This is a genomic window from Botryobacter ruber (assembly GCF_003347595.2).
In the GTDB taxonomy this organism is placed as follows: Bacteria; Bacteroidota; Bacteroidia; order Cytophagales; family Hymenobacteraceae; genus Pontibacter; species Pontibacter ruber_A.
In genome coordinates this window covers 1-57,671 of sequence record NZ_QCZK02000030.1, presented here as the reverse complement: position 1 = coordinate 57,671, position 57,671 = coordinate 1, and the positions used below count along the sequence as shown (strand labels likewise).

The following is a 57,671-nucleotide window of genomic DNA, read 5'->3' as shown; positions in this document are numbered from 1 at the left end:
GCAGTTGGAAACTTTAGAATTCCAGCCGGTTCTCCACTTCTGACAGCTGGTACAAACGGCGGTACAATTGGTGATCCATCCTGGACTTCTGGTGGTGCTGGTTTTGCCACACACCAAATTCCAAACACGGAGCCGGATACCCTTAAAAAATTTGTTGAAAACACTGCGCTTTGGGCTCCGGGTGATGTTATTATGCTGGTGAGCGCCGGCAACTACGAAGTTAACAATGGCATTGACATAAAGCAGGATGTTACCATTATGGGCGATCCGTCGCTGGCGCAACGCCCGACTGTGACGCTGCATGGCGGTGCTTTTAAGCCTCGAGCAAATAACCTGGATATCATCCTGAAAGGTTTCAATGTAAATGGCTTGACTGAAGACGCCGAAGGTGAAGAACAAAGAGCTGCAGTTCTGCGCTTTGGCGGAAGAAGTGAGGGAGGAGAAGTTAGTGGAGGTAGCTTCAGGATAGAAGAAATGAATGCCACTGGCCTGAGTACTGGTGTGGAGCTTTTCTATGACAATGGACTGCACTACGAAGAATTGGTACTTAATAATGTGTGGTTTAATGATATTGAAGGCTGGGTAGTGGACCCAAGACTGAATGCAACCGACAGAATAGAAATTACCAATTCTACTTTCTCTAACTTCGGAGCTTTCTTAAAGAACCCTTATAATGTAGATGCAGGTAAAAACCGTACAGGCATATACCCAATGACGATCATGATCGACCATAACACTTTCTATAATGGTTTGTCTGCGTTAAAGGGTGCTGATGCGTTCATCCAGATCAATGATCCGAAAGAAGGTACGGTATCGTTTACCTTTTCCAATAACATTGTAAGCACACTGATTAATAGTTCCGGTACACGTCCGTTCCGTATCAACGAGGCTGCCGGTACCTTTATGTTCCGTAACAACCTGTTCCACAACTTCGAGTCGTCACGTGATGAGGGTGCTCATAACCTTACGGCTGTGGCTACAAAACAGGCCAACGTAACAGTTGTGAATCCGGTAACAGGTGAACCAATGTTTGCCAATCCGGCAGCCGGAAACTTCGGTCTTCCTTCCAATTCTTCCTTACTAACTGCAAGCACAACAAGTGGTCCTATCGGCGATCCAACCTGGGCCACTGGCGAAGGGCTTTATACCATCCATCAAATTCCAAACACGGAGCCGGATACCCTTAAAGCATTTATCGAGAACACTGCGCTTTGGGCTCCGGGTGATGTGATCATGCTGGTGAGTGCTGGAAATTATGACGTAACCGGAAGTATGCAAATTATGCAGGATGTTACCATTATGGGCGATCCGTCTTTATCAACCAGACCTCTGGTAAAAGTGAGCGGCGTAGGAAACGGTGGCGCTTTTGTACCTGCAGCCAGTAACCTGAGCATTATCTTGAAAGGCTTTGACTTTGATGGGCGATCGCTGAACGCAAGCAACCAGGAGCAAAAAGCAGCGCTGATACAATATGCAGCCGGCGCAGGGAATGCTATGGGTGGTAAACTGATAAGAATAGAAGACATGTATGCTACTGGCATGACGCAAGGTATAGAGTTATTCCCGGGAGGTTCTCAGGTGTATGATAAGGTAGAGATCAATAACGTACATTGGAATGACATTTCGCAATGGATATTCTGGCCAAGAATTAATGCTGTAAAAGAAGTAAGCATTACAAATTCTACCTTCTCAAATGCAGGAGGCTTTATCAATAACTTTTATTTCCAAGATGCTTCCAGAAACAGACCTGAGGCTATTCCGCAAAATGTTGTAGTTGACCACAATACGTTCTATAACATAGCAGATGGTAACAGAGCATTGCTGCAGATGAACGATGGCAGCGATAACGCAGTAACCTTAACTTTTACAAACAATATTGTAAGTAAACTGAAAGATCCAGCTAACTCCAGGCCTTTCCTGTTCATGGAAGCAAGACCTTCAGGTACTTATAGCCTTCGCAACAATGTTTTCCACGACTTCTTGGCAACTGATCAGGCCAAAACCCAATATAACCTAAGCGTTGTGGCTGGCTATCCTTTTGTAACCGAGGCTAATAACACAACAGAGAACCCTAACTTTGCTGCCCCTGAAAACGGCAACTTCAAGCTTCCGAACGGTTCGCCACTGGCAACTGCCGGTACTGATGGTGGGCTAATTGGTGATCCGCAGTGGGCACCAGACAATGTGACAAGCATTAAGCCTGAACTTAAAACTATAAAAGTTGAAGTGTATCCAAACCCGGTACGTGATGTGCTTTACATTAATGCTGCTTCGGAAGTACATGTTACTATCTACAACATGACAGGCAGTGCCGTATGGACAGGTGCTATTAATAAAGTTGGTTCGGTTGATATTGCAGGTATCAAATCTGGACTATACATTGTCAGAATTAATGCCGGAAGCAATGTGCAGACGGTGAAAATACTGAAGCAATAACATTAAAAATCCAATGAAACTAACTCAGTGTTGCCGGTTGTTTATCCGGTAGCACTGAGTTTTTATGGTTATAATAATTAAACGAAAATATGCTTAAATCATTTACAAGTAGTGTTTTCATAGTCTTATGCTTTGTGAGCACAACTTTACTAGGTCAGGAAAGACAGTTGGCTTTTCCAGGTGCCGAAGGATATGGCAGATTTGCTTCGGGTGGCCGTGGTGGTAAGGTAGTGGAAGTAACGGACCTGAGGGACCGGGACCTCTATGGCAGGACAAGAACCGGAACCTTGCGTGCCGCACTAGAGACACCGGGCGACGAGCCTCTTACAATTGTTTTCCGTGTTTCGGGGAATATAGAGTTGTCTACTGATATCAAAGTTAAAAGATCTAACTTAACAATTGCCGGCCAGACCGCTCCTGGAGATGGCATTTGCATCAAAAATGCGTCTGTTTTCCTCTCAGGCGAAAATATCATTATTCGCTATGTCCGCTTCCGCCCGGGAGCTGCAGGTGCTGCGACCACTCCCCTGAATATAGAGAACTCTAAAAATATCATTGTCGACCACTGCTCCTTTAGTTGGGCTGTTGAAGAAACAATGGGCATGTACGACAATAAATATACCACTGTACAATGGAGCATTATCAGCGAGGGGCTTTATAACGCCGGACACGGCAAAGGCGCTCGTGGCTATGGCTCTCAGTGGGGCGGTCAGTATGCCTCTTACCACCATAACCTGATCGCACATCAGAACAGCCGCTCTCCACGCATCAATGGCAGCCGCTCCAACGATACTGTTGCACTGGTGGACTTCCGCAACAATGTTATCTACAACTGGGGTAGCAGAGGCGCTGTATATGGTGGAGAAAACGAAATCTGGTGGGAAGATCCCCAAAACCCTGGTCAGAACAAGGCAGGCAACTTCACTAATGTTGTAAATAACTACTACAAACCGGGGCCCGCTACAGCCGGTACGCATATCTTTGCTGCTCCATCTTATGTAACAGAGGGTAATACGGCTTATGGTTATGGCAAGTGGTACTTCTCAGGCAACTACATGCATGGTGTTACCGGCGGCATGAACGAAGACAACTGGCTTGGGGTGGATACAGACCGCGTTGGCGGAGTAGCTAACATCCGGAGCAACAGCGAGTTCGCCTATGAAGGAGTTCAGACCCAAACTGCACAGGAAGCATTTAACCTGGTGCTGGAAAATGCTGGCGCTATTTTACCTAAACGCGATGCCGTAGATACCAGAATTGTAAATGAAGTCCGTACAGGAACAGCTGTAGGAACAGGTACAAAAGGCAATGGTATTATCGATAGTCCAACAGCCGTAGGAGGATGGCCAACGTTGCAAAGTGCGGCTGCTCCTGTAGATACCGACAAAGATGGCATTCCGGATACCTGGGAAACAACAAATAACCTGGACCCGAACAATGCCGAAGATGCAAAAGTAATCGGAACGGATGGGTACACGCCACTGGAACGCTACCTGAACAGCATCGTTCCTTCTGGTGTAACAGCCATCGGCGATGAGGTTGCAGCAAATGATTTTGTCGTTTACCCTAATCCGGTTACCGATAAAGTATTCTTCAGCAGCACCGAAAAAATTGCCAAAGTAGCGCTGTACGATCTGAGTGGTAAAGTGTTGGTAGAAAAAAGCGATGTTCGTCCTGAAAAAGACTTCCTGCAGGTCAGCCAGCTGAAAGGCGGCTTCTATATCTTAAGAACTTTCTTCCGGAATGGCCACACCGCCGACCATAAACTGATCAAACAATAATTTCCAGTTTAAAATTTGTAACCCACATCGGCATCAAAACCGGTGTGGGTTATGAGCTTTTATAATCCCTTGGGTAAAGAACTAAAAAGTCTGCTGCAGCAGTCACCATTTCTTCTGCTGCTGGATAACTGCTTTTTCTGCCAGCGTTGGATTAGCATTTTGGTTTTGTATTAGATTTAAACAGTGTAGTCTTGATATTTATGAAGCACTCCTACTTTGCAAGTAAGCGCTTTTTTATTTTTACCTTTTTATTTGCCCTGGTAACGCTGAGTGTGAAAGCGCAGCAAACGCATCGCGTTACCAATTCCGAAGAAAATGCTTTAAAAACCTTTATAGAAAATACAGCCAACTGGGTACCCGGCGATACCATCCTGCTGGTAAGTGAGGGTGAGTATCTGGTGAAGGGCACGATTGAGATAAAGCAGAACATCGCCATAAAAGCCGATCCGACACTGGCAATCCGCCCCTTGGTAACCTTTTATGGAACTGTAAGCGGGTTCAGGCCCAGGGCAAATAACCTGAGCATGACCTTTATCGGGTTCCGGGCAAAGGGGCTAACGCTGGATGAGGATGGAAAACAGCAGCGGTCGATGCTGTTGAGCTTTGGCAGGGGCTTTGAAAACGGCACTTTTGCCAACAGTATCATCAAATTCGAAAATGTGGAAGCTTCCGGATTCAGCAACGGCATTGAGTTGTTCTATGATCAGGGGCTGCATTACCAGTTAATTAAAATCAACAACGTGGTGTGGTCCGACTTCTCGGGTTGGGTACTGGACCCCAGGATTAATGCAACCGACAAGATCGAAATTACGAATTCAACTTTTTACAACATAGGCGGATTTCTGAAGAACCCTTATTATTCCAAGCCTGAACGACCTGCGCAGTATCCACAGCAAATCATCATCAACCGGAACACCATTTACAAGGTAGCAAACGGAATAAACGGAGCCGATGCCCTGATACAGGTAAACGACCCTACCGACGGGCAGGTGAACCTGATGTTTACCAACAACATCGTCAGCACCTTGATCGATCCTGCCACGGCTCGTCCTTTCCGCATAAACCAGAGTGCCGGCTTGTTTACTTTTGAAAACAATGTGTTCCACAATTTCGAATCAACCAAGGATAATGGAGTCCATAACCTGGCGCAGGTAGATGCGGCGCTGCAGAATGTCCTGGTCAGCAATACCATTGCTACTGATCCTGGCTTTGCAGGCCCTGATTTTGGCGACTTCACCATACCTGAATCATCATCTTTGCTAACGGCAGGCACCAACGGAGGGCCAATCGGGGATCCGCGCTGGTCAGGCTGGGGAGATGTGGATCCGGATAATCCTGCTGAAATCCTGGTTAACCGTATCATTGTGTCCGGGCAGGGAGGCAAGTCCAGCATTACCGTGAAAGGCGGATACCTGCAAATGGTGGCTACCGTGTTGCCCGGCAATGCCGCTAACCGCAGCGTAACCTGGAGCATCAGCGACGATCAACTGGCCACCATCGATCAGAATGGCGACTTAGTAGCGAAAGCCAGCGGCGTAGTGACCGTGACTGCTTCTGCCAACGATGGTTCTGGTGTAACGGGCTCACTGGATGTTACGATCATGAACCAGGCAAACATTACCTCCATTACCGTAGTGCCTGCAGCAGGGCGCACCAGCCTGAATCCCGGTGAAACCCTGCAACTTTCCACACAGCTCACCCCCCAGAATCCGGACAACCCGAATGTGAACTGGAGCGTGAACAACAGCAACCGGGCCTCCATTTCAGCCGACGGCCTGCTTACGGCTGTAGCACCAGGTGAGGTAACCGTAACGGCAGCTGCTGAAGAAAACAGCTTTATGTATGGCACATTAACCCTTACCGTGCTTGGAACCCCGACGGATGACGAGGATGTACCGGCAGCTGGGGAGCCAATTGCCTTTCCGGGCGCTGAAGGTTACGGTAAATATGCCACAGGCGGCCGTGGGGGTAGGGTAGTGGAAGTAACCAACCTGAACGACAGCGGCACAGGCAGTCTGCGGGCGGCACTTAATTCGCTCGGCACCGACCCGATAACTATTATTTTCAAAGTTTCCGGCAATATCGAACTGGCCGGAGAGCTTAAATCTGGCAGGTCTAACATGACCATCGCGGGCCAGAGTGCTCCCGGCGATGGTATCGCTATAAAAAACGAAGGCATCAAGTTGTCTGGCAGCAACCTGATTATCCGCTATCTCCGGTTTCGTCCGGGCAACAGCCTGGGCACGCAGACGACCGGCCTGAACATCGAAAACGCCCGCAATATTATTGTAGACCACTGCTCTATGAGTTGGGCGGTGGAAGAAAACATGGGCATGTACGATAACAAATTCACCACCGTGCAGTGGAGTATCCTGAGCGAGGGACTATACAATGCCGGGCATAGCAAAGGCGCGCGCAGCTACGGCTCACAGTGGGGCGGACAATATGCTTCGTACCACCACAACCTGATTGCCCACAACCAGAGCCGCTCGCCCCGCATCAACGGCAGCCGCTCCAACGATACTATCGCCCTCGTGGATTTCCGGAACAACGTTATCTTTAACTGGGGCAGCAGAGGAGCCGTGTACGGAGGCGAAGAAGAAATTCGCGGCGGTGAGATGAAAGTTAATTTCATCAACAACTACTATAAACCGGGACCTGCCACACCGAGCCAGCTGCTTTTTGCAGCACCGTCTTATGTGACCGAAGGAAATACAGCCGCTGGCTATGGCGAGTGGTATTTTGCCGGTAACTATATGGAAGGCATAACCGGCGGAATGAATGTTGCTAACTGGCTGGGCGTAGACGCCAGCAGGGTAAACGGTGCCGACAACATCAGGCACCCGTACTGGTTTCCGGTGGAACCGGTAGAGACGCAAACGGCACAGGAAGCCTACAGGCTGGTGCTGGAGAAAGCCGGTGCTGTTCTGCCAAAGCGCGATGCCGTGGATACCCGAATTGTTGCCGAAGCAAAAGGTGACCGTGCCGTTACTGGCAGAGGCATTATCGATTCGCCGTCAGAAGTAGGCGGCTGGCCAACACTGAACAGTGCAACGCCTCCAACCGATACCGACAATGACGGCCTTCCGGATGACTGGGAAGAAGCAAACGGGTTGAACAAGTACCTGGCGTCTGATGCAAGGGCTATTGGAGCGGGTGGCTACTCGAACCTGGAAATCTACCTGAACAGCCTTGTAGCGCAGGGCGTGACAGGTATTGCCGAACCGTATGCTGCCGCTGCTTTTATCGCTTACCCGAATCCTGCTGCCGATAAAATTTATTTCAGCAGCACAGAAATAATACAGAAAGTGGAACTGTATGATTTGAGCGGCAGGTTAGTAGTTGCTAAAAGCAATATCGAGGCAGGGCAGGAAGGTTTCTGCTCCATCAGTCACCTGACTTCCGGATTTTATATCATGAAGGCTGTTTTCAGAAACGGCCAAACAGTAGAACGTAAACTTATTAAACAATGATTTCTAATTCAAAACCATTACAGTTCCTAACCTCCTGGTTGGCAGCTGCCACTCTTTTGCTGGTTGTTACCACTGCTGCACAAGCACAGCAAGTATACAATTATGTAGTCGCCAAAGATGGCTCCGGTGATTACACCAGAATTCAGGATGCTATCAGCCGGGTTCTTTTTGACAAGCCTACACGCACGCTTATCTACATCAAAGATGGAGTGTATGAGGAAAAGCTCTATGTGGCGTTTCAGAATATCAGCCTGATAGGCGAAAGCCGTGATGGGGTGATCATCAGCTGGAACGACTACAGCGGAAAACCGGGCACCAACATCACGACAGGTTCCTCCTATACCCTGCAGGCCCAGGGAAACGACTTTTATGCCGAAAACCTGACGATACGGAACACGGCAGGAAACGTAGGGCAGGCAGTAGCAATTCATACCACAGGGCAGCGCCAGGTATTTAAGAACTGCAGGTTTCTCGGGTTTCAGGATACTTATTATGCCCAAAAAGGGCGGCAGTACAATGTAGATTGCTTTATAGAGGGCGCAACCGATTTTATTTTTGGCGATGCCACAGCCTTGTTCGAAAACTGTATTATAAATTCGGTGCAGGGCGGACAATATATTACGGCGCACAACGACACCAAACTAATCTCTACGGTAAACGGCGCTCCTTTTTACCACGGCCTCCTGTTCCTGAACAGCACCCTTACAGCTAATCAGGATGTTCCTGCTGCCAGTTATTTCCTGGGCAGGCCTTGGGGTGCGCCCGGTTCCACTGTTTTCATCAACACCAAAATGGGCAGCCACATCCGCCCTGCAGGCTGGTCAACCTGGAGCGGCAATAATCACCTGAACGGTACCTTTGCCGAATACCAAAGCAAGGATCTGCAAGGAGAGCCGCTGGATGTAAGCCAGCGGGTAACCTGGAGCAGCCAGTTAACAGCAGATATGGTGGCCAATTACTACAACCTGGATTACTTTTTAAAGAAGGATAACGTAGTCTGGAACCCGCGGGAAATTGCGTCCAGCCTTCCGGCACCGCAGGGATTAGCTGCCGCTGCAGGGTACGTACTCTCCTGGCAGGCAGTGGACCAGGCGAAAGGCTATGTGATCAGCCGCAACGGAACGGTAATTGGTTTTGCTGCAACTCCCTCTTACACCGATGCCACCGCAGACCCGGCCATCGCAAATGCATACCAGGTAAAAGCAGTAGCAAACAGTGGCAACCAGAGTGCACCGTCGCCTGAAGTAACGGTACAGCCAACGGTTAATTCCCTAAAAAAGCTCGCCGCCCCTGCTTTCCGTGTCTCTTTCGCAGAAAATAACATGCTGATTTCGGAGAAGGTCAATGTAACGGTGTACAATTTAGCAGGGGCATTGGTAAAAGAAGCTGAGAATACAGACAACATTTCGCTGGCAGGTATGGGGCATGGTGCCTATGTCGCCCGACTCGTAAATAAGAAGGGGCAGACAGTGGTGAAAAAGTTTGTTTTCGGGTCGAATTAACGTTTATACAAAAACTTAACAAATAGGTGAAAGAGGCATTCCGGCTGGGGATGCCTCTTTTTATTTTAGATCAGGAGCAGAGGGAGTGGTGGCAGCTGCAGCAAAGTTTAAAAGCGTCCAAAATGGATGTAGGAGAAGTGAAATAAGGAGACAGAACGACAAGTGCAATAACATATCCGCAGGAGTAGGTCGTTGGACAGGTGTATTTGTGCCAGTTACCATGTACACTTTAGAATTTTCAATAAGTTAACCCCAAAGTAGCATCTCAACTATAACCTGTTACAATTGTCTGTGGATTTTCTTTTGTTTTCGTTTTTTATTGTTTTTGTAGATGATTGAAATAGTTCGAAAGAAAAAGTAAAATTTATTTGTAAAAACTTTTTTATATATGAATTTATTTTTTATTTTTGAACAGTCTAAAGCAGCAGCTGCTTGAGGACTGTATTTGCCACTCAATTCGAATACACAGAAAACCAAATCATCATTTTAAACTTTATCTTAAAAAAGAAGCTCACAATTTGTAATCCAATTTACAAACATTAGTTCGTGGTTTGTTTTCTTTGTTACTAAAGAAAAAAAAATACTTTAATATATAAAAATAGTATAGTGTGCTTTGTGTGGTTACATAAAACAGGATAGCTATGTTCATAGCTGAGGGATAATATTGTTTTTAAAAGAAGGAATTGAGCCTGCCTTGGGCGCCTCCTTTTTAGATAATTGGAATATTCGATGTGTGTACAGATAATGAGCTGTTGAGCCCGTGCTTTTATCTTGCTTGAGTTTACTTACAATATTTATATTTCACTTAACAACTATTTATGAAGACAGTTTACCCTCTCAAAAGATTGCTGCTCCCCTGCTTGCTGCTGGGAACGTGGCAGCTAAGTTTAGGCCAGGGACTTGCGTCTGCAGGGAACCTTGCCAGTGATAATCAGGATAAAATAACTGCCTTTCTGGTGCAACGTGATACCAGAGCTGCAGCCATACTGGCTGCCCAGCAAAATATGACTGTTGTCGGAAAAATTAAAGATGAGCAGGGCCAAGGGCTGCCGGGTGTTACGGTTGTGCTGAAAGGTACATCTAAAGGTACTGCAACTGACGTCAATGGTAATTTTTCGCTGACTGTCTCCGATGGATCTGGTACATTAGTTATTTCCTTTTTAGGATACAAGACCCAAGAGGTACCAATAAACAAGCGTAGCAGCATTGATGTAACACTGTCTCCCGATGCCAAAGCTCTGGAGGAAGTTATTGTAGTTGGATATGGCGGAACCACTACAAGAGGTGCAACTACTGGTGCAGTTGATGCAATCAATGCCAAAGAAATTGAGGACCTGCCTCTTGGTAACCTGGGAGCAGCGTTACAGGGTAGGGTATTAGGACTAGGCGTGAGCGGTGGTACAGACCGTCCTGGTTCCCAGGCGCAGTTATCTATACGTAACCCAGGGTCTTTTTCTAACGCCCAAAACAACAATCCTTTATACGTTATTGATGATGTAATTCAGGTAAACTCTCAGAATGCTCCGGATCCTACCCTCTTCAATAGCCTCGATCCTTCTGAAGTTGAGAGTATAACTATTCTGAAAGATGCTGCAGCCGCTATGTATGGCTCAAGGGGGGCTAATGGTGTTGTAATTGTAACAACAAAACGTGGTAAGGAAGGCCCGCCCAGAATAACTTACAGTGGTTCTTATGCTGTCAACGACGAAGCATACAGAACAAAGATGTTGAGTGCGTATGATATGGCGCGGTACGTCAATATTATGAACGGGCCTAATGGTGCTAACAGAGATGCTGGTGATAACCGTTACTTCTTTGGAGATGATGAGTTAGAACACTTTAAAAATATTAATTATGATTGGTTAGATGAAGCCTGGCAGGCATCTTACAATACGCGTCATACATTAAATGTTAGTGGAGGGACGAACAAATCAACTTACTTTGCAAACGTAGCATACTTTACCCAAAATGGTAACATGGGGAAGCTTGACTATGATAAATGGACCTTTCGTGCCGGGGCTGATGTAAATGTTATGGCTGGCATGAAAGTAGGCTTACAGGTTGCTGGTAATTTCCAGAACACCTTAAAAATGAATAGTAAAATAGGAGGAGAGAATGCAGAAAACGATTATAATAACCTCCTTTTGGCTCCTCGTTATGTGCCCATGTATATCGATGGCTTGCCGGTAAGGCTCCCGGGCAGTGGAAATAACCTGTCGGCATACCACTTCTTCGAGCTTGATAAAGGCGATAATTACATGGATAATGATGATAAAGGAACCCTAATCAACCTGTATGCCGAATACGAGGCTCCTTTTTTGAAAGGACTTAAGGCAAAAGTTTCTTATGCCAGAAACATGACTTCGGGCAGGTCTGCCAGAATTGGTGGTCAATACTATCTGTACAGTTTTACTAGAACAGGTTCCCGCGGGCATATTTATGAAGGCGCAACTGACCCGGTGGCAACAAAATTCACAAACGATAACCGCATCCGTTTCATGAATGAGAATGCCCTGTCTACCCAACTCAACTTCGCTCTGAATTATAACCAGACATTCGGGAAACACACGGTAGGCGGCTTTTTTACAGTTGAACGAGGTGAAACAGAATCCAATATGGAAGAGGTTTGGAAAGAGGATCCGATTGCAGGCACTAACGGCCAGTTCGGAACGGCTTTTGGCGAGATCGACGGAAGAACTTATGGTTATCAGTCAGGTAATATGGGTTATATTGGCCGGCTTAACTACAACTTTGATGGCAAGTATCTGATGGACTTTATGTTCCGAAGTGATGCTTCCACTAAGTTTGCACCCGAAAACTACTGGGGTAAATTTTATTCATTAGGCACAGGCTGGGTTATCTCGGAAGAAAACTTCTTTAATATGGATGCTATCAATATGCTCAAGTTGAGATATTCGGTAGGTCTATTAGGTAAAGATGACACTAAAATGTGGGAATGGCGCCAGCGCTACACGTTCCAGGGCGGGAAAGCTCCTGTATTTGGTGACAACACTCCTAAGGGTACCGGTATTAAGATGGAGGCTTCTCCCAATCGTGCTGCTGTCTGGAGTGATGAACTGAAACAGAATATCGGCCTGGATGCCCGTTTCTTAAATTCAAGGCTTTCTGCTACTGTAGAAGGATTTTACAATAAAGCAACTAATATGCTTATGGTTGTAACGGGTAATGTACCTGTAACATTAGGGGGAACTAGTGCTGCTCAGAACTTCGGAGCTATGAACACTTTTGGTTATGAAGTAAGTTTAGGCTGGGACGACAATATCGGAAAAGACTTCAGGTATGGAATAGAAGGCCGCTTTTCATGGTATGATAATAAGATTATAAAGCATAATTTTATCGAAAATGATCTGCTTTACCCTTGGAAAACTCCTCGTCCCGGACAATCTACTGACAATGGCGTATGGGGCTATGATTACCTGGGCATGTTCCGTGACCAGGCAGAAATAGATGCTTATGTAGAACAGTATAACATTAAGCAGGTTTTCGATCAGACTGCCAATAATTTAAGACCAGGCATGCTTTACTACAGAGATGTAAGAGGCCCATTACAGGCTGATGGTACTTTTGCAGGCCCTGATGGAGTTATTGATGATAATGATCAGATTCAGTTAGCAAAGAGAGCTTCAAGCCATAACAACTTTGGAGTCACTCTCAAACTTGGATATAAAGGTTTAAGCTTTGACGCAGTAATTACAGGGTCTTTTGGGGGCTGGTCTGAGATTGATGCCAGAAGCCGCATGCAGGGAGATATCAGCAACCTGTATCAAAATATGCCTGCTTACTGGAATAATATTTATGATCCGGAGCTCAATCCTGGAGGCACTCTACCTAATCCACACTTTAGTAGTGTAAGTCTTTCCCCTCGTTCAACGTTTTACCAGGTAAACGCATTCAGATTACGAATGCCTAACTTTAACCTTAGTTATACACTGCCCACAAAACTGGCAGATGCGATGCATGTACAGAATGCCAGAATAGCTTTAACTAGTATAAACCCTATTACTTTCTATAATCCATATTCCTATAAAAGTGCAGAGGGATCATGGGAGAATTACCCTGTTTTGAGAACCTATTCTTTAGGTGTTAATCTGACATTGTAATAAACAATTGAGAAGATGTTAAAAATGATTATGAAACGAAATAAAATCATATATCTACTGGCTTCATTGATGCTGGTGATTGCAAGTTGTAAGGATGATTTCCTGCAAGAGAAAGTAGATTTAACGGGCATGAATGAGGAAGTTTTTAAAGACCCCGTTATGGCTCAGGCTTATGTAGATTTTATCTACTTTCTGTTTCAGCCTGATAATAATGGACAACCCTTCATTCATCATCAAACCGGCGCAAGAGGACAGTTTACGGACGATTTTACCCAAACTACAGATGAGCTGGCGGGCGAGAGCGATTGGAATAAACCATGGGCTACTATAGCCAACAATCAAAACCATGCCCTCCAGTACTTTGCAGAGCGAGTTCCTGCCAATGGTGTTCAAAACAATACCTGGACCAGAATCAGGCAAATGAACCTTTTTATGGACGAAATTGATAAGCATGGGCTACCTGAGGAAACCAGAGCGCGCTTGAAAGGACAAGTGCTATTTTGGAGAGCATTTCAGTATTTTGAGTTGCTCAGGCGTTATGGTGGCGTTCCCCTAGTTCTAACTGCTCAGAATCCTATTATTGAGGAGGGTTCAAATGCCAATGCAGTACCCCGTAGCAAATCGTCAGAAACGCTGGAGCAAATTGTAAAAGATCTGGATGCTGCCAAAAGTATGCTTCCGGACAAATGGTCATCATCTGCGGATTGGGGAAGAATAACAAGCGGAGCAGCTGCCGCCCTGAAAGGACGTGTTCTATTAACATGGGCAAGCCCACAGTTTAACCGATCTGATGACCGGTCACGCTGGCAAAGAGCCTACGATGCAAACAAAGAAGCTAAGGAAATATTGGAAAGAGGCGGCTTTGGGTTGTTTAAAGCGGGAGGTCTTGCCAATGCACAGGCCTGGGAAAACATGTGGTTTGTTCAGAGTAATAATCCTGAGGCTGTTATAGTTTACAATTATAATAACGTAACCTCAGACCAAACCAGAAGGAATAATGGTCATGAGCAGGCAGCCCGCTCCAGAGAACTATTAGGTGGTGGCTCCATCTCCCCGACAAAGCAAATGGTTGATGCTTTCCCCATGAAGGACGGAAAGATGAAAGGCGATCCAACATCTGCTTATACCTATGATCCGAATAAGTTCTATAAAAACAGGGATCCTCGTTTCTATAAGACCTTTGTATTTAATGGAGCTTTATGGCCTCATAGTGCTAATCCTAATTTCAGGCAATGGACCTACTCCTGGTTTAACAATGCAGCACAGGCTAATACGCTTCAGCCAAACAGATATACTGAAACCAACCCTAATAGTTCCGGTATCTATCTCAGGAAAGCTACCAACCCAACTGCAAGCAATGGATTAGGCAACTTTAATGTTAGTACTACTGACTATATGGAATTGCGTTTTGCCGAAGTTATATTAAACCTGGCAGAAGCAGCCATTGGCATTGATAGATTGGATGAGGGACTGGAAGGTATCAAGGCCATCAGAGAACGTGCAGGGCTTGAAAATAATGATGGTTCTTATGGATTGAGTGATGCTGTAGGGGACCGCGATATGTTGTTTGCCGCGGTACTGCGTGAAAGACAAATTGAATTTGCGTATGAAGGGAAGCGTTTCTGGGATTTAAGGCGCTGGATGTTGTACGACAGGCATCCGGAAGTTAATACCCTGGACCGGTTAGGAATGGAGCCCATAAACGGAACCCGCAGAACCGGGTACTGGATTTATGTGAAAAAATCTGACGGAACTCCGTATGTAGGTACTGATAACCCTCTTATAAGGAATAATGCTGGAAATATTCCGGTTATTGACCGACAGCCTGCAAGTTATCCTAGTGGTATCACTAACTATGATGAATACCTGGATTACCTGTATGATAATTATTTTGTTGTAAAGGAAAGAGATAACCTTGATCCTACCACAAACAACTGGAAGTTTACCTGGTTCAATGAGTATTACTTCTTTGGCTTACATCAGAACATATTATCTGTTTCTCCACATTTACAACAAACACAGGGATGGCCTGCGTTGACTGGCAATGGTGATTTCGATCCCCTGCAATAGTATAAATTATAGTATGGAAAAGGGAGGCTTGTCCTCCCTTTTTTAATACCTTAATTTGTAATAATCAAGCTTAATTGGGATGATTTTTTATTGTAATAATTATATATATAATAAAATAGGCTGTGGCGATTCAATGAATAGCACCGATACCCTCGCCCAATAATTACAACAGAAATTGATTTGTATTTAGAAATTATAAATAGATATGAAGAACCAGAAAGAGCGGTTTACCGGCTATGCATGCCTGCTAGGACTAACGCTTACTTTTTCAGTACCTGCTTTACCAGCATTGTCGCAGAGCAAAACAACAGCCAGGCAAGAAGCAGTCGCCTACCAGGAGGTTGTTAAAGAGCGGGCAGATAAAATTGTAGCCACACTCAGCTTTGCAGATGCCACCAAAGCCACACGTGCACGCGACATAATTGCAGAACAGTATGTGAACCTGCGCGCGTTACAGGATACACGCGATGCTAAAATCGAAGCCGTAAAAAAGAAGCTAGGTGCCGATAAGGCAGCAGCCGATGCCCGCACAGCAGCAATAAATCAAAAAACAGATGCCAGAGTTGCGAAACTGCACACCCGGTACCTGGCAAAGCTGTCGGCGGAGCTGACTCCCACGCAGGTAGACCAGGTGAAGGACGGTATGACCTACAACGCCCTGCCCATTACTTACAGAAACTACCTGGCCATGTTGCCTGACCTGACAGAAGAGCAAAAGGCACAGATTCATGCCTGGCTTACCGAAGCAAGGGAACATGCCATGGATGGCGGTTCCTCAAAAGAAAAGCTTGCCTGGTTCGGGAAATACAAAGGCAAAATTACGAACTACCTGACAGCTGCCGGTTACGATTTAAAAGGTGCTGAAGCCGTCTGGCTGACTAAAGTAAAGAAGTCAGAGGCAGCAGCCGACAAAGTGGTGGCCGCGCTTGCAATTGCTGAACCTGCCAAAGCAAAAGAAGTAAGGGAAATTATCAGGCAGCACTACTACAGCCAGGTAGCAATTCACGACACCCGAAACAAACAGGTAGAAGCTGCTAACAAGCTGGCTGCAACTAACCAGGGTGCCGCCGATGCTGCCGTAACCACCGCCTGGACCGAAGCCAAAGAAAAGCTGGACGAGCTGCATCAGCAGTACCTGGCACAACTGTCAAAAGAGCTAACTCCATCAGAGGTTGAAAAGGTGAAGGATGCTATGACGGATGACGGGCTTGCAAAAGACTATACCCGGTTTTTAGCCATGCTGCCTAACCTGACGGAAGCACAAAAGACAAAAGTGATGAACTATCTGCTGGAAGCGCGCGAAAATGCCATGAGTGCTGCTTCATCCAAAGAAATTCATCAGTGGTTCGCCAAGTACAGGGGCAGGGCCAACAACTACCTGTCAGCAGAAGGATACGATTTAAGGAAGGCAACAGAAGAACTAAAGAAAAAGCAGGGGATTTAATTTTATTACGCGAAGCTGACATTATTGAGAAGCTGCAAATACCTGTATAGGGACTTTGCAGCTTCTTTTTTTTTCTCCACCATTCCTGTCTTTCGTAATACATCCTCTTATAAAGCACAGCAGAGGATGTGGTGGCAGGTGCAGTAAATCAAATTGGCATCAGAAAGTAGTCGGGAAACAAGTAACATGCTTGGAGCTGCATCTGGAGCTTGCTGTAGCTGCAAATAAAGTGTTCTGCTGCAGTCACCACAGCCACTGTAGCACTTCCTTTTTCCCCAAATTACCCTTTCTGTTATAAATTACATGTTATAACATGTATGCTGAGAAGAGGCGAGGAAAATGATTAAGAAAAATTAGAAAAAAATTAATAAATTTCAGCAGCGAATTTTTTTATATATAAAAAGAACTTTTATTTTTGAACACTTTAAGGTGCACTTTTTGACAAAGTAAGGCGCTGTCTCCTGCACATGCCAGTCTAAACCATGTACTAAACTAGATAAGAGAAATCGCAATCAATTTATAATTTTTTATGCTGTAAATACTACAGCTTTTTTTTATATGTCAGATTGACTAATGTTAGTTATATGTTTAAACATTGAATTCGGTTGCTGAAGAAAAATACTCATTATCAAATAAACCAAATAAACAATGAAGTCAACTTTACAAAGCCCGGGAAGGAAGGGTAAAGTGTTAAAAGCGGCCTATGGGCTCTTTTTAATCGCCCTTTTTCCACCATGTTCAGGTATGGCAGAAAACCTGGATTTTAGTACAATGAAGTATGCTGTTTCTAAGCCAGGTAAAAGAGAGGCAGAGGTAACTGGTACCGTTAAAGACAGTAAAGGAGAAGCACTGATCGGTGTAACAGTCAGAATTAAAGGTACCAATACCGGTACTGTAACGGATGTTAACGGAAATTTCAGGCTTTCACTACCAAATGCAAACGAAATACTGGTTTTTAGTTATCTGGGCTATGCAACACAAGAGGTAGCAACGCAGGGAAGAACAAACATCAGTGTGACGCTTGCAGAAAGTAATTCCGCATTGGAGGAGGTAGTAGTGGTGGGGTACGGTACTACCAGGAAGCGAGACTTAACAGGTGCTGTATCTTCAGTTAAAGCAGAAGCAATTGCACTTAGCCCGGTTAGTAGCCCAATGGAGGCTTTACAGGGCAGGGTTTCAGGGTTGGACATACAGCGTGAATCAGGAAGAGCCGGAAGCTCTCCTTCGGTTCTTTTAAGGGGAAACAGGTCTTTGACCGCAAGCCAGTCGCCACTTTACATTGTGGACGGTATTCCTTCCAGTATCGATAACCTGAACCCGAACGATATAGAGTCCATTGATGTGTTGAAGGATGCTTCTTCAACAGCAATTTATGGTTCAGCTGGTGCCAACGGCGTTATTATGATAACAACCAAAAAGGCAAAGGCAGGCAAAGTGCAGATTGATGTGAACAGCTATTATGGCATTAACGGATTCGCATCTTTCCCGAAGCCCCTTACAGGTGATGCATGGCTGAACTACCATAGAGATAAATTCTATATGGATAAAGGCTACGAGGCCACCGACTTGACCGATCTGGGTTTTACAGAGGCAGGAAAAAAAGCAATTGAGTCGGGACAGTGGGTAAATTGGGTGGATGAGACGCTGCAGACAGGAACGCAGCAAAACCACCACTTCTCGGTAAGAGGAGGCACCGAAACGGCGCAGGCCTACCTGTCGCTGGGCTACATCGGCGAAAAAGGAATTTATAAAAACGACAAAGTCGATATGTATAATTCCAGGGGTGGTATTGATTTAAAGTTCAACAAAGCGTTTAAGGCAGGTTTTCAATCCATCTTAAATTATCGCAGCAGCAATTCAACCAACAGCCGTGTTAACAAGGCATATAGTGTGTATCCGCTGGGTATGCCCTATAACGAAGATGGCACCGTGAGCCTGTTCCCCATAGAAGGCGATGCGAATAATGTCAGCATCCTGGCAAACAATTATCCAGGGGCTTTTGCGAACCAATCCAGAAGCTTTAACATCCAGTTTAACCCTTATGTAGAGTTTACTCCGGTTAAGAACCTTTCCTTTAGGTCAAACTTCGGTACGAACCTGTCTGGTAGCCGTGCAGGAAACTTTGCAAACAGGAACTCTTACAACTTACTTTCTGAAGGAAAAGTAGCATCTGAAGCAGCTTATAGCACAGGCTTTAACTATAGCTATATCTGGGAGAATATCCTGAACTACAACGCCACCCTTTTGAAGGACCATCAGATCGGATTAACAGGGATTACTTCGTGGGCTGACAGCAGAAGGGAAGGAGCCTCCATTGCCGGTACAGGGCTGGATTACGACGATTTCCTGTTCTACAACATGGCTGCTGTGCAGAACATCAGCAATCGCAGCAACGACTACAGCCAGACCAAAAGAATGTCTTTTGCAGGAAGGTTTAACTATAGCTTTAAAGGGAAATATTTGTTCCAGCTGACAAACCGTTGGGACGGTGTGTCTCAGCTGGCAGATGGCAATAAATGGTCCTCTTTCCCTTCTGCTTCCGTGGCCTGGTGGATCAGCGACGAAGGGTTTATGCAAGGCACCAAGTCCTGGCTGGATAACATGAAGTTAAGAGCTGGTTATGGTATTTCTGGTCTGGCCTCTATCGACCCCTATGTGAGCCTTACAAGAACCGCTACGAAAACAGCCAATCTCTCGTTAGGCGGAGGTGCGGCACTGCCGGTGTATACTCCAACCGAGCACATCACAAACCCGGACCTTACCTGGGAACGTTCTGCTAACACTAACTTTGGTCTGGATTTATCTGTATTCAAAAACAGAATTGATTTTAGCGCTGAATATTACCAGACCAGAACAACCGGTATTTTGTGGGACAGAAGATTACCGACAAGTTCGGGAGGATACGACTCTAAAACGCCATACAAGAAAACCTCCAATATTGCTACCTCCGAGAATAAAGGATGGGAGTTTACGGTAGGAACCAGGAATATAGAAACGACAAATTTCCAATGGAACTCTTCTTTCACCTTTACCACTGCAGTGGAAAGATTAGTTGACATTGATCTGGGCAAGTTAACAGTGGCTGAGCTGGTTTCAGAGAACCTGTTTATTGGTCACCCTGCACGAGGCGTTTTCTATGGATACAAAAAAACGGGTATCTGGCAGCTTGGCGAAGAGGATGAAGCCGCTAAATACGGTGCAAAGCCAGGTGACATTAAACTGCAGACAGTAGAGCAGTTCGATGCAGATGGCGTGTCCGATGGCGGCGTGCATACTTATTCAGCCAAAGACAGAATGATTGTAGGCAACAGCGTTCCCAAGTGGTTCTTTGGCTTCCAGAATACGGTTAAGTACAGAAACTTTGACCTGACGGTGTTTACGACTGCCCGGTACGGACAAATGGTTAATGCCCAGGTGTTGGGATACTGGAACAGAGTGGCGCAACCGGCTACCTATGATTACTGGATGCCTGATAACCCGACAAATGACTTCCCAAGACCAGGTGGTGGGTTTAACACACAGTTCGAATCGGCGCTCACGCTGGTAGATGGGTCCTATCTGAAAATTAAAAACATCACATTAGGTTACTCGCTGCCGACAGAACTTGGAAGCAAGTTCGGCATCAGCAGAATGCGTATTTATGGGACGGCATATAACCCGCTCATCTTTACCCGAAGCCATTTATTAAAGAATGTGGACCCGGAAAGTGGTGGTGCTGATTCTTTCCCATTGTACAAGCAAGTAGTTTTTGGTGTTAATTTATCTCTGTAGATATAAATAGTATTATAATGAAGACATTTAAGTCCATCGTTTTATCCCTTGCAGTAGTTTCTGCGAGTATGTTAACCTCCTGCAGTTTGGATGAAGAAAACCTGACAACTGTTTCCACGGAAAAATCTTATACGAAAGCAGCAGGTTTTGAAGGTCTGATAAATGCCTGCTATGCTGATCTTTACTTCCTGCACGGGAAGGTAGATTACGTATCTCCCACAGAAGCAGGAACGGATCTTTGGGAAAATACCGGTAACAATGGCGCCGGGTATGCCCTTTACGATAACAGGCTAACCACAACAGATGGTAACCTGCGGGTAATATGGGGAACTGCTTATTCCACCATTAACCTGTGCAACACAGCCATTCATTATGCTAAGGAAGTTGAAGGTTATGATACGCAGGAAGCTCTGAATGCAAAACTGGCGGAGGCTTATTTCTTAAGAGCCTTCTCTAACTTTATGCTCGTAGAAAATTTTGGGGGAGTTGTACTCAGGAAAACATCAGCTATTGTGGATGGTGTAGATAACAGCCCGAAGCGTAGTTCGGAAAAAGAGTTTTACGACCTCATTATTTCAGATCTGAAATTTGCGACGGAGCACTTGCCTATCAGACAAGATTTACGGGGTAGAGCTTCCAAAAAGGCAGCCTATGCTTTGCTTGCAAAAGCTTATTTGCAAAGAACCCGGTTAGGAGAAGTGCAGGAATATGCAAAGCTCGCTTTAGAAACTGCCGAAGAATTGATCAACAACCAGGCTAAATATGAAACGGCCCTGTATCTAAGTGACAATACGAAATCGGGTTACTCCAAACTCTGGGATGGGCAAAATAATAAGAATAACTCCGAATTTCTGTTTCTTCAGGCTAACGACCATATTCAGGGGTTAAATCCGGAGTGGTGGAACAGAGGCCGTACAAGACAGTATTATTTACCTGATTTAGGTGGTAGAGGTGCCGAATGGGGAACCGGTGATAAAAGCTTATTGTATGGGCGAGCCAATAGCCGCATGCTAAGACCAAGTAAATACCTGTTAACAAGCGTTTTCACGCCTGTTGAAAATCCGGCAGATACCCGGTTTGCAGAAACATTTACGTATAAGTTTTATGCTGCTACCAATAAAACGATTACAGAAGCGATGGCAACAACCTATAAAAAAGATCCTTCGGTAATTGGCTACACCATTAAGAATACAATCGCGAAAGCTCCTCAAAATGTTAACTATTACCAGTTAAATCTGGAGGAACAGACAAATGTGGCAAACGATGCAGGATTGGCTGTTTTTACGCCAAACTGGACAATCCCTGCCGAGGAGAAAAGCAAAATGCCGTATTTGGTTGTAGACCCGAGCGATATTTTTGAAGCTGGAACAAATGCTTATAAAGATCCGTCTCAGTATCCCAATGAGCCAAACCTGATTAATGTGTATCCGGCTTTCAGAAAGTTTTCTGCTCCGCTTTATGTACAAAGCAACCAGTACTGGCTGGGAGATATTCCGATTATTCGTTTAGGAGACATTTACCTGGTTGCTGCAGAGGCTGCCCTCTTGTACAACAATGATAAAGCTAAGGCTTCTGAATATGTAAATGTGATCAGGAAAAGAGCAGCAATCACCTCAAGAGAAGCCGAGCAAATAGTTTCTGCCGGGGAAATTGATATTGATTTCATTTTAAAGGAAAGGGCAAGAGAACTTGCCGGCGAGCACATGCGTTGGATTGATTTGAAGAGAACAGGTAGACTTACCAAAAGTTATTTTGAGCAGACTAATCCGGTTGTGGCTGTAAACTTTGACGAGTCTAAACACACAAAAAGACCAATACCCCAATCTTTTCTTGATGCTATCTCTAATACGGAAGAGTTTGGTAATAATGGGTATTAACCTTCTCTGTTCATTAAATTGGCTATCGTAATAACCATTGACAAACATATAAAAAGCTACTAATGCAGAAATGGTGAGACAGAAAGCCTATTGGCTGAAACAGATAGTAAGAATAAAGAGGCATTCCAGCTAGGGATGCCTCTTTTTATTTAAGAGCAGGAGCAGAGGCTGTGGTGGCAGGTGCAGCAAAGTTCCAAAGGCGCCAGCAGGATGTAGACGCCAGGAAAAGCACTTTTGCGCAAGTGGTGGCGGTCGCTTTACCAGGAAATAATCTGCTGCTGCAGTCACCACAGCCACTGTAGGTCCTGCTATTTCCAACTGCTCCTCACAGAATGGAGAAGCCTGAAACACATACCGGAAAGTGGTGAGAAAAAGAACGTATTAAACCAGAAAAAAAATTGATAATTATCAGTTGAAAAATTTTTACATATGAATTATTTTTTTACTTTTGAATTACACAAAGGGCTATTGAAAGAAGCACAAGTGCTGCTTCCTGCGCATATCAATAGAAAAGAAGAATAACTGATACTTTAGTGGTGGAATGCTGTAAGAGGTGCAGCATTTTTTTTAAAATGCATCCGAAACAAACGTTAGTTAGAGTAAGAATCTGAAGGAGTTGAGATTTACAGCTAAATAATCAATAATTTTTTAAGGGAGGTGTAGGTTGTGCCGCTGCACAGGAACAGGATAGCTATGTAAATAGCGGAGGGAGAATATTGTCTTTATTGAGAGGTGGTTTTGCTGCTTGAGTGGCTTTAAACTGATTTGGTCAGAAGAAAGATACAGGCATTTTTCCCCGAATGCACTGGCAGGTAGTGCATCCGGGCTGTGGTTTTAAAATTTTTTGTTTCATAAATAAGGATTCTATGAGAACAGTGTACCCATTAAAAAGACTGCTGCTCCCATGCGTGTTGCTGGGAACGTGGCAAATGAGCTTAGGGCAGGATTTGGCGTCTGCAGGACATCTTGCCGTAAATAAGCAGGAAAAAGTATTGGCATCTCTGGGGCTGCGCGACTCAAACATTGCCGGCGTTTCGGCTGTGCAGAGTCAGCGTGTGTCAGGAAGAATTCTCGATGAAAAAGGACAGGGACTGCCTGGGGTAACGGTTATGCTGAAAGGAACCTCCAACGGGACTGTTACAGATATTGCCGGGGACTTCTCGCTCGCTGTTCCGGATGGGAACGGCACACTGGTGATCTCCTTTGTGGGTTACACAACACAGGAAATACCGGTAAATAACCGGGCTACTGTAAATGTTACCCTGGCTCCCGATGCCAAAGCCCTGGAAGAGTTGGTTGTAGTTGGCTACGGTACCCAGCGAAAAGTTAACCTGACTGGTTCAGTGGCCTCTGTTTCAGGCAAAACACTAACAGAAAGACCTGCGCCCAACGCCGCCAACCTGCTGCAAGGCCGGGTGACGGGCCTGCAGGTAACACAGCCTTCAGGAGAACCTGGGCGCGACAATCCAAATTTCCTGATTCGCGGTCGTGGAACGTTTGGTGGTAGTTCTGCTCCCCTGGTTTTGATTGACGGAGTTGCCGGTTCCTTTAACAACCTCTCACCGGATGATATAGAAAGCGTTTCGGTGTTGAAAGATGCAGCTTCTGCTTCTATTTATGGATCGAGGGCTGCGAACGGCGTTATCCTGGTAACAACCAAAAAAGGCAAAAAAGGCCAGCCTACAGTTAGTTACCGGGCCAATGTAGCCAGGCACGTAGCTACCGCTCTGCCCGATCTGATAACCAACTCCGCTGAGTATATGGAGATGTATAATCAGGCAGCGGAAAGGTCTGGCGTTGCGTTCAAATACGACCCGGCGGATATTGAAAAGTACAGAAATTCTAATGGAAATCCGCAGTATCCTAACTTCGATGCGATTGACTATTACATAAATCCTGCTACCGTTACCAACCACAGTTTATCCGTGTCGGGTGGGGGAGAAAACAGTGTCTATAACCTCTCGTTGGGATACCTGGACCAGGATGCGCTTATAAAAGGCTATAATTTTAAAAGGTATAATGCCCTGTTAAATTATGCCACCGATTTAAGTAAGTATGTAACGGTGGGAACTACCATGAACCTCACCTACAAAGATCGTAAGGAACCACCGTTTACAGGTGAAGGTATGGCCTTGTCGATTTATGCAACCGGTCCGCTTTATGGGCCGTTCCTGCCCGATGGCAGTGGCAGAATTGTATCAAGAGCTTACCAGACGGAAGGTAGAAACCGTAATCCGCAGGAATACTACGCCATGGGTAACCAGAACAGTAAAGAGTACAACCTGAACGGGCAGGCGTATATCGATATCAAGCCGTTCAAAGGGTTAACCTGGTCGTCTAAAGTGGCAGTGAACTATGTAGATGAATTTTATAAAATGCACCAGGTGCCTTACAAGGCTTATTTGTTACAGGAAAAAGATCCTGAAACCGGTGACTATAAAATGGCTACGTATGGACCGGATGTGTTAGGTGTCACCGATCAGTATGCAAAGGATATAACGCCGACACTGTTCTCCACTCTAACCTACGAAACAAAGTTTGGCGCTGACCATAACCTGAATGCATTGGCAGGCTATGAGCAGATTTCCTACAGGCAGCAGGCCTTGAGAGCAAGGCGGATTAATTCGGTTGCTCCGGTGCTGGATGAACTTACAGGCTACACTACAGAAAACCAGTCGCTGTTCTTTACCCATCCGCGTCTGCCTGGGCTTCCCGGACCTGAAGAATGGGCCTTACGTTCTTATTTCGGTCGCGTGAATTACAACTATAAGGGCAAGTACCTGCTGGAAACAAATCTCCGTTATGACGGTACGTCCAGGGTTTCGCCAGGTTACCGTTGGGGACTTTTTCCTTCTGTTTCCGCCGGATGGCTGGTATCGGATGAAAGCTTTTTTAAGGATAACGTAAATTGGGTTGACCTGCTGAAATTTAGAGCTTCTTATGGTACACTGGGAAACCAGAACATTGGAACATATGCTTACCAGGACATTATTTCAATCAATACAGCTTACCCATTTGGCAATACCTCCTTACAGCAGGGGGGTGTGGTAAACCAGCTTAGGGATAAAAGCCTTGTGTGGGAATCTACCAGAATTGTTGATTATGGTTTAGACTTCGCGTTAAGCAGAGGTTTGCTGGGCGTTTCGTTTGATTGGTTCCGGAAAACATCTTACGATATTCTGGCGGGGCAGCCGGTACCTTACAGCCTGGGCCTAAGCAGCCCGACACAAAATATCGGTAAAATGAGAAGTACTGGTATTGAACTGGATCTTACTCACCAGAATAAAATAGGAGAAGTGTCGTACGGTGCCAATTTCCTGATCTCAACGGCTAAGAACGAGGTGCTGGAAATTCCGGTACCCTCTAAAGGAAGTTCCATCAGGGAGGTAGGTTATGCTTTTGATGCTCACTATTTGTACGAGTGGATTGGTATAATGCAGGAAAGTGATTTCGATGAAAATAAGAAATCTAAGTTGCCTGAGTACGAAGGAAACAAGAATCCTCAACCAGGAGACCTGAAAATTAAAGACCAGAATGGCGACGGGAAAGTGAATGGCGACGACCGCATTGTGGTTGGTGGTGCTTATCCGGATTATACCTATTCCTTCGGGTTTAACGCTGGCTATAAAGGATTCCAACTGACTGCTTTCTTCCAGGGAGTGCAGGGCCTGAAAGCACGGGTTAATAACTGGGGTGTAGATCCGTTTATGCAGGGAACTGCCCCAACTACCAAATGGCGCAATGCCTGGACCCCTGAGAACCCAACCAATGAGTTGCCTGCCCTTTATATAGCCGGAAACCATCCGGGGGTATCAAGTTATACAGGTTCTACTTATTACCTAAAGGATGCTTCGTATCTGCGAATGAAAAATGTGATGCTTTCTTACACTATACCAAACGCCATCACATCCCGCCTGAAAATGAAAGAGCTGAGTGTGTACTTTTCAGGTGACAACCTGCTTACCTGGACAGATTACGAAGGCGGCGATCCAGAAAGAGCCAGCATGACGGGTAACTTCTCGCAGTATCCGCAGGTTCGTATCTTTAATTTTGGTACCAATGTTAAATTTTAAGCTTAAAACAAATGCGAACGAACTATAAATTATCCTTATGCTTATCAGCCTGCCTGCTGGTATTCGGAACTTCCTGCAACGATGATTTCCTGGACAAAAATCCTTTAAACAGTGTCTCCACTCAGGTTTTCTGGTCTTCTGAAGCCGATGTGCAAACGGCATTAGCCGGTGTTTATTCACGCCTGCAGCAAAACTTCCTGGGCTATGAAAGGGTGTACCTGGATGGGCTCTCTGATAATGCTTACTTAGACCCGGGAAACGGAAATCAAGGTGGTATGCACAACATGACCATAGGTAGTATATCGCCCTCAACTGGCGGCGCTATGATAAACATGTACAGCACCCCGTACAGGGCGATTGCCAGTTGCAATTACTTCCTGGACAACGTAGACAAGGCGCCTATGAGCGATGCCCAAAAAAATGTTTATAAAGCAGAAGTAAGATTTATCAGGGCCTTAGCCTATTTTGACCTGGTGCAGAGCTTTGGCGACGTGATCATATACAAAAACTTCCCGGCTACGCTGGAGGAGGCTAAAATAGCAAAAAGTCCTAAAGCAGATGTGTATGCATTTATCGAGGAAGACCTGAAGTTTGCCATCAATAACCTGCCTGACGAAAAGTATAACGGGCATGCCGTAAAGGGAAGCGCACAGGGCATGCTGGGCAGAGTGCTCGTTACGCAGAAGAAATGGAACGAAGCTGTTCCTGTCCTGCAGCAAATAATTACAACAGGTAAATTTGGACTTTCCAATAACTACGCGGCTTTGTTTACAAGAGCAGGTCAGGCGAATGCGGCTGTGAATAAAGAAATTATGTTCTCCACGCAGTACCTGGCACCAAACAATGTGCATAGAACCAGTCCCGGAGCTGCGGGGATGGATATTGAATTAGGCTTGTGGTCGTTGATGCAGCCTTACAAGGATCTGGTGGATGAGTATGAGATGACAGATGGAAAAATGCCATCAGAGTCGCCACTGTATGATCCGGGTAATCCGTATGCCAACCGTGATCCGCGCCTGGACATGACCGTTAAGCTTCCGGGCGAAGTCTGGAAAAATGCTGCAGGAGTGCCCTATACGGATAGCTACGATCCAAAAACAGGATTCCTGATGGAGAAGTATGTTGAACTGGCACGTGCACCTATCACCCCTGCTTCTGCCACTTCTTCAGACCAGGATTATATCCACCTGCGCTATGCCGATGTGCTGCTGATGTATGCCGAAGCAATGAACGAAGCAAACGGCCCGAGTGCTGCTGTATACGATGCCCTAAACCAGGTAAGGAACCGTCCAGGGGTAAACATGCTCCCTGTTGATCAGGCGAAGTACAACACGAAGGAAAAGTTGCGCGATTTCATCCGCCACGAACGTCGTATAGAACTTGCACTGGAAGGCCAGCGCTACAATGACCTGAAGCGTTGGAACATCGCGCACACCAAATTGCCGACCTTACGAACGCCGGCCGGTACGCCACTTGTGTTTGAGCAGCGGAATTATGAGTTGCCTTTCCCCGCATCGGAGATCGACAACAATCCAAAGCTCACACCGAATCCGAATTATTAAGATGATTTATTAATGCAAAAACATCTGAGGTTGCAGCTTCAGCAGAACAGATGCTGTTGGCTGTAACCTCGGATGTTTAACTTCTCGTGCTTGTCGTAGCATTTTAAGGAAATTTCTTGCTACAAAGTTCTGCTGCTGCAGTCACCACAGCCACTGCTCCTGCACAAGCACTTTACAAATTACTTTCATTTGCTTCTGCGATTCCTGAAAAAAATACGGGAGCATATTCCTTAAACCTAACTCATCCGGAACAAAGCTGCACAACTAAAAAATCATAATCGGGATTATTTTTCAGATTTCCTTGTTCTGTTTATGCAGCGTTTGCTTTATGAAGTGTGCGCTGCATTTATTTTTATTGCACATCCACGGATAAATTTGCTAAAAAGCAGTAAATTTATTTTTGAACAGAAAGTTTACTAATGAAAACACTCCTGCAGCCATACTGCCTCCTGCTTTTGCTCTTTAGTTTTGGTACGAAACTGCCCGCTTCAGCCCAACCTGCTGAACTGGACCAGTACAACGTTGTCTGGACAACGCAAAGCAACAACGCCAGCGAATCGATGCCCTGCGGGGGCGGCGATATCGGCCTGAACGTGTGGGTGGAGAACGGGGAGCTGCTTTTTTACATGTCCCGGAGCGGCGCTTTCGAAGAGAATAACATCTTTCCGAAGTTTGGTCGGGTGCGGGTAAAGCTGTCGCCAAACCCTTTTGAGGAGGGAACAGCCTTTAAGCAGGAACTGAAGCTGGGGGAGGGGTATGTGCAGGTAACCGGCAGCAAAGGCAAACATACGGCTACCATAAACGCCTGGGTCGATGTGTTCCGCCCGGTCATTCATGTGGATGTTAAAAGCAACCAGCCGGTGCAGACAACCGCCTTTTATGAAAACTGGCGCACCGAAGACCGGGAGCTGGCGCAGGGCGAGAAATTTTCCGGTTCGCTTAAATGGATAAAAACGCCCACCGTCAGCTACAAAGATGAGATTACTTTTAAGGGGCAGGACGTACTGTTCTACCACCGCAACCAGGACTCCACCATCTTCGACCTGACCGTGCGGCAGCAGCAACTCATGCCGGTAAAGCAGCAGCTCTACAATCCGTTGCACCAACTCACCTTTGGTGGCCTGCTACGTGGAGAGGGAATGGTGGCTGGTGGAGTAAGCCAGGGAGAGTACGTAGACACCCCCTATAAAGCCTGGAAACTGCAAAGCAAATCCCCCCGCAAAGAGCAAAAGCTGGAAGTATACCTGCACATCGCCAATGCGGCCACTGTAGCGGAGTGGCAGCAGGGCCTGCAGAAAATCATTTCAGAAGCCAAAAAAGCCGAAAAAACGGCGCAACGTAAAACCCAAGCCTGGTGGAAAAACTACTGGCAACGCAGCTACATTTTTATCAATCCGGACCAGCCAGATCCGGCTTCGGCTCCCTGGCAGGTGGGGCGCAATTACCAGTTGTTCCGCTACATGCTGGGCTGCAACGCCTACGGCACCTATCCGACCAAATTCAACGGCGGCCTCTTTACCGTCGACCCGTTTTTTGTAGACCAGAAATACCCCTTCACACCTGACTTCCGGAACTGGGGTGGCGGTACCTTTACGGCCCAGAACCAGCGCCTGGTGTACTGGCCCATGCTCAAGAGCGGCGATTTCGATATGATGCCGCCACAGTTCAACTTCTACCTGCGCCTGTTGCCGAATGCGGAACTGCGCACGCAGCACTACTGGGGCCACAAAGGTGCTTCGTTTACCGAACAAATCGAAAACTTTGGCCTGCCCAACTATGCCGAGTATGGCACCAAACGCCCCGAAGGTTTCGACCCGGGGGTGGAGTACAACGCCTGGCTCGAATACCACTGGGATACTGCCCTCGACTTCAGTTTGATGATACTGGACTGGCAGCGCTACACCGGCAAAGACATCAGTAAGTACCTGCCGCTGCTCGAAAGCACGTTGGTCTTTTTTGATGAGCACTACCAGTACCGGGCGGGCATGCGCGGCGCCAAAAAACTCGACCAGGATGGCCACCTGGTGCTCTACCCGGGCACGGCCGCCGAAACCTTTAAGATGGCAAACAACGCCAGCTCTACCATCGCCGGTCTGCGCACGGTGCTTACCCGTTTGCTCGAACTACCCGATACCTACGCCTCTGCTGAACAGCGCACCAAATGGGAAGAGATGCTGAAGCGGGTGCCGCCTATTCCGTTCCGCGAGATGCAGGGCCACAAAACCATAGCGCCGGCCAAAACCTGGGAGCGGGCACAGAACTCCGAAATACCGCAGCTGTACCCGGTGTTCCCGTACGGTATCTACGGCATCGGCAAACCCGACCTGGATGTCGCCATCAACACCTGGAAATACGACACCACTGCCATCAAAAACCGCAACCACACCAGCTGGCACCAGGACAATATCTTCACGGCCCGCCTCGGCTTAACCGACGAAGCGGCAGAACTGGCCATCAAAAAACTGCAGGACAGCGGCCGCCGCTTCCCCGCCTTCTGGGGACCGGGCCACGACTGGGTGCCTGACCATAACTGGGGCGGCTCCGGCATGATTGGCCTCCAGGAGATGCTGCTGCAGACCGACGGAAAAAAAATATTTCTGTTCCCGGCCTGGCCCAAAGAATGGAATGTGAAGTTTAAGCTGCATGCCCCTTATAACACCACCGTAGAAGGCGTTTTGGAGAACGGAAAGGTTAAAGAGTTGAAAGTGAATCCGAAAGAGCGCGAAAAAGATGTGCAGCTTACCGGTATTCTGTAAAAAAGCCTTATACAGAATTGCACTTTTAATGTAAAACTGCTGTTGTTCCGGAATATCTTATTTATCAGTGAAGATAAAAATTAATTTACTTTAGTTTATTTCATAAATAAATTTTATATTTATATTTGAACAAAAATACTAACACGCATTATGTCTTCCGGAAAAATCAAGTTAAGAGGAATAACCTGGGACCACAGCAGGGGCTTAGTTCCCATGGTGGCTACAGCACAACGTTTTGGTGAATTACATCCGGAAGTAGATATACAGTGGGTAAAACGCTCGCTGCAGGATTTTGCTGATAAGCCGCTGGGCCAGCTGGCAAGCGACTTCGATATGATTGTTATCGACCACCCCTGGGCTGGTTTTGTCGCAAAAAATCAGACGCTGGTGCCGCTGGATGAGTACCTGCCGGAAGCATTTATGGCCGACCAGGCCGCCAATTCTGTTGGCGCCTCGCACCGCAGCTACACCTACGACGGTCACCAGTGGGCACTCGCCATCGATGCGGCCACACCGGTAGCCTCCTGCCGCCCCGACCTGCTGGAGCAGCGCGGCCTGAAACTGCCTCAGACGTTTGATGATGTGCTGGCGTTGGCATCGGATGGACATGTTATTTTCCCGGCTATTCCGATTGATACCCTGATGAATTTCTACATGTTCTGCCTGGCGCACGGCGAAGAGCCGTTCCTGTCGGAGTCGGAGGTAGTGTCGCCGGAAGTGGGGGTGAAGGCGCTGCAGACCATGCGACAACTGGCGCAGCTCGTAGACCCGGCCTGTTTCGACATGAACCCGATAAAAGTGTACGAGGCCATGTCGCGCACCGACAAGTACGTGTACTGCCCCTTTGCCTATGGCTATACCAACTACTCCCGCCCGGGCTATGCCCAGAACCTGCTGCAGTTCCACGACATCGTTTCTTTCGGGAGCACTGGTAAGCTGCGCAGTACCATTGGCGGCACAGGGCTAGCTATTTCCAGGACCTGCCAGCATGTAGATATTGCCGTTAAATACGCCGAATTCGTGGCCTCTGCGGAGTGCCAGCGTACCCTTTATTTTGCCACCGGCGGGCAACCGGGCCATCGTGCGGCCTGGACCGACACTTTCAACAACAGCTATGCTGCTGATGTGCTGCAGTCCACGCTGCCTACGCTCGACAGGGCTTTCCTGCGGCCACGGTACAACGGCTACATGCACTTCCAGGACCATGGCGGCAACCCCATCCGGAACTACATGATGCACGGCGGTAGTGAGGAAAAGGTGCTGAACGAACTTAATATTTTGTATAACGAATCGAGAAAATGAAGCCACTGGAGAATCTGGTAGTGCTGGAGTTCAGCCAGTTTATGGCGGGACCTTCAGCAGGTCTGCGATTGGCGGACCTGGGGGCGAGGGTGATTAAAATAGAACGACCCGGAAAAGGAGAGAGTGGCCGTCAGATTGCCATTAAAAACCTTTTTTCCGGCGACGATAGCATTGTATTTCATACCATCAACCGAAACAAAGAGTCTTACGCGGCCGACCTCAAGTCGCCCGAAGACCTGGAACGCATAAAAAAACTGATTGCCAAAGCCGACGTCATGACCCACAATTTCCGTCCGGGTGTGATGGAAAAGATTGGCCTCGACTACGCTACGGTAAGCAAAATAAACCCGCGCCTCATTTACGGCGTGGTAACCGGCTACGGTAACAAAGGCCCCTGGGCCAAAAAACCGGGGCAGGATTTGCTCGTGCAGTCCCTGTCAGGTTTAACGCATTTGAGCGGCGATAAAAACGATTTGCCAACACCGTTTGGTCTGGCGGTAGCCGATATGATGTGCGGTGCCCACTTTGCACAAGGTATCCTGGCGGCCCTTATCCGCAGGGGCAAAACCAAACAAGGTGCCCTGGTAGAAGTAAGCCTGCTGGAGTCTATCCTCGATTTCCAGTTCGAGCTGCTGACGACCTACCTCAACGACGGTGGCAAACAGCCGGAGCGGGCAAAGCAGGGGAATGGCAATGCCTACCTGAGCGCTCCTTACGGTATCTACAAAACAAAAGACCGTTACATTGCCATGGCGATGGAGGATGTGGATGTGCTGGGCGAAAAGCTGGGCTGCTACGAACTGCTGGCCTACAAAGGCAGCGATTCCTGGTTTGTGTACCGCGATGAGATAATGGCAAAACTGGGCGCTTTCCTGAAGGAGCGCACTACCGCCGAGTGGCTGGCTGTGCTGGAGCCTGCCGATATCTGGTGTGCAGATGTGCAGAACTACGAGGAGTTCCTGAACCACGAAGGCTACAAAGTACTGCAGATGGAGCAGGAAACGGTATCAGCCGATGGCGACCGCATCAGGACCACGCGTTGCCCTATCCGCATCGATAGGCAAAAGTTGTTCTCCCCTAAATCTGCTCCCAAGCCAGGGCAGCACACCCAGGAGATTAACAAAGCATTTGAACTTGTATAAAAAAATTTTAAAAGGTGTTTCTCCTGGTGTGGGAAACACAAAGGCTGTTTAACAAACATTAATTAGTACAGAGGCAGCCCGATACTATACTTTGCTGAATGTGTAAAAACAGCAAACGCACCAGGAAACTTTTTAGCAGCATGGAGGCCCGTAGCAGGGTAAGCGAATGATAAAACCTTTAGAAGACATCTTAGTAGTTGATTTCAGCCAGTTTCTTTCCGGCCCCTCGGCTAGTCTGCGCCTGGCTGATTTAGGCGCAAGGGTAATCAAAATTGAAAAGCCGGACACAGGGGATATTTGCAGGCAGCTGTACGTGTCGAATGTGATAATGAACGGCGACTCCTCTATTTTCCATGCCATCAACCGCAACAAAGAAAGCTTTGTAGCCGACCTGAAGAAAAAAGAAGACCGCACCGAAATCTGGGAGCTGGTAAAGCAGGCCGACGTAGTGATGCACAACTTTCGTCCGGGTGTGATGGAACGTCTGGGCTTTGATTTTGAGTCGGTGAAGCGCGTGAACCCGGAGGTGGTGTACGGCGAAATTACCGGCTACGGCGACGAAGGCCCCTGGAAAAACAAGCCGGGACAGGACCTGCTGGTACAGTCGCTCTCGGGCTTAACCTGGCTGAGCGGCAACGGCGATAAAGGACCGGTACCCATGGGCATTGCCGTAGTGGATATCTTAACAGGCGCCCACCTGGCGCAGGGCCTGATGGCCTGCCTCGTGCGCCGCGGCATTACCGGCGAAGGCGGCCTGGTACAGGTAAGCATGCTGGAATCTGTTGTCGATTTCCAGTTCGAGGCCATTACCACTTACTACCGCGACGGCGGCCAGCCGACGGTAAGGTCGCTGAAGAATAACGCACACGCTTACCTGGGGGCGCCCTACGGCATCTACCAGACGAGCAACGGCTTCCTGGCGATTGCCATGGGGTCTATTCCGCAACTGGGCGAACTGCTGCAGTGTCCGGAGTTGCTACACTATAAAGAAGTTGCTTCCTGGTTTGACAAACGTGACGAAATAAAAGCTATCTTAGCACAGCATCTGCAGACCGGTACCACCGAGCAGTGGCTGGCCGTGCTGGAGCCTGCCGATATCTGGTGTGCCGACGTGATGACCTGGGACCGCCTCATGGACCACGAAGGCTTTAAAGTGCTCGAGATGATACAGGAAGTGCACATGGGCGACGGCTACAGCTACCGCACCACCCGCTGCCCGATAAAGATTGACGGCGAAATTCTGGTGTCAGACAAAGGCGCTCCGAAGCTGGGCGAGCATACCGCCGCTATTATCGAAGAAATGCTTGTAAAACACACAGGAAGGTAATATATGCCCGAAAAAAACGATGTCCTGAAGTTTGCAGTAAGAAAGTTCGGCCCTTTTGAGGCGGCCCTGGCCAAAACCTGGGAGGCCTACTGTAAAGAAACTAATTGCACGCTGCAGCTCGAAGCTATCCCGATGGAGCTACACCAGCTGCACGACGAAACCCTGGTAAAGGAAGGCCTGAAAAATGGCTCCTGGGACATCGCCCACCTCAACACCGACTGGATTGCCGAAGCGCATGCCTCCGGTGCCATTGAAGATTTAACGCCATTTATAGAAAATAACCAGCCAGACGACTACCCGCAGGGGTGGTCGTCTGCGTTGCTGGAGATGCAGCAATTCGGAAACCAGGTGGTAGGCCTGCCTTTCCACGACGGACCCGAATGCCTCATTTACCGCAAAGACCTGTTCGAGGACCCGCAGGAGCAGGAAAACTTCTACAAACAGCACGGCAAAAAACTCGCTCCCCCCAAAACCTGGGACGACTTCGTAACCGTTGCCCGCTTTTTCCAAAGGCCGGAGCAAAACCTTTACGGCACCCTCTTCGCCGCCTATCCCGACGGCCACAACACGGTGTTCGACTTCTGCCTGCAACTCTGGACGAGGGGAGGGGAGCTGACGGATACTGCTGCACGTGTCACCATAGACTCTGCTGCTGCCCGCGAGGGGCTGGAGTTTTACCGCGAGGTGCTGCACGATAAATCAGTGGTGCACCCCAACTGCGCCGACTTCGAATCGGTAAGAGCCGGACAAGCCTTTGCCAACGGCGAGGTAGCCATGATGGTAAACTGGTTCGGATTTGCCTCGGTGTGCGAAGTAGACCCCGGCTCAAAAGTAAAAGGAAAAGTAGACATCGCCGACATCCCGCATGGCCCGAACGGGCTGGGCACGTCGCTGAACGTGTACTGGATGTACACCATCGGAAGCGGCAGCCGCCACAAGGAAATTGCCTACGATTTTATTAAGTTTGCCACCAACAGGCGCAACGACAAGCAACTGACGCTGGAGGGGGGCATTGGCTGCCGGATTTCTACCTGGCACGATGCCGAAGTTAACACCGTGGTGCCGTACTATCATAAGTTAGAGCAGCTGCACCGGAACTCCAAAACCCTGCCCCGCCACGAACTGTGGGCCAGAACAGCAGAGGTGATTGACAAGGTGGTGCTGAAGGCAATTAATACAGACGAGCCTGTTGCCGACATTCTCAAAGAAGGGCAGCAGGAGATAAACGAAATTTTCAGGTAAACATGGAAATACCCTACAAACCGATACTTCCACAGAATCCGCTGCCCATCATCATTATTGGAGCCGGCGGCATTGTGCGTGACGCGCATCTGCCTGCTTATAAAAAAGCAGGTTTCGAAGTTTTCGGCATCACCAACCGTACCATCGAGAAGGCTGAGAAACTGGCCGAGGAGTACCAGATACCGCATGTGTTCAAAACCGTAGCAGAGGCTGTGGAGGCAGCTCCGGTAAATGCCGTCTACGACCTTACGCTCATGCCCAACCAGTTTGTTGAGGTCCTCAAGCAGCTGCCCGACGGGGCGCCGGTGCTGATACAGAAGCCGATGGGCGATTACTTTGCGCAGACAAAAGAGATTTACGACGTCTGCAAAAGCAAAGGCCTGAAAGCCGCTATTAACTGCCAGCTGCGCTTTGCCCCTTACGTGAGCGCCGCCCGCTACTTAATTGATTCCGGTGCCATTGGCGAGCTGTACGATTTGGAAGTTCGCCTGACAACGTATACGCCCTGGGAAATTTTCCCGCACGTTATCGTGCACGAGCGCCTCGAGATTCAGTACCACAGCATCCATTACATCGACATGGTACGGTCCTTCCTCGGCGACCCGAAGAGCGTGATGGCCAAAACGCTGCGCAACCCTTACAAGAACCTGTCTTCGTCGCGCACGACTATTATTTTCGATTACAACGACAGCATGCACGCTGTTATTAATACAAACCACGACCACAACTTCGGGCCGCACAACCAGGAGAGCTTCATCAAGTGGGAAGGTACCAAAGGCGCCATCAAAGCCAAAATGGGCCTCCTGCTCGACTACCCGAAAGGTGTGCCGGACAAGTTTGAATACTGCATCCTGGAAGAAGGCAAGGAGCCGGAGTGGAAGACCCAGGAACTCGAAGGCAGCTGGTTTCCTGATGCCTTTATCGGCACCATGTCGAGCGTGATGCGCTATGCCAACGGCGAAACCGACGTCATGCCAACCAGCATCGAAGATGTGATTAAAACCATGATTGTGGTGGAGAGCGCTTACAAGTCGAGCGACAACGGGGGAGTACCCATTAACAAGAATTTATTCAATTAATAACGATTTATGCATATCAGGTCGCAGTTTTACGAAGATTACGAATTAGGAGCAACACGAGAAACCTTAGGAAGAACCATTACCGAAACCGATTTTGTGCTGCACGCCGGCCAGACAGGCGATTTTTTCCCGCACCACATGGATGCGGAGTGGTGCAAGCAGCAGCCTTTTAAAGAGCGTATCGCCCACGGCACCCTTATCTTCAGCGTATCCATCGGCCAGACAGCTTCCGAAATTAACCCCGAAGCATTCTCGAAAGGCTACGACAGGCTGCGTTTTATCAAACCGGTTCACATCGGCGACACCATCCACACCAAAGTAACCATTTCCGAGAAAGCTGAAGACAAGCGACCGGAGTTCGGCAAGGTAGTGGAGCACGTGGAAACCTATAACCAGCGCGGCGAAATCGTGATGGTGTGCGACCACATCCTGCTTGCCAAACGCAAACAACAATAAATGTAGCAGCAGCTACGTTTTTACTGCACTTTAGATGGAATTAATCCGGCTAAAGTGTAGTTTAAGATTTAACAAACGTTAGTGAGATAGTAAATACACCGCCCTGAGTACCCTAACCCGTCAACTGTAATACCTTTTACCCATGATAGTACCTAATCCTATTGAAGGAACCGCCCTGCATGCTGTGGGTGGCATTTCGGCCTCTACCTGTTACCTGCCTTACCACAAAACAAAGGCCTGGTCCTGGACCTCTTTCTGGCTGGTGCAGGCGCTGTTTGCCTGGATTATCGTGCCTACGGTATTGGGTTACCTGACGGTGCCTGGCTTTTTCAGCATACTGGCCAATGCGCCGGGTGAGGTGGTGCTGTCGGCATTTCTACTGGGCGCCTGCTATGGCTTTGGCGGCATGTCGTTTGGCTATGCCACCCGCCACATCGGCTACTCGCTTACCTACACCATTTCCATCGGCTTGTCGGCCATCATCGGTACCATGACACCCCTGATTATGAAGGGAGAGGTGATGGAATATTTCGCCCGCCCCGGCGGCGATATCATCCTCACAGCCATGGGCATTTCGATGCTGGGTGTGGCGATGTGTGGCTGGGCCGGCTTTAAGAAAGAGCGGGAGATAGGGCAGGCGCAGCACTTTAACATGCGCAAAGGCTTAATCCTGACCATCGTAGGTGGATTCCTCTCCGCCGTATTCAACATCTCACTTGAAATAGGCCAACCCATTGCCGACATGGCGGCAGCCAACGGCGCAGGCCATTTTGAAGGAAACGCCAAACTCATTGTGTCTACAGCAGGTTGCTTTATGGTGAACCTGATTTGGTTTATGGTGCTGGCGGTAAAGCAGGGAAACCTGAAAGAAATGTCGTTCAGAGGTGGCCTGGGCAAGTTTGCCGTGATGAAAAACTTTATGTGGTCGGCATTTGCCGGTGTGCTATGGTGCTTCCAGTTCTTCTTCTACGGTATCGGGCACGTGCGCATGGGCAACTTCCAGTTTGCGAGCTGGGTTATCCACATGTCGATGCTCATCTTCTTCAGCTTTATTGTGGGGGTGGCGATGAAGGAATGGAAAAACGTCTCCCGCAAAACATACATCCTCTTGATTGCTGCACTGGTAATTCTTTGTACCTCTTTCCTTATCATGACCTACGGCACGGTAAAAGGACAGGCGGAGATGGAGCAGGTAAGTACCGGCGGGCATTAAGCTTAAAAAAATCCTGCTTCAAGTTTTCAACTTGGAGCTGTTGTTGGGAAAGCTTTCAGCTTTCGTGCCTAACTTTACCGGCATTCACAGCCCCGCCAGTTGAAAACTGGCATAATAAAAAGCTCCAAGTTGAAAACTTGAAGCAGTTGTTTAAAAAAGAAGGCCTCCGGAACCAAATGCTCCGGAGGCCTTCCTGTTTCTGAACTACCAGTTCTGATACCTGTCGCGCAACAGCTGCATCATATACACATTCACCTCCCACTGGTCCGTGATAGGCTGTCGCGTGAAGGGCAGCGGTACCATGTACGGGAACGGGCCAAATTCAGGGGTGATGGTGAAGTCAGTACCGGCAGCCTTGAACTTGTCAGCTACTTTATCCCACCAGGCCAGGTGCTTCTCCACAGCCTCCTGCCATTCGGGTACCCGCGGGTCCGGCACTTGCGGTCCTTCCGGGTAGCCCACGCGGGCATGGATGTGGCCGGTACGGGAGATGGCCAGTTCCATTGCCTCGTGCTGCTCGTCGAGGTAAGTCTCCGCTACATTTACCCAGTGCGAGGCATCGAGCGTAATTTCCAGTTCCGGAATCCTGGTCAGGTACTCTTTGGTAACGTGTGCAGCGAAGGCAAATTTGCTGCGGTGCGTTTCGTGGTAGACTTTTACACTGGTGTTGCGGGTGTGTGCTGCAGCGAGTTCAATCAGCTGTTTGTTCTGCTCAAATGAAAAAAAGTCCCTGCCCGTCTGGCAATCAATTTTAGGAGCTTGGTAGGGGCTTACTTTTTCAAACCAGGCGGCGAGGGTGTCGTGGTGCCTGGAGAAATCAGGGTCAGCGGTTTCGTAGTGCTGTGGTATAACCTCAAGCTTTAATTGCTCGGCCAACTCCCAGACTTGGTTCAGCTCCTCGTGGGTAGTGCTGTTGGAAATGGCGTATTCAACGCCGGAAAAGCCGGCTTCTTTTATTTTCTGTAAGAAATCATTCCAGCTCAGGTTCTCGCTTCCCCAGCGGGGGCAAAAGAATTTCAGGTTCATAGGTTTAGGTTTGTGGTGAATAGGTGGTGTGGTATGAAATTGATTTACTGCAGCTGTTTTTTGTCCCCCTTTGAAGGGGGTAGGGGGATGATTACACCTGCGGATAAATCAGCTTATTAATCTTCAGCCCGTGCGTCATCCCCCTTACCCCCTTCAAAGGGGGACTTTCTCCTGCAGCCGTATTTCACAATTGTAAAATCAAGCAGCAGAGGCAATGGTGGCAGCTGCAGCAAACTATTTATGCCTTGCTTTGCAGCTTAAACTGGTACGGCGTGCACTTGACAACTTTTTTAAACTGGTCGTTGAAGTTGGTCAGGTTGTTGAAGCCGCTTTCGAAGCAGACGTTGCTCACGCTGGCCTCGCTTTCCATGAGCAGCTTACAGGCATAGCCGATGCGGATTTCATTTACAAAGTGCGAAAAGTTTTTCTTGGTCCGGTTTTTAAAGTAGCGGCAGAAACCGGAGTAGCTCATGTTGGCTACCTCCGCCACCTCTTCCAGCTGTATCTCCTCTTTGAAATGCGTCATCACATAATCGAACACCTTGTTCAGCCGGTCGTTGTCTTTGGTATTCTGGCCGGTGATGTCGGGACTCGACAACAGCTCATATTCATCCGTATCCGCCAGGATGTTCAGCACCGAAAGCAGGCATACCAGCCGCTCCATTCCCTGCAGCTCCAGCATTTCGTGCATCTTCTCAGCAATCACCTTTCGGCACGTTCCGGTTAAATGCATGCCCATGCGCGACCGCTGAAACAGCAGGTTTATCTTCTGCATTTCCGGTATTAGTCTAAAGCTGCTTCCGAGAAAATGCTCGTCGAAATGTATCACCAGTGCGCCCCCCTGTGCCTGCTCATCCTCTTTCCGGAACAGGTGAGGCAGGTCCGGGCCCAGGAAGGTGAGGTTGCCTTCGTTATAATCCGACACATGATTGCCTACAAACCGCTTGCCCTTCCCGATAAGAATAAGCACCAGCTCATATTCGCTGTGGTAATGCCACGGCGTTTCAAAATAAGGCGTAATAAATTTGTCGGCCACAAAAGAAGAATACTCCGACAACGGAAGCTTTTGAACGTGTGCCTTCATTCAATCCGAAAGTTAAATGTCTAAACTTATAGAAATTTAACTAAAGATAATTTGTAATCAGTCTATTATGTTAAAAAACTTTATTTTTTTGATAGAATACTGGTGGCGTATGCAGTTGCAATGATTTAGCTTTGACTAACTAATGATAGTTATCAATTTTGTTCTTACCTGCTTCTATTATAAATGAAAACCAAACTGACAGAACGAATGACTGCAACAAGACTTACACCCGCTCAAAAGGAGCAATATGACCGGGATGGCTACCTGATTGTGAAGAACTTTGTGAATGCCGAAGAGGTAGCGCTGCTCTATGGCTTAGCTACCGGCGACGACCAGTTGCGCAGCCATGCCTGGGACTTTAAAGACCAAAGCGGCAAGCATACCAAACTTACCCTCTGGTTTACCCCCGGCGACGATACCTTTGGCCTGCTCACCCGCAGCGAAAAAATGGTAGGCAGTGTGCAGGCCCTGCTGGGCGAAGGCGAAGTATGCCATTTCCATTCCAAGCTCATGCAGAAAGAGCCGCAGGTAGGAGGGGCCTGGGAGTGGCACCAGGACTACGGCTACTGGTACAAGAACGGTTTCCTGTATCCGGATGCCATGATTAGCGTGATGCTGGCGCTTACCGAGGCCACCAAACTGAACGGATGCCTGCAGGTGCTGAAGGGCTCGCACAAGATGGGCCGCTTTGAGCACTTGTTTGCCGGCGAGCAGCAGGGCGCCGACATGCCGTTCGTGGAAGAAGCCATGAAGCACTGCGAGCGTGTGTATGTGGAGCTGGAGCCGGGCGATGTGCTGTTTTTCCACCCCAACCTGCTGCACATGTCTGAAGCCAACCTGTCGGACAAACCCCGCTGGTCGCTCATTTCGGCCTACAACCTCAGCTACAACGTGCCTTTCCGCGAGAAAAATAAATCCTGCATCACGCCGGTTAGCGTGGTGCCCGACGAGGCGGTGCTGGCATCGGAGCCGGTTGGGTTGTCGGATAAAACAGACTTCCTGAACAAGGATGACGAAATTACCCTAAAAGTAAAGTAGGACCTGAAATAGAGCTTATAACAATGGATACATCAGTTGACATACAATTAGATTACAAGCCGCGATTACCGCAGAAGCTGGATTGGAATATAGGCTGTATCGGGTCAGGCTTTATCATGGCCGACTGCCACCTGGTGGCCTACCGGCAGGCAGGATTCAACCCGGTGGCTATTGCCTCCCGCCAGCGCGAAAACAGCCAGGCGGTTGCAGGCCGACATGGCATTAATAACGTGTACGATACGTACCAGGAACTTCTGAAAGACCCTGCTATCGAGGTGCTGGATATTGCCGTGCCACCCAATGTGCAGCTGGAAATCGTGCGTGAGGCCGTGAAGCATGCCGACCACATTAAAGGCATCCTGGTGCAGAAGCCGATGGCGGTAAACTACACCGAAGCCAAAGAGCTTGTGCGGCTATGTGCAGAGGCTGGCATAAAACTGAGCGTGAACCAGAACATGCGCTACGACCAGTCTATCCGGGCCTGTAAATCGCTGCTGGACCAGGAGGTGCTGGGAAGGCCGGTTTTTGCCTCGATAGACATGCGTGCTATACCGCACTGGCAGCCCTGGCAGAAAGACCTGGGCTGGGCCACCCTGCGCACCATGAGTATCCACCACCTCGACGCCTTCCGCTTCCTCTTCGGCGACCCGACAAGAGTGTTTTGCAGCGTAACCGAAGATCCCCGTAACGGAAAAGACTTCCGGCACGAAGACGGGGTAGCGCTCTACATCCTGGAGTACGACAACGGCCTGCGCGCCTCCTCCTGGGACGACGTCTGGACCGGCCCAAGCCGCGAAGGCGCCGCCAGTGATATTTACATTAAGTGGCGTGTAGAAGGAACCGAAGGCACGGCCAAGGGAACCATCGGCTGGCCTTTCTACCCGCTTCCCACACCAAGCACTATCGACTATACCACCATCCAGGAGGGAGAACGCTGGTTCAAGCCCCGCTGGAAGGAAGTCTGGTTCCCGGACGCTTTTGTCGGTCCGATGGCGCAGCTGCTGTGTGCTATTGAGGAAGACACGACACCGGAGCTAAACGGGGAGGACAATCTTAAAACCATGGCGCTCGTGGAGGCCTGCCATGTGTCGTATAAAGAACACCGGGCAGTGCCTATTGAGGAGATACTCAAGTCGTGAGCAGCCATTACTTACGCTGGTGCGAGCTTGTAGCTCGTACCTCCACAGAGTACGAGCTACAAGCTCGCACCAGCGAAAAGAAAATGACAGCTTGACGGGATTTATAATCCCGTCTTAACAGAGTCGTCGGATTTGCAATCCGATACAAAATAAAAAACTAACGATAACCCTTTAAATAATACTTTTAGCTATGATACAAGTCGGCATATTTACAGGTTATTTCCCTTATACCTTAGAAGAAACGGCGAAAAAAATCCGTGACCTGGGCTTCAACACTGTGCAGCTCGATGCGACGTTCAAAGACATGGATTTGTCCACGGACGCCATCACCTCTGAAAAATGTAAAAAGATTCGCGACACCTTTCGCCGCCATAACCTGCCTATTTCCTGCATCTCGGGCTACACCAACCTGGTGCATCCGAACCCGGCCAAGCGGGAGGCTAACATTAAGCACCTCAAGCAGCTGATTCGCTTTGCCAATGAACTGGGCTCGCCCTACGTTATCAGCGAAACCGGCACCTTCGACTCCGACAGCGACTGGGTACACCATCCGAAAAACAAAACCGAAGAAGGCTACGAAGAATGCCGTGCCGTTATCCAGGACATCGTCAACTTCTCACGCGACCACGGCGTTACCTTTCTGGCCGAAACCTATGTGAACAACGTGATAGGCTCCGTAGAAGAAACCCTGCGCCTGTTCGCCGATATTGACGACCCGCACCTCGGCCTGCTCATGGACCCCACCAATTACTTCGAAGAGCACAACATCGACAAGATGGACGAGACGCTGAACTTCATCTTCAATGCGCTGTCGGATAAAATCAAAATTTCACACGCCAAAGACGTGAAACGTGCCGGCGCAGCCCAGGGCGTGAAAATGGCCGACATTGACGCCAGCGAAGCGCATACCCTCCGCGGCGTAGGCATGATTGAGCTTCCCGCCCCAGGCTTAGGTTCCCTCAACTACGACCTGTACCTGCAGCGCCTGAGCAAGCATTATCCGAATATTCCCATCATCATCGAACACCTGGAAGAAGAGGATGTGCCACGCGCGAAGAAGTTCCTCGACGAAAGGTTGCTGGTAAACGGCTGCTGATATTTGCCAACATAACATTAGGTGCAGGTAATTTTGCCTGCACCATCTCTCTCTGTAAGTCAATTCCTGACGCCAGTGTCTGACTGCCTCCCAAAGGCAGTTCAGGATTCCTGTTGCCTTTATGCTGGTGCGTATGGTGTCTGAACTTAAATGTAATGACGGAGAAAAAGTCCCCTTTGAAGCCGTAGGTCCCGGACTTGATTCGGGAGGGGTGAGGGGGATGATGCACGGGCTGAAGGAAATGATTTGTTCCCAGGTGTAAATCCTCTGCCTGCCCTTGCGCAATTTTATAGAAAGCAAAGGCAAACGACAGCATTTCTAATCTTGCAATAAACAGCGAAACTAAAAATCCCCCTTGGCGAAGGGGGTAAGGGGGATTGACCACAACAGGAGTAGAATAGCTAAAAAGTCACTATACCAGAAGGCGGGAACACAAAGATAATTTTTTCAGCAGTAGTCACCAATCCCCCTGCTCCCTTCGCCAAGGGGGATTTGGAAAAGTAAATGCTTACTGCACCAGCCACCAAAACCACTGCTCTTCCTACAAGAGCCGCTACCTGACGAGAATACACCCTTACCCACTTAACAACTTAAACACACACGTATGAAACAACTTTTATCAAAAGAACTGAAGTACCTGCTGGTGCTTCCGTTTCTATTACTGACCATAACAACTGCGCTGGCCCAGGCCCTGGAGGTGCGGGGCAAAATTACGGACGACAAAGGCGTAGGCATGCCGGGTGTAACCGTGTTGCAGAAAGGAACTTCTAACGGGACAATAACGGATACAGATGGAAGCTTCAGACTTTCTGTCACTGACGGGAATGCGGTGCTGCTTGTGTCGTATGTGGGGTACCAGAACCAGGAAATACCTGTGAACAGGCGCTCCGCAATCAACGTTTCGCTGAAGACGGATGCTCAAGCCCTCGAAGAAGTAGTCGTGGTGGGCTATGGTACAGCCAAGGTAAAAGATGTGACCGGTTCTGTTGCGCGTGTGGGTGCCAAAGATTTTAACACCGGTATCAATGCAGCGCCGGAGCAGCTGATTCAAGGCAAGATTGCCGGGGTGAACATCGTGAACAACAGCGGTGCACCGGGCGGTGAAGTTACGTTCCGCATCCGGGGTACCTCATCGGTAAGGTCCGGTAACCAGCCGCTGTTTGTGGTGGATGGGGTACCGCTGGATGGTCGCAATACCAAACCAAGCGCCACAGCCGGTGAACTGGGTGGCACGGCCGGCTCCAACCCGCTGAACTTCCTCAACCCGAACGACATCGCTACCATCGACGTGCTCAAAGATGCTTCTGCTACCGCTATTTATGGTGCCCGTGGCGCTAACGGCGTGGTCATCATCACCACCAAAAAAGGCAGCCAGGGAGCGCCTACCGTGAGCCTGGATATGTCAACCGGCATCAGCACCCTAACGCGCAAGCCTGATATCATGGACGGCAACACCTTCCGCCAGGCACTGGCGCACCGCCAGATTGAAAACCGTGATGGTGGTCAGTCAGTCGATGCCTTTGATGCCATCATGCGCACTGCTCATACCCAGATGGTAAATGCCTCGCTGAGCGGCGGCAACGACAGAAGCAGCTACCGCATCTCGCTCGGCTACCACGACCAGGAAGGCATCATCAAGGAATCCGGTCTGAAGAAATACACTGGTAACTACTCCGGTACTTACAAGTTCCTGCCGGAGGACCGCCTGAAAGTAGACCTGAATTTAGTTGTAGCGAACACTGTTGAGAACGGGGCGCCTATTGCCGAAAACTCCAACGTAAACGGCAGCCTTATCGGCAACGCCATCGAATGGAACCCAACGGTTCCTTTCCGCGATGCTGATGGCAAATTTGTGCAGCGCACCTACGGCACCAGCGTAGCTGGTCTGCCTACTAACCCGGTGGCGCTGCTGGAGTATTACAACGATGTGGCGAACGTGACGAACGTGCTGGGTAGTGCGGCTGCCACTTTCAACATCGTGAAGGGACTCGACTACCGCGCCAGCCTGGGCATCAACCAGTCCAAAGGCAACCGCATTGTGGATGTGTCGGGCAACCTGTTCCTGTCCACGATCACCGACATCGGCCTGGCCGTGGTGAACAACGCCACCCTGACCAGCAGCACCTTGACACACACCCTGAACTACAACAGCAAGCTAAGCGACAACATCAACCTCGACGTGCTGGGCGGCTACGAGTACCAGACCTACAAAAGCAACACCTTCGACATCACCGCCCGGGGCTTTACCTCCTTCGACCTGAAAGGCACCGACATCTTACAAAATGCACGCACCGACCAGGTTCGCATCAGCTCCTACAAAGACCCGACCAACGAGCTGCAGTCTTACTTCGGTCGTGCGAACCTGAACATTGCAGAAAAATACCTGCTTACTGCCACCATGCGTGCCGACGGTTCTACTAAGTTCGGAGAGAACAACAAGTATGGCTACTTTCCGTCGTTTGCCGCCGCCTGGATTATGTCGGAAGAAGATTTCCTGAAAGGCATTGAAAAGCTCAGTATGCTGAAATTGCGGGCCGGCTGGGGACAAACCGGTAATCAGGAATTCCCGGCAGGTGCTTCGCAGGAACGTTATGCCTTTGGTCTGCAGAGCATCGCCCTGAGCAACGTCGCCAACCCGAACCTGAAGTGGGAGACGACCGAAACCGTAAACCTCGGCCTCGACTTCGGCCTGTTTAAGAACAGAATCACCGGTACCGTCGAGTTCTTCGACAAATCTACCCGCGACCTGCTGTTCCGTCTGCCGGCACTGCAGCCAGCGCCCGCCGCTTCGTACTGGACCAACCTGCCCGCCACCGTTAAAAACACCGGTGTGGAAGTGTTGCTGAACTCCATCCTGGTAGAGAATGCAAACTGGACATGGGAATTCGGTGTGAATGCGACCTACCTGCAAAACAAACTGATAGGCTACGAAGGTGCTCCAGTATTAACTGGCCAGATAAACGGCAACGGCTTAGGAGGAGGCAGCAACAGCCAGCAACTGGCCGACGGCCAGCCCCTGTTCGCCTTTAAGATGCTAGAGTTTATGGGCTTCGATGAGCAGGGTAAGGCAACCTATAGCGATGAACAGAAATTTGTTGGCGATCCGAACCCGAACTACCTGCTGGGCATCAACACGAATGTGAGCAGAGGCAAGTTCAGCTTCAGCATGAACATGAACGGCGCATTTGGTCACCATTTGTACAACAACACGGCTAATGCGCTTATTACAGCGGCGAACTTTGGCCTGGGCCGAAATGCCTCTTCCGAAATTGGCCTGGGCAACGAAAGCCTGAGCAACGCCAACGTGGTGTCGACACGCTTCCTGGAGAGCGGCAATTTCATGCGATTGCAGAATGCCACGCTGGGCTACACCTTCGGCAATATTACACCGGTGCTGAAAAATGCCAGAATTTACCTGGCCGGCCAGAACCTGCTACTCCTGACCAACTACAGCGGCTTCGACCCGGAAGTGAACACCAACCGTTCCGTAAACGGTGTGCCTTCTTTCGGTATCGAGTACACGCCTTACCCTATGGCACGCAGCTTCACGCTTGGCCTCAATGCATCTTTCTAACCGCTTAAACCGATGAATATGAAATCGCTTAAATATATTTTATGTGCCCTGGCACTGGCAGGTTGTACCGACCTGGCAGAAGACATCAACTCCGAACTTCCCGCCGACAAAGCAAGAGCCTTCCTGGAGAAGAACGTGAACTTCAACTCCATGATTGAAACCGTGTACCGCGACTTCGACAGTCCGTTTATCCAGCACGCCGGCTCTGTCTGGGTGCTCGATGAGATTAGCGGCGATGCGGCCATTGTCCCCTCCCGGCCCTCGGGCTGGGACAACGGCGGCGTGTACCGCGAACTGCACCAGCACACCTGGCGCGCCGACCACGCCTACCTGCGCTCGGTATGGGAACGCATGAACAAAGGGGTGTTCGATGCCACCAACGTGCTTTCCTTTAATCCGTCGCCGGAGGTAGCTGCCGAAGCACGTTTCCTGCGGGCATACTTCATGTACCACCTCCTGAGCCTCTACGACCGCGTGCCCTTCCGCGACCCGGGCGACAACCTGCTGAACCCGCCGAAAGTGTATTCGGGGGCCGAAGCCATCAACTTTATCATCTCAGAAGTGGAGGGTGCGCTGCCGCTGCTGGCGGAGAACGGACCGGCTTATCGGGCCTCTAAAAATGCAGCCCGTGGTTTCCTGGCCAGGCTGTACCTGAACAAAGGCGTATTTGCTAACCGCGCTAACCCGCAGTTCAACAATGCCGACATGGACAAGGTAATCCAGTATGCCGATGCCATCACCGGAAAATCCCTCAACTTCTATTGGGACAGCTTCGGCCCCGACAACAACGAAAAATCCACGGAATTGCTCTTCACCATCGAAGGCAAGGGCGGTGTACGGTCGCATTCGCTGTGGGTGTGGTGGCACGCCATTTTCCCAACCGAAATGAACCTGCCTAACGGGGGCGGCTGGAACGGCTTCGCGGCAGTAGGCGATTTCTACGACACCTTTGAGCAAACCGACATCCGCCGGTATTACGAGCACCCCATCACCAAAGAAAGAGGCTACAACGCCGGTTTCCTGGTGGGGCAGCAGTACAAACCGGACGGTACTCCGATACCCAATGTAGTCTTCACAAAGGAAATTCCGGTAATTGTAGGTGCCACTCTCTGGAACGGCGTGCGCCCGGTAAAATACATCCCGGACTACGCCAACAAATCTGCCGCCGACAACGACGTCGTGCTCATTCGCTTAGCCGACGTGCAACTGATGAAGGCCGAGGCACTCCTGCGAAAAGGTTCCGCAGGCGAGGCGCTGGCTATCGTGAACAACATCAGGACCTTACGCGGAGTAACGCCTTTCCAGCAGCTGACGCTGGATAACCTGCTCGCCGAGCGTGGCCGCGAACTCTTCTGGGAAGGCCACCGCAGGGCAGACCTGATTCGCTTCGGCAAATTCCTGCAGGCCTGGCACCTCAAACCAGCCTCCGAACCGAAGCGCCTGGTGTTCCCGGTACCACCCGCTGATGTACTGGCCAACCCGAACCTCGACCAGAATCCGGGGTATTAGCCAGTGCCATAGGTAAAGCAGAAAAAGCTTTCTTTGAAGACAGCGCAGTTTTACAAAAAACAATTTTTTGTCATTTCGACCGCAGGGAGAAATCTGGAGGAGAAACAGTTCGGTGAAATATCTCAGATTTCTCCCTGCGGTCGAAATGACATTGTAACACTCATAAACAAGCAGGTCTGAATTGTTAATCCTCTTCAGACCTGCTTGTTTTTTTTTGCTCCACCAGCCACCATAGCCTCTGCTGTATCCTCCGCACGCCGTGCCGGCTGCCGCCAGTCCTGCTTTTAGTTGAAGCAGCACAAAGTGCTGCAAAAACGCTATATTCGGGAAAATAACTAAAAACCATTCGTAAGATTTCTTTATTTCACATATAAATAAGATATTTATGTTTGAAGAACGATATTGATAATCATAACATGTTAAAATTAGGAATATTAGGCTTGGGCGAAGGCCGCAGCACCATGTCGGCGGCGCTGCAGAGCCCGAAGTGGGAGCTGAAAATGGTGTGTGACAAGAACATCGAAATGTGCAAGCAACGCGCAAAAGAGTTCGACTACCACAGCTACACCACCGAGTACAGCGACCTGCTCAACGACCCGGAGATTGACGTTATCGCCATTTACACGCCAGACCACCTGCACGCCACGCACATCAAAATGGCGATGGAGCATGGCAAACACGTGGTGTGCACGAAACCGTTGCTCAACGACCTGTCGGAGGCAAAAGAGCTGCTGGAAATCAGCGCGAAAACCGGCAAAAGACTTTTCGTAGGCCAGAGCAGCCGTTTCTTCGAACCCATGAAGCGCCAGCGCCAGGATTACGAGGAAGGCGTAATTGGCGACCTGGTAACCGTAGAAGCCTACTACCATGCCGACCACCGTTGGTTCCTGGCGAAGCCCTGGGCACTGGAGAAATCTTTCAAGTGGCTCTATGGCGGCCTCAGCCATCCGGTAGATTTGGTGCGCTGGTACCTGCCCGAGATTGAAGAAGTAATGGGCTATGGCATGCTCAGCCCGAACGGCGTGAAAGGCGGCCTCAAAAATGAAGACACCATGCACTTCATCTTCAAAGCAAAAGACGGTAGAATTGCCCGCGTGAGCGGCGTGTACACCGGACCGGTGCAGCCTGTAATGCGCGATAGCGAGATGAGCTGCATCCTCAGAGGCACCGAAGGCTGCAGCCAGGGTGACTACATGGATTTACGCTATGCCGTTATCACCAACACCGGCGAAGAGAAGCTGATAACATGGGAGCATAAACTGAAGCATTACTTCCGCTTCGAAGGCAAGAGCCACCACGCAGGGGAGTACCAGAACTACCTCGAGTACTTCGCCGACAGCATCGAAAACAACACTACTGCTTACCCTGACCTGAAAGAAGGCATCGGTACCATCGCGTTGCTCAACGCCATGGAAGAATCGTTGGCAACGGGCATGCCGGTAAAAGTGGCGACGCTTTTAGAGAGGTTCGGCCTCAGTCAACAAGAATTGGCAGCAAAATAATTACCATTTACTCCTGTCTGTAGAGCAAGCAATGCGACTATAGGCAGGAGTTTCTTTTCATAACGTGTTACGACAAGCGGCAAAAATTTTAGCTGTTTAGTTGTTTTAGCTGTTCAGGACATCCGTGTCCGGAAGCATTCTGCTGCGGACATCCGTGTCCGCTTTTCGATTTTAAAGAATAAGTACGGGGACACGGATGTCCCCACCAGAATGCTTCCGGACACGGATGTCCGGAAGAGCAGAGAGAGCAGTGAGCAGTAGGAACAGTAGTTGAATTTTTTGCTCGTTTTGTCGAATTCCTTTTTTAACCGTCAGCACTTTCTGGTGTAGCAAAGCCGGAAATAAAAAATTATTGTGGAAGATATATACAGCCTTTTATCGCCGCTCGACTTTATTGTAGTGGGCATTTACCTGGTAGTCCTGATAGGGCTGGGGTTCTGGATAAGTTTCAGAAAGAAAAAGAAATCGGGCGAAAGCCTGTTCCTGGCCGGGCACTCCCTGAACTGGTCCAGCATCGGGTTTACCATGTGGGGTACCAACGTAGGGCCGTCCATGCTCATTGCTTCGGCTAGTATTGGCTACACGACCGGTATTGTGGCGGGTAACTTTTCCTGGTATGCCTTTCCATTTATATTCCTGCTGGCGGTGGTGTTTGCGCCGCGTTACCTGGGAGCCAAAGTGCTCACGTTGCCCGAGTTCATGGGCAAGCGCTTCGGGCAATCCACACGCAGCATCCTGGCCTGGTATACCATCGTAACGGTGCTGATTTCGTGGCTGTCGCTGACGTTGTTTGCCGGCGGTATCCTGGTGGGGCAGATACTCAACCTGCCGCTCTGGATGTCGGTAGTCATTCTTATTTTGATTTCAGCGTTCTTTACCATTGCCGGTGGTCTGGAAGCGATTGCCTTTACAAACGTTTTCCAGATGATACTGCTCATTGTGGTGTCGGCGGCCTTAACCATAGTGGGTGTGGTGAAAGCCGGCGGACCGGTTGCTATTTTCGAAAGCGTACCTGCCGATTACTGGAACCTGCTGCGCCCCGCCGACGACCCAAGTTACCCCTGGATGGCGATTTTGCTGGGTTACCCCATTATGGGCGTGTGGTTCTGGTGTACCGACCAATCCATGGTGCAGTCGGTGCTGGGTGCGAAAAGCCTGAAGCAGGGGCAGTTGGGTGCCAACTTCACCGGCTGGCTTAAGATTCTGGACGTGCCGCTGTTTATCCTGCCCGGCATCGTCTGCTTCATCCTCTATCCGGAACTGGAAAATCCAGATACCGCTTACATGACGATGGTAACGCGCCTGTTCCCGGCAGGGATGACGGGTCTGGTGATGGCCGTACTCATCGCAGCCCTGGTAAGTACCATCGACTCTGCCCTCAACTCCCTCAGTACCGTTTTCACGATGGATATCTATGTGAAGAAGATAAAGCCGGAAGCCACCCAACGCGAGATAGTAACAACAGGTAGAGTGGTAACGGTGGTAGGCGCCATCATTGCCATCTTCTTCAGCCTCGCCATCGACAGCATCAAAGGCATGAACTTGTACGATGTATTTCAGTCGGTGCTGGGCTTTATTGCGCCACCCATGTCGGTGGTGTTCCTGTTTGGTGTGTTCTGGAAAAAAACCACCACCCGCGCGGCCAACTTCATCCTGACTGTCGGGACTGCCCTCAGTATCGGAACAGGCATTCTGTACCTGTGGGTATTTCCTGCCGCAGAATACCCCATCTGGCCGCACTTCCTGTTGCTTTCGTTCTACCTCTTCGTTGTGCTGAGCATCCTGGCCTTCCTGATTTCCTACTTCGACAAACGAACCTCGTTACGCGACGACAATACCCTTGACTTCAGCAACCTGGTAAAACCAAGCAGTACGGTATGGCTACTATGGCTGGTGCTGATAGCCATCATGGTGGGTATTTACATCTTCTTCAACGGACACTAAGAAAGAAGGTAAATTACGTGCAATTTTCATATAAAAATACGTTATTTACATTTGAATGAATATTAGTTAATGGAACCGCTGATGATAGTGAAAAAATGATGGTGTGATTTCAAGCAAAAGATCCGAAGTTATCGTTTTTTCACTACCATCAACGGTTCAGTCACAGGAGCAGAGGCTGTGGTGGTAGGTGCAGAAGGTTTTTTTCGTCTGAATTTGGATTCGTCAGATTTTTGGATTCACGGATTTCCACTATTGGTGGTGATAACACCAACAACGGCGGAAGAGCCTCTACAGAGTTGCTTAGGCCTGATAAATGTGGTGCAGATACTGACACTATAGCGCAAAAACGGTTGCCAGGTGCGTAAAATGACACTCCACCTGTTTGAGCCGTCAGGCGAGTTTGGAGGGTCTTGATTTTTTTGGTTCTTTTTGTATCAAGACAAAAAAAAGAACAGGAAAGCCAGCAATTAAACAGCGCCGCCTGAAGTCTAAGACCTAAAGCAGACAAAGCGAACCTGTAGCAGGCTTTCCTGCAGCTTGCCCACAAGTTCCTTTCAGGATGACAAAAGGAGGAAGGGACTTTGTTATGTCAGCTGCAGTACAGCAAAACATACGCCCCTATAACTAATAACCAACAACGAATAACCGAATACCGAAAATACCACCAATCATGAAGTCAAATTCAGTAATAGCTTTTCTCTTTCTCCTGCTAACACCACTCGCACAGCTGCTAGCCCAGGAAACAAAAGTGCAGTACCTGTCCGGCACCGGCAACACCCACACCGTCGACTGGCAGTTTATGGTAACAGAAGGCCGTAAGGCAGGCAAGTGGACCAAAATCCCGGTGCCATCAGTGTGGGAGCAGCAGGGCTTCGGGTCCTACAACTACGGCAACGACAAAGAAGAAGTACGCGCCAAAGAGAAGGGCCTGTACAAATACAAATTCAAGGTGCCTGCTAACTGGAAGAACCAGGATGTGAACATCGTGTTCGAAGGTTCTATGACTGACACCGAAGTAAAAATTAACGGCAAGCCGGCAGGTCCGATTCACCAGGGCTCGTTCTATCGGTTTAAATATGACATCACTGACCTGCTCAAATACGGCAAGTCGAACCTGCTCGAAATAACGGTGTCCAAGCATTCTGCCAACGAGTCGGTAAACAAAGCGGAACGCCATGCAGATTACTGGGTATTTGGTGGCATTTTCCGGCCGGTGTACCTGGAGGCGCTGCCGAAACAACACATCGAATGGCACGCCCTCGATGCCAAAGCAGACGGCAGTTTTACAGCAGAAGTACACCTGGAAGGTGTAGCTGGCGCAGATGAAGTGGCAGCCCAGGTGTATACCCTGGACGGCAAGAAAGTAGGCAATGAATTCAAGACCGGCATAAAAGCAGGCGAAACGGTTGCCAGGCTGCAAAGCAAAATTTCATCGCCAAAACAATGGACGCCGGAGTTCCCGAATCTGTACCGCGTTACCTACACGCTGCTGCAGAACGGCAAACCTGTTCATACCGAAAGCCAGCGCTTCGGCTTCCGTACAGTCGATTTCCGCGAGCGAGACGGTATTTATGTGAACGGCGTCAAAATCAAATTTAAAGGTGTGAACCGCCACTCCTTCCTGCCGGAGTCTGGCCGCACGACCAACAAGAAGAACAGCATCGAAGATGTGCTGCTCATCAAAGACATGAACATGAACGCCGTGCGCATGTCGCACTACCCGCCCGACCAGCACTTCCTGGAAGTGTGCGACTCGCTGGGCTTGTTTGTGATTGACGAACTGACCGGCTGGCACGATGCTTATGATACCGAAGTGGGCACGAAACTGGTGAAGGAAATGGTTATCCGCGATGTGAACCACCCGTCCATCGTAATCTGGACCAACGGCAACGAGGGCGGCCATAATTTTGATTTAGACCCTGTGTTTGATGCCATGGACATTCAGAACCGCCCGGTGGTGCACCCGTGGCAGAACTTCCGCGGCATTGATGCGCAGCATTACACCAACTACAACTACGGCAACGGCAGCTACTTCGAAGGCCGTGATGTGTTCTTCCCGACCGAGTTTCTGCACGGCCTCTACGATGGTGGCCTGGGTGCGGGTCTGTACGATTTCTGGGAGCTGATGTGGAGCAAGCCGCTTTCGGCAGGAGGTTTCCTGTGGGTGTTTGCAGACGAAGGCGTGGTACGAACCGACAAGGGCGGAATACTTGATACAGACGGCGATCATGCTGCCGACGGTATCCTGGGGCCGCACAAAGAGAAAGAAGCCAGCTACTATGCGATAAAAGAAATCTGGTCGCCCATAAAGTTTGAGCAGCGTGAAATTACGCCTGCTTTTGACGGCACGTTCCCGGTAGAAAACCGCTACCACTACACCAACCTGAACCAGTGCACGTTCTCCTATAAACTGGCGCAGGTGCCAGGCCCGAACAGCACCAAAAAGATTGACACGAAAACCGGCTCCATTCCCGCACCAAACATTGCGCCAGGCAACAAAGGCAAACTGGCCCTGCAGCTTCCCGGCGACTGGCAGAATTACGACATTGTTTACCTAACCGCGACCGACCCGCACGGGATGGAAATTTTTACCTGGAGCTGGCCTATCACGCGTCCTGCTACCATGGCGGACCGCATAATTGATAAATCCGGTGCACAACCAGCCACCTTCGAAGAGTCCGGAGACGCCGTAACGGTTTCGGCCAACGGCGTGCAGGTAACGTTCGATAAAAAGACAGGGCTGCTGCAGCAGGTAAAGAATCCGAAAGGCATTATTCCGTTAACCAACGGACCGCTGCCTGCAGAAGGTGAGGCAGGTTTCGATAAAATGACTGTGGTAAAAGAAGGCAACAATGTGGTTGTTCAGCAGGAGTTCATTGAAAAGAAGCAGATGAAGTCGCTGAAATGGACCATGTACCCATCCGGCTGGCTGCAGATGGACGTGCAGTACCTGACTTACAAAGGCGATGCAAATGATGAACTGGGCGAGCATTCCGATTTCCTGGGCATCAACTTCTCTTTCCCCGAAGACCAGGTGAAGGGCGTGCAGTGGCTGGGTAATGGTCCGTACAGAGTCTGGAAAAACCGCCTGCAGGGCAACACCTTGGATGTCTGGACGAAGAAATACAACAACACCGCCACCGGTCATATCGGCGAAGGCCATACCCGCTTAGATTACCCGGAGTTCAAAGGCTACCATTCCAACATGTACTGGATGAAGCTGTTAACTACGTCGCAGCCATTTACGGTAGTAACCGCAAACGAAGATATCTTCATGCGTTTGTTCACACCGGCCACTACGCCTGGAAAAACCTACAACACGGCGCCTCCATTCCCGAAAGGCGATATCTCGTTCATGCACGGTATTACGCCTATCGGTACGAAATCACAGAAACCAGAGTACCTGGGCAATTCCGGCCGTCAAAACAACTACTTCGACTACTGGAGAACCCGTCCGAAACAAATGACACTCTACTTCAACTTCTCCGACGACCAGACCAGCACTACGCTGACTTCTACAAAGAAGTAAGCTGGCGTAAATTGAAAGCAAAAGCCCCTGCCGGTGAGTTCACTGGCAGGGGCTTCTTGCGTTAAGAGCGACGGCTTAATCTGAACATGCTTTCCAGTAAAAGTGTTGTAAAGTGTAAAGCCCTGATGCTTACCAGCACTGGGGTAGCAAGCCGTATAACATCACCTTCATTCTTCCAGGCTGCAATAAGGGTGAAAGTTTCTTTTCCTGCTCAGTGGTAAAGAAGCCAATTCGTTTCAGCTACTAAATTTTTCCTGCTATTCCTCTGCTAAATTCCAATGATTGAACTTGGTAAAACTTGTAAGTGATTGAATATAATTTGATTAGTGCTGTTTCTAATGATTTTCTAATTTTTTTTGCATAAAAACAATATTTAATTAAAATATTTACATAAATATAAATTTAAGGAGTATATTTGTTGTAGTATAACAACATATAATTAAATCCTTCTAATTTCAGTTTTGCGGTAATAAAGTTTCAACATTGAAATTTGCCAAGAATGGCTGGGGTCATTCTTGGCTACCTTTTGCACTTGCCGATGCAGTCTTTGCACCAGCCTGGGCAAAGTACACCCTCTGTTGCACTATAGCGACTGCTGTAGTGAGTTAAAGTGAATAAAGCTAAATGGAATCAAAATTGAAAAACTTTTATGAACGTAAAACTTTTACAGAACTTAAGCACTAAGTGGCGAACATCTGGAAAGATGAATGTCAAGCATTTCCGAATGCTGCTGGTGCTTTCCCTGGTCATGAGCTCCTTCTTTATGTTGGCGCAGACGGGGGCTATTAATTTGTCGTTTTCTCCGCAGGTAGTATCAGAACCTACTGTTACAACTGATAAGGAAGATTATGCACCTCGATCAAATGCAGTCTTTACAGGGGCTGGGTTCAGTGCTAACGAAGATGTCGTCTTGAAAGTGAAAAATCTGAGCCGTCCCTGTAATACAGTATCCGCAGATTCTTCGTACCTGCCGTTTACTGTTAAAGCCGATGCTGATGGAGGATTTGTTACTAACTGGACAGTTTGTGATTGTCCGGGTGATTCTTTAAGATTGAAGGCAACAGGGCAGGTATAGGGGAAGGTTGCTTATGCTTATTTTACGGATGGTAATATATCTTTTACAACGTCAGGCTTGCCCGCTGGTGTTAATATAACAGTTAACTGGAGTCACAATCAAGGTGGAGGCACATCAGGTTCTACTTCTTTTACTACTCCTTCAGCTGGTACTTTAGCCGTAAATAATCAAAATTTAAATTATTCTTATCCTTCCTCTGTGACTTTTGGGGGTAGTACTTATAATTTAGTTTCAACTTCTCCTCTTAGTGGATTTAATACAGGAAGTGGGTCAACAGCTATTACAGTAACTGGAACATACGGATTAGCATGTAATGCTCCTTCAATAAATACTCATCCCGCTTCTACAAGTGCAGATTTTTCCTATGGTAGTGATGCTACTTTCACGGTAGCAGCTTCTGGAACTCCTACTTTAAATTATCAGTGGCAGGTGACTTTGTTGCAACGAGTCTGTCCTTTTCAAGATTTCTCTCTTAGAGCTGGTTTACGTTATTTTATAAGCCACAGGTATTCCCCTCTGTCGCAACAG

31 protein-coding genes (1 of these 31 running past the window's edge) are annotated in these 57,671 nt (G+C 48.7%); 29 read left to right on the top strand and 2 right to left on the bottom strand.

Going from position 1 to position 57,671, the window contains the following annotated elements; all coding sequences use genetic code 11:
• From DCW36_RS08730 to DCW36_RS08640, 19 genes are all read left to right on the top strand, one after another.
• Nucleotides 1–2,436, top strand: partial view of a DUF5123 domain-containing protein gene (locus DCW36_RS08730; protein WP_114782934.1) — the 3' portion only. Its footprint begins 1,044 nt before the window's first position; the window shows 2,436 of its 3,480 coding nt (coding positions 1,045–3,480); its start codon lies off the left edge, out of view; its stop codon occupies nt 2,434–2,436.
• A gap of 134 nt (nt 2,437–2,570) precedes the next feature.
• The gene (locus tag DCW36_RS08725) at nt 2,571–4,217 is read left to right on the top strand and encodes a T9SS type A sorting domain-containing protein (protein WP_125185441.1); all 1,647 of its coding nucleotides are present in this window, start codon (nt 2,571–2,573) and stop codon (nt 4,215–4,217) included.
• A gap of 200 nt (nt 4,218–4,417) precedes the next feature.
• The gene (locus DCW36_RS08720; protein ID WP_114782932.1) at nt 4,418–7,690 is read left to right on the top strand and encodes an Ig-like domain-containing protein; all 3,273 of its coding nucleotides are present in this window, start codon (nt 4,418–4,420) and stop codon (nt 7,688–7,690) included.
• Nucleotides 7,687–9,192 carry a pectinesterase family protein gene (locus tag DCW36_RS08715; protein WP_114782931.1) on the top strand — a complete coding sequence of 502 codons (1,506 nt, stop codon included), beginning with the start codon at nt 7,687–7,689 and terminating at the stop codon, nt 9,190–9,192. Before DCW36_RS08720 ends, DCW36_RS08715 begins: the two co-directional genes overlap by 4 nt.
• An 818-nt stretch (nt 9,193–10,010) precedes the next feature.
• Nucleotides 10,011–13,313: a SusC/RagA family TonB-linked outer membrane protein gene (locus tag DCW36_RS08710; RefSeq protein WP_114782930.1), complete on the top strand. Its 3,303-nt coding sequence runs from the start codon at nt 10,011–10,013 to the stop codon at nt 13,311–13,313.
• A gap of 15 nt (nt 13,314–13,328) precedes the next feature.
• A complete protein-coding gene (locus DCW36_RS08705; protein WP_240676102.1) occupies nt 13,329–15,383 on the top strand; it encodes a RagB/SusD family nutrient uptake outer membrane protein in 2,055 nt (684 codons plus the stop codon).
• Between the two features lie 205 nt (nt 15,384–15,588).
• A complete protein-coding gene (locus tag DCW36_RS08700; protein WP_114782929.1) occupies nt 15,589–16,827 on the top strand; it encodes a DUF3826 domain-containing protein in 1,239 nt (412 codons plus the stop codon).
• Nucleotides 16,828–17,571: 744 nt separating this feature from the next.
• Nucleotides 17,572–20,598 carry a SusC/RagA family TonB-linked outer membrane protein gene (locus DCW36_RS08695; protein ID WP_164891077.1) on the top strand — a complete coding sequence of 1,009 codons (3,027 nt, stop codon included), beginning with the start codon at nt 17,572–17,574 and terminating at the stop codon, nt 20,596–20,598.
• A 17-nt stretch (nt 20,599–20,615) separates the two neighbouring features.
• Entirely contained in the window at nt 20,616–22,475 is a 1,860-nt protein-coding gene (locus DCW36_RS08690; RefSeq protein WP_114782927.1) for a RagB/SusD family nutrient uptake outer membrane protein, read from the top strand.
• An 866-nt stretch (nt 22,476–23,341) separates the two neighbouring features.
• A complete protein-coding gene (locus tag DCW36_RS08685; protein WP_164891076.1) occupies nt 23,342–26,548 on the top strand; it encodes a SusC/RagA family TonB-linked outer membrane protein in 3,207 nt (1,068 codons plus the stop codon).
• 11 nt (nt 26,549–26,559) lie between these two features.
• Nucleotides 26,560–28,110, top strand: a complete 1,551-nt coding sequence (locus DCW36_RS08680; RefSeq protein WP_114782925.1) for a RagB/SusD family nutrient uptake outer membrane protein — start codon at nt 26,560–26,562, stop codon at nt 28,108–28,110.
• Nucleotides 28,111–28,529: 419 nt separating this feature from the next.
• Nucleotides 28,530–30,866, top strand: a complete 2,337-nt coding sequence (locus DCW36_RS08675; RefSeq protein ID WP_114782924.1) for a DUF5703 domain-containing protein — start codon at nt 28,530–28,532, stop codon at nt 30,864–30,866.
• A gap of 150 nt (nt 30,867–31,016) precedes the next feature.
• Nucleotides 31,017–32,168 (top strand): ABC transporter substrate-binding protein, encoded by a 1,152-nt coding sequence (locus tag DCW36_RS08670; RefSeq protein ID WP_114782923.1) that lies wholly within the window; start codon nt 31,017–31,019, stop codon nt 32,166–32,168.
• The gene (locus tag DCW36_RS08665) at nt 32,165–33,310 is read left to right on the top strand and encodes a CaiB/BaiF CoA transferase family protein (protein ID WP_114782922.1); all 1,146 of its coding nucleotides are present in this window, start codon (nt 32,165–32,167) and stop codon (nt 33,308–33,310) included. The genes DCW36_RS08670 and DCW36_RS08665 overlap by 4 nt, the downstream gene beginning before the upstream one ends.
• 166 nt (nt 33,311–33,476) lie before the next feature.
• Nucleotides 33,477–34,637 carry a CaiB/BaiF CoA transferase family protein gene (locus DCW36_RS08660; RefSeq protein ID WP_240676101.1) on the top strand — a complete coding sequence of 387 codons (1,161 nt, stop codon included), beginning with the start codon at nt 33,477–33,479 and terminating at the stop codon, nt 34,635–34,637.
• Between the two features lie 3 nt (nt 34,638–34,640).
• A complete protein-coding gene (locus tag DCW36_RS08655; RefSeq protein WP_114782921.1) occupies nt 34,641–35,879 on the top strand; it encodes an extracellular solute-binding protein in 1,239 nt (412 codons plus the stop codon).
• A 2-nt stretch (nt 35,880–35,881) separates the two neighbouring features.
• A complete protein-coding gene (locus DCW36_RS08650; RefSeq protein ID WP_114782920.1) occupies nt 35,882–36,958 on the top strand; it encodes a Gfo/Idh/MocA family protein in 1,077 nt (358 codons plus the stop codon).
• A 9-nt stretch (nt 36,959–36,967) separates the two neighbouring features.
• On the top strand, nt 36,968–37,414 hold the full coding sequence (locus DCW36_RS08645) for a MaoC family dehydratase (RefSeq protein WP_114782919.1): 447 nt from the start codon (nt 36,968–36,970) through the stop codon (nt 37,412–37,414).
• A 142-nt stretch (nt 37,415–37,556) separates the two neighbouring features.
• Nucleotides 37,557–38,627, top strand: coding sequence for an L-rhamnose/proton symporter RhaT (locus DCW36_RS08640; RefSeq protein WP_114782918.1), 1,071 nt, complete (start codon nt 37,557–37,559; stop codon nt 38,625–38,627).
• Between the two features lie 204 nt (nt 38,628–38,831).
• Here DCW36_RS08640 and DCW36_RS08635 read toward each other — a convergent pair whose 3' ends face one another.
• On the bottom strand, nt 38,832–39,653 hold the full coding sequence (locus DCW36_RS08635; protein WP_114782917.1) for a sugar phosphate isomerase/epimerase: 822 nt from the start codon (nt 39,651–39,653) through the stop codon (nt 38,832–38,834).
• A 238-nt stretch (nt 39,654–39,891) separates the two neighbouring features.
• On the bottom strand, nt 39,892–40,737 hold the full coding sequence (locus DCW36_RS08630) for an AraC family transcriptional regulator (RefSeq protein ID WP_114782916.1): 846 nt from the start codon (nt 40,735–40,737) through the stop codon (nt 39,892–39,894).
• A gap of 207 nt (nt 40,738–40,944) precedes the next feature.
• On the opposite strand from DCW36_RS08630, the gene DCW36_RS08625 reads away from it, so the two are divergent.
• From DCW36_RS08625 to DCW36_RS08580, 10 genes are all read left to right on the top strand, one after another.
• Nucleotides 40,945–41,775, top strand: coding sequence for a phytanoyl-CoA dioxygenase family protein (locus tag DCW36_RS08625; RefSeq protein ID WP_114782947.1), 831 nt, complete (start codon nt 40,945–40,947; stop codon nt 41,773–41,775).
• Nucleotides 41,776–41,798: 23 nt separating this feature from the next.
• Nucleotides 41,799–42,914: a Gfo/Idh/MocA family protein gene (locus DCW36_RS08620; protein WP_114782915.1), complete on the top strand. Its 1,116-nt coding sequence runs from the start codon at nt 41,799–41,801 to the stop codon at nt 42,912–42,914.
• A 190-nt stretch (nt 42,915–43,104) separates the two neighbouring features.
• On the top strand, nt 43,105–44,010 hold the full coding sequence (locus DCW36_RS08615; protein ID WP_114782914.1) for a sugar phosphate isomerase/epimerase family protein: 906 nt from the start codon (nt 43,105–43,107) through the stop codon (nt 44,008–44,010).
• A gap of 604 nt (nt 44,011–44,614) precedes the next feature.
• The gene (locus DCW36_RS08610) at nt 44,615–47,584 is read left to right on the top strand and encodes a SusC/RagA family TonB-linked outer membrane protein (protein WP_114782913.1); all 2,970 of its coding nucleotides are present in this window, start codon (nt 44,615–44,617) and stop codon (nt 47,582–47,584) included.
• 18 nt (nt 47,585–47,602) lie between these two features.
• Nucleotides 47,603–49,093, top strand: a complete 1,491-nt coding sequence (locus DCW36_RS08605; protein WP_240676100.1) for a RagB/SusD family nutrient uptake outer membrane protein — start codon at nt 47,603–47,605, stop codon at nt 49,091–49,093.
• A gap of 416 nt (nt 49,094–49,509) precedes the next feature.
• On the top strand, nt 49,510–50,595 hold the full coding sequence (locus DCW36_RS08600; protein WP_114782911.1) for a Gfo/Idh/MocA family protein: 1,086 nt from the start codon (nt 49,510–49,512) through the stop codon (nt 50,593–50,595).
• Nucleotides 50,596–50,949: 354 nt separating this feature from the next.
• Nucleotides 50,950–52,539, top strand: a complete 1,590-nt coding sequence (locus DCW36_RS08595) for a sodium:solute symporter family transporter (RefSeq protein ID WP_205702901.1) — start codon at nt 50,950–50,952, stop codon at nt 52,537–52,539.
• A 670-nt stretch (nt 52,540–53,209) separates the two neighbouring features.
• Nucleotides 53,210–56,068: a glycoside hydrolase family 2 TIM barrel-domain containing protein gene (locus DCW36_RS08590; protein ID WP_114782910.1), complete on the top strand. Its 2,859-nt coding sequence runs from the start codon at nt 53,210–53,212 to the stop codon at nt 56,066–56,068.
• A gap of 649 nt (nt 56,069–56,717) precedes the next feature.
• Entirely contained in the window at nt 56,718–57,143 is a 426-nt protein-coding gene (locus DCW36_RS08585) for a hypothetical protein (protein WP_125185440.1), read from the top strand.
• 57 nt (nt 57,144–57,200) lie between these two features.
• The coding region (locus DCW36_RS08580; RefSeq protein ID WP_205702900.1) for a hypothetical protein at nt 57,201–57,671 on the top strand (471 nt) is incomplete at its 3' end.

Coding starts and splice junctions, on each gene's coding strand:
- DCW36_RS08720 (WP_114782932.1), top strand. CDS start 4,418: ATGAAGCACTCCTACTTTGCAAGTAAGCGCTTTTTTATTTTTACCTTT.
- DCW36_RS08715 (WP_114782931.1), top strand. CDS start 7,687: ATGATTTCTAATTCAAAACCATTACAGTTCCTAACCTCCTGGTTGGCA.
- DCW36_RS08710 (WP_114782930.1), top strand. CDS start 10,011: ATGAAGACAGTTTACCCTCTCAAAAGATTGCTGCTCCCCTGCTTGCTG.
- DCW36_RS08705 (WP_240676102.1), top strand. CDS start 13,329: ATGTTAAAAATGATTATGAAACGAAATAAAATCATATATCTACTGGCT.
- DCW36_RS08700 (WP_114782929.1), top strand. CDS start 15,589: ATGAAGAACCAGAAAGAGCGGTTTACCGGCTATGCATGCCTGCTAGGA.
- DCW36_RS08695 (WP_164891077.1), top strand. CDS start 17,572: ATGGCAGAAAACCTGGATTTTAGTACAATGAAGTATGCTGTTTCTAAG.
- DCW36_RS08690 (WP_114782927.1), top strand. CDS start 20,616: ATGAAGACATTTAAGTCCATCGTTTTATCCCTTGCAGTAGTTTCTGCG.
- DCW36_RS08685 (WP_164891076.1), top strand. CDS start 23,342: ATGAGAACAGTGTACCCATTAAAAAGACTGCTGCTCCCATGCGTGTTG.
- DCW36_RS08680 (WP_114782925.1), top strand. CDS start 26,560: ATGCGAACGAACTATAAATTATCCTTATGCTTATCAGCCTGCCTGCTG.
- DCW36_RS08675 (WP_114782924.1), top strand. CDS start 28,530: ATGAAAACACTCCTGCAGCCATACTGCCTCCTGCTTTTGCTCTTTAGT.
- DCW36_RS08670 (WP_114782923.1), top strand. CDS start 31,017: ATGTCTTCCGGAAAAATCAAGTTAAGAGGAATAACCTGGGACCACAGC.
- DCW36_RS08665 (WP_114782922.1), top strand. CDS start 32,165: ATGAAGCCACTGGAGAATCTGGTAGTGCTGGAGTTCAGCCAGTTTATG.
- DCW36_RS08660 (WP_240676101.1), top strand. CDS start 33,477: ATGATAAAACCTTTAGAAGACATCTTAGTAGTTGATTTCAGCCAGTTT.
- DCW36_RS08655 (WP_114782921.1), top strand. CDS start 34,641: ATGCCCGAAAAAAACGATGTCCTGAAGTTTGCAGTAAGAAAGTTCGGC.
- DCW36_RS08650 (WP_114782920.1), top strand. CDS start 35,882: ATGGAAATACCCTACAAACCGATACTTCCACAGAATCCGCTGCCCATC.
- DCW36_RS08645 (WP_114782919.1), top strand. CDS start 36,968: ATGCATATCAGGTCGCAGTTTTACGAAGATTACGAATTAGGAGCAACA.
- DCW36_RS08640 (WP_114782918.1), top strand. CDS start 37,557: ATGATAGTACCTAATCCTATTGAAGGAACCGCCCTGCATGCTGTGGGT.
- DCW36_RS08635 (WP_114782917.1), bottom strand. CDS start 39,653: ATGAACCTGAAATTCTTTTGCCCCCGCTGGGGAAGCGAGAACCTGAGC.
- DCW36_RS08630 (WP_114782916.1), bottom strand. CDS start 40,737: ATGAAGGCACACGTTCAAAAGCTTCCGTTGTCGGAGTATTCTTCTTTT.
- DCW36_RS08625 (WP_114782947.1), top strand. CDS start 40,945: ATGACTGCAACAAGACTTACACCCGCTCAAAAGGAGCAATATGACCGG.
- DCW36_RS08620 (WP_114782915.1), top strand. CDS start 41,799: ATGGATACATCAGTTGACATACAATTAGATTACAAGCCGCGATTACCG.
- DCW36_RS08615 (WP_114782914.1), top strand. CDS start 43,105: ATGATACAAGTCGGCATATTTACAGGTTATTTCCCTTATACCTTAGAA.
- DCW36_RS08610 (WP_114782913.1), top strand. CDS start 44,615: ATGAAACAACTTTTATCAAAAGAACTGAAGTACCTGCTGGTGCTTCCG.
- DCW36_RS08605 (WP_240676100.1), top strand. CDS start 47,603: ATGAAATCGCTTAAATATATTTTATGTGCCCTGGCACTGGCAGGTTGT.
- DCW36_RS08600 (WP_114782911.1), top strand. CDS start 49,510: ATGTTAAAATTAGGAATATTAGGCTTGGGCGAAGGCCGCAGCACCATG.
- DCW36_RS08590 (WP_114782910.1), top strand. CDS start 53,210: ATGAAGTCAAATTCAGTAATAGCTTTTCTCTTTCTCCTGCTAACACCA.
- DCW36_RS08585 (WP_125185440.1), top strand. CDS start 56,718: ATGAACGTAAAACTTTTACAGAACTTAAGCACTAAGTGGCGAACATCT.